This window comes from Bacillus cereus group sp. BfR-BA-01330 (assembly GCF_022663885.1).
GTDB classification, from domain to species: Bacteria; Bacillota; Bacilli; order Bacillales; family Bacillaceae_G; genus Bacillus_A; species Bacillus_A cereus.
The window spans coordinates 346029-403699 of the sequence record NZ_JAKUGK010000007.1 but is presented as its reverse complement, the minus strand read 5'-3'; the positions used below and the strand labels follow the sequence as shown (position 1 = coordinate 403699).

Genomic DNA, 57671 nt, shown 5'->3' with positions numbered 1-57671 from the left:
AGCTTTTGGATGAACTTGCACCGGAACTATATAATGTGGCATTCCTATCAATCTTCTTCACTCCTAATTAAAATTTCAGTATTATATACTTAAAAATGAATATCTTCGTATATTCTTTTTCTTTTAATATCTAAATTAACTTTCCACGTGCCATCTTTACGTTTTACCATTCTAATTTGAATTCGATTGTCTTTAGTATGTCTTCTAACTGAATTTCCTTTTCTATGATTTATCACCTTTTGCCCTTTTGTATAATGTCTAAAAATACTTTTTGCAACAGCTTTTCCACCTGGCAAATCCGTATTAATTCTTGATTTATGCGCTCTTGCATTTTTTCCTAATAACTTTGTAAAATAAACCGGTTTTGTAATTGTTTTTGTTAGTTTTAATTTTCCTCCGCCAATTGCGCCTATAGCTGCAGCTTTTGCTACCCCTTTCCAACCCTTTCCTGATTTATAAGCTTTATAGCCATCATAAGCTGCAAAACCAGCATTTACTGCAAACCACACCCAATGCCCATCTGGATCCACCATCATCACTGGATTATTATCACCATACGTATACCCATTCTGCGTCACAGGATCATCTTCATCACCCGGATCAGGATCCACCGATAAAAACACACCATGCTCCGGATTATAGTATCTCGCAATCAAGTAATACATGCCAATTTCTTTATCATACATGTATCCTGCATATCCAAACGGATTGTCTGCTGCGATTCCTTTTGCTTCGCTCTTTAAGACGTTACCCCATGCGTCATATTCATAGCTTGCGACTATTTGTCCATCTTTGTCGGTCATTGCTAGGCGGACACCGTCTTTGTTGTAAACGTACTGACGAAGGACTTTTCCGTTTCCTTCTGTTTCGTATAACGGGTTACTTGTCCGTTTACGTTCTTTTCACCTTTGCTCATTAAGGCAACAAGTTGATTTATCTCGTCCTATATAAGTAAGTAAGGACATAAAGTTATGTCCCTACTTACTATCATCGTACTTCCAATCATTGATTCCGCTGAGTGCCTTTTTCTCAATTTAAACATTAAGGGTGTTCTCTCGTTTCTTTATATTCATCAATAATATATCCCGAATAGGTAGTAGCTTGCCTTTCATATCCAATTTTAGTTAAATTAATATCATTAATCCATTGGAAATAATGGGTCAGCTCATGAGCAATAGTAACCAGATAATATCCTAATGCATCATCTTTTCCATTTTTTTTAACATTTCATAATAATCACCTGTTGAAATACGAATATATGGCTCATCATTTCGATTAAATGGCTCAAAGAAAGTTCCATAGACTAGCTCTCCATCCATCGCTTTAATTTTACATGCAGATTTCACATATATCGGTACTCTAATAGGGAAATAATACTCTTGTCGTAACCATTTACAAAACTCTTTAATAGCTCTTCTCACTTCAGGATCAACATCTTTATCGAATTTTACTCGTAGTCCCATGCGATGACTCTTCTCTTCTAGATTATAATATTTCCGCCAATTTGTTAGTGTCCAAATATGCATATAATCATCCTAATTATTTTATATTTTTAATACTGTCAGCCTTGTAAAAATTCAAAACACAGTGTAAAAGCTATCACAATTTTATACATAAAATGAAACTTTAATCAGTGATGATCTTACTGCCCGGCAAATAGCAGGATAGGCAGTACAAACACTGCGATAAATCTCTTATATTCTTTTAGCCTTTTTAATGAATCACATAAGAAATACTACAATCAAAATCTCACTTAAAAAACTATATAATAATTAACCATATATTTTTAAAACTTTATAACATACCTCTTCTATAACTTTAGTTTCCATCCTGCCTACTTCTTTCACAATATCTACCTTATAGAGCGAATACATTATTAAAAATAAAAAGAACTATCCCTTCTCTTAAAAATTCAGAGAAAGAATAGTTCTTTTTTCATTTACTTTATTTCTTAAAGTAAGTCCAACCTTCTTCTTGGTAAACCTTTTCTTCTTTCATCAACTTACCAAGTGCGCGCTTAAATGCAGCTTTACTCATGTTAAAGCGTTCTTTAATATCTTCTGGATGGCTCTTATCCCAAAACGGCATTGCTCCGCCTCGTTCTTCCATATATGCATAAATTACTGCAGCATCGTCTTCCATTCCTTCTTCTTTACGAGGAAGAAGTGAAATGTTAATTGTACCGTCATCTTTTACGTCAATAATACGGCCTGTTACACGCTGACCGATGCGGACTTGTTCTTTTCTTTCTGTATGGTGTAAGAAAGCACGGAAATGTTCATCTGTTAAAACGAATGAACCTACTTGAAGCGAACGATATACACGTCCATTTACGTTTTTATTACGCATAGATGGCGTTGCATCTACGATAATTTCTTGCATATCACTGTCTCTTGCCGGAAGAGCAATTAAACGATCACGATTCGTTAATTTTAACGTACAATATAATTCGTCGCCTACTTCTGGCCATACTGGCATATAAATCGGGAACTCATCAGCTGGAATTAGTATATCTTTTGACACACCAATATCAACAAACACACCTAAACTAGGAATAACTTCTACAACCTTTACCCAGTTCCAATCATAAGTTGTAATAATCGGTTCCTTCATTGTTGCTGAAATACGATTTTGGTGATCAAGGTATAAGAATACATCAATCGTATCGCCTTCTTCAATTTCTCCAGCTACTTCGTTTTTATGTAGGAAAATTTCCTCTTCTTCATTCCCAACCATATATCCGATTTCCGTTTCGCGTAAAACAGTTACCTGTTCAATCGATCCTATTTGCAAATACATATTTTTTAATTCCCTTCTATATATATAAAATTATCTTTTTTATCATTCCAAACAAAAGTTAATTATAACATGATTTTTCCTGTATTTGTCCAACTGCCCAAAATTCACTATAATAAAATAAGGTTACATGAATATAAGTACGAAAACACTTAAGTCTAGACTCGTTTTCAGCTATACTTTAGTATGTACAGTACATAACAAGATTAGAAATTTATTTGGAGGTGCTAACTATGGCAAAAGATAGCTCTTTTGACATCGTTTCGAAAGTAGAATTACCTGAAGTAACAAACGCAATTAATATCGCATTAAAAGAAATACAAAACCGATATGACTTTAAAGGAAGTAAAAGTGATATTAAATTAGAAAAAGAAGTACTTGTTTTAACTTCTGATGACGAGTTTAAATTAGAGCAAGTAAAAGACGTTCTTATCTCTAAACTTGTAAAACGTAACGTTCCAATTAAGAACTTAGATTACGGAAAAGTTGAAGCTGCAACTGGCAACACTGTTCGCCAACGCGCAACACTTCAACAAGGTATCGATAAAGATAACGCTAAAAAAATTAACAACATCATTAAAGAAATGAAATTAAAAGTAAAAACACAAGTACAAGATGATCAAGTACGTGTTACAGCGAAAAGCCGTGATGACTTACAAGCAGTAATCGCAGCTGTTCGTAGCGCTGATTTACCAATCGACGTACAGTTCATTAACTACCGCTAAAAAGAAAACTCCTCTTAATTAGAGGAGTTTTTTGTTTTGTAGAGACAATATTCCGAGAACAAACCATAGAAAAATGGTGTATGCGGTGAAAATCACTAAGTGAACAGAGTCTAACCATACGAATACTTTACAAGTGAGCGCATGATTAAACTAGGCCTTATTATAGAATTTGTTTTATACATGTATTTAGCAGACCTTATTGAAAATAAGAAAAATATGCCTTAAGACGTTTCCCCTTCAATTTGAATTACTTTTCTTAATAACCACATCCTGGGCCAAAGTCATCTTAAAAATCGCTGTAACTCATAATTCCTCTCCCCGCCAAAACGTAACAATTTATGAGTATAAGAATATTTCCCAACCTTTAATGTAATGTAAAATTAGTAAGGATCTAAAAAATGTTAATTAAAAAAGAGTTAGAAGTGGTTTTTTGAAGAAATTAATATTATGGTTTTTATTAGCCACATTCTCCCTAAATACTGTAGGATGTTCTAATAATACGAATACACTAACGGATAAATCTAACTGTATCAACAAAGCTTGGTACAAAAAAAATATGTCATGTAATCATTTAAAAAACATTAAATAGTTAATGATAAAGATCTAAAGAAAAGACACCCCAAAGTACCTTCCTCCGACTTGAACCAATAATATTCGGATGGATTTAAAAAGAAGCATACATCTTTAATAAAGATGCAGGCTTCAAAATAAAAAAGTACGCTAAAGCGCTAAGTAAACTCTTATTCAAAAATTTATATTAAGCACTAATATTTTAGAAGCAAGTTTATAAGTATAAAACCTACAGAGATTTCCCCTGTAGGTTTTATTATATTTCAAGTGATTTCCAAATGAATTATGAGTGACTTTTTTCAGTTTGGTTTTCAAAATATTTTTCTTTAACCATTTTTATCAGATTTTCTTTTTCTGTTAGTTCGAATATAAATAATGCTTTTTTCATGTTATTTGCAACATCTTCTTCATTAGGTTGTTTAAGTTTCAATAAATTCCAAGCTTTTCCATAGTATAATTCACCTAGTAAATATAAAGTATTTAGATTAATAGCTAGTTTGATACCCATATCATTGTATTTTACTGCCTCTTCATGTTGATTTGCATGACCTAAAATTTTTGCTAAATTAAAAATAATTTTCAATTTAATTTCTTTATCTCTAGGAAAATCTAACTTATTAAAATTAGTTAAACACCTTCTTAATATATTAATACTTTTTTCATATTCTTTATTTTCCCCATGGAATATAGCAATTGTCTGCATAATATCTATTTCTCTTTCTGATAAAAAATCAGAATTAGTTACAGTTAATTTTAATGCATTATTTAAAAAATCTAAAGCAGTTTTTATTGATTTATCCACCATAAATATAGCAATCGCTTCATGCCATATTAAAAATTGTTTATCTTCTGTTGATTGGAAGTTATTTTCGTTTTTCTCTTTTTTCACTATTTCATAAAGTTCTTTGTATTGTTTTTGCTTTAAGCAATCTTTTATTACGCATTTTACATTTTCTACATATTTTAATTTTTTGTTTTGAGTTAATGCAAATATATTATTTGGGTCAATACCAAGTCTTTCTGATAATTGATATAACAATATACTAGATGGATAAATCACACCTTTTTCTATTTTGCTAATTTGACTTTGCGAACATATTCCATGACATAATTCGGATTGTGATATATTTTTTTTAATTCTAAGCTCTTTAATGGTAATACCCAAATCGTAAAACTCCATTTTCCCACCTACTATTTAGCACTGTATTAGTATAAGAGTATTCTCTAACTTTTAATGTAATGTAAAATTAATATAGTTGCAATTATTGATTGCTTCAAAGATTCTTCCCTATCGGTGCTAACACAAAAAACAGGTTAGGAAGAAAATCCTCTTCCTAACCTAGCCCTCCTCTCACTAGGGACGTTTTCATTCTCACGTCGTTTCTCTTAAGAAATTTCATATCAACAGAATAACACTATTGCCCCACCGAACAAACTTACAAATACAATAAGAAGACATGAACATAGAGCGAGTAATTTCTCATCTCATCTACGCTTCCTTTTAACTGCAATTAGAAACGCAATAAATAATACATTCACACCAACGATTAAGGAGATAAATAACCAATTCACACCTGTTTCTCCGTTAACTTTATACACATTTGATTCTTCACGTTTTAAAACGAGATAAAACTTTCCGTTTTCCTCTCTTATAATTTCATCCTGTAACAATCCTCTTAACTCTTGTTTTTCACCAATTGCACTTGCAGGTAAGGAGACTTTTTGTGTTTCTTTCGTATTATTAATTGCTACTAAAGTTACTTCATCTTTATATTTTCGTTTTAGTATGCTCATCCCGCTCTTATCATACAGAAGCTCAAACGTACCGCGTCGTAAAGACGGTCTCGCCTGCCTAAGTTCACCTAGTTTTGTTATGTGCTGCATAAATTTTTCGTCTGACTTAAAATCCATTAATCGTCTATTATCGGGTACACTTCCTCCATCTAATGCAATTTCCGTTCCGTAATAAAAATTCGGAATCCCAGGTGATGTTAACAAATAAGTAAGCGCCAGTTTTAAACGTGATGGCGGATAATACATATTTTCTTTTGCAATACGCGCATATCTTTTTGTTTCTTGATCATCTAAAAACGTAACAAATTGCCCTTCTTTTTTACTCACATCGTATAACGATTTCACCGATACATCCGCTTCGGAAAACGATTCTACGATTTTTTCGTTGTATTCGCTATCCTCCTTTGTCATAATACGAAAATCTTTCTTTATCACTTGCATATCTTTTTGCGCGTTATCCCAAAAGGAACGCGGCTTTTTTTCACTATGTATAACATAACTTCCGTCTAAATCAACTTCTTTTATCCACCATTTCATTGCGTCAATTACCTGTCGTTCGTTTTCTCCAAGCGGAAATTGAAATACAACTTTCATTCCTTTTGCATGAGCTTCTTTTACAAGTTCTTTCACATCATTGTCTGTCCCGAAATGTTCATTTACCTTTTTAAAATTTCGCACGTCTAATCCATCGTACTTTCCACTTTCAAAAAGCGGCGAAAGCATAACGGTAGTAAAACCCATTTCTTTTATGTAATCCAACCTTTTTATAATTCCTCTTATATCCCCGCCTTGATACCCTTCTAAATTACCAACTTCTAATTGTTTGTCATTTTTCGGTTCTCCATTATTGAAGCGATCAATCATAATGGAGTATATAACTTCATCTTTCCACTCTCTTTTTTCGTCTGCAAAAGTATGTATTGGTACAAACAAAACAAAAGCTAAGCAAAAACAAATGAATAGTTTCCTAGTCCGTATTTTTCCCACACGCATCCCCCAAGTTTTTAATTGTAAGAATATTATACCAATTATCCGAGAGAAACGCATATGTCGATTTCAATCCTCACAAAATAATCTATGTTATATTTTCTAACATCATGTATATATTTTTCTGAATTTTTAGTTGATTTTTAGTTCTTTTTCGAATATGATATGAAACATAACAAAATGATGTTATTTTTTCTAACATTATAGGAGGAGAGCTCATGAATATGGGAGATACAGTTTTTATGTTTGTGACGACAGTAATGGTCATGTTGATGACACCAGGATTGGCACTTTTTTATGGAGGTATGGTTCGCAGCAAAAATGTACTCAGTACAACGATGCATAGTTATAGTGCAATGGCTATCGTTTCGATTCAATGGATTGTTATCGGCTATTCTTTATCATTCGGACCAGATTGGCACGGGCTTATCGGTACACTTGATTGGTTCGGTCTAAACGGAGTTACCTACGCACCAAATCCAGACTACTCATCTACTATTCCTCACAATTTATTCATGATGTTTCAACTCATGTTCGCCATTTTAACTCCAGCTTTAATTTCAGGTGCATTTGCTGAAAGAATGCGATTTTCTGCCTTTCTTATTTTTATCCTTTTATGGACAACGATTGTTTACAATCCTGTCGCTCATTGGGTATGGGGCGTCGGCGGGTGGCTAAGGGAACTTGGTGCACTAGACTTCGCTGGCGGAAACGTCGTTCACATCACTTCCGGAGTTGCTGGTCTTGTATTAGCTATTTTCCTCGGAAAACGAAAAAACATAAATGGTTCTTCTCCTCACCATTTGCCATTTACAATGTTAGGCGCAGGCTTATTATGGTTTGGCTGGTTCGGTTTTAACGTCGGCAGCGCATTATCCTTAAACGACGTAGCTTTAAATGCATTTATTAATACAAATATAGCCGCTGCTGCCTCAGCATTAACTTGGATGCTTTCAGAGTGGTTCTTCCAATCAAAACCGACTGCGATGGGAGCTGCTTGTGGCGCCGTTTCCGGTCTAGTCGCTATTACACCAGCTTGCGGGTTCGTTACACCTTTCTCAGCTCTTCTTATCGGAGCAATTGGCGGCGTATTATGCTTCGGAGCGGTCTTTTTCTTAAAAACAAAATTCGGATACGACGATACACTCGATGCATTCGGATGTCACGGCATCGGTGGAACTTGGGGCGGTATTGCGACAGGATTATTTGCAACTACTGCCGTAAACGGCGATGGCGCTAACGGATTATTTTACGGAAACGCCTCGCTGCTGTTGAAACAACTTGTAGCGATCGGCGCAACATATGCGTTCACAATTATAATGACGTATGCCATTATTAAAGCAATCAACTTCTTCCTCCCTGTCCGGGTAGATGAGCACGAGGAACATATGGGACTTGATATTTCGATGCATGGGGAGAAAGCTTATGAGTATACTGAGCGAGTGAACTAAAAAAGAGATGCAATCTATTAGTAATAGATTGCATCTCTTTTTTGCGCACCGGGCAACATACCCCACCTAGTATAACTGGAAATATATTAACGGTTTTTTGGATATATCAACGATTTTTCAAATATATCGATTGTTCCTTTCAATATATCAACGTTTCGACACAAGATATCGATTTACCAACAAATTCCGACATAACGAAACTGAAGAATACCCGCGTGTAACTTTACACATAAAAAAGACGACCGTTTCATAACAGTCGTCTTTTCCGATTTATTTCGGAGCATTTCCTACATATTGCGTAATATCAACATTTAATGCCTGCGCTAAACGCATACCGTATTCTTGATCTGCACGGAAGAAGTTACAAACAGCTAGTAATTTCGTGCGTTCATTTACGTCTTTCAAGTCATTTGTTAAGTTTGCAATTAAGTTATCTTGCTCTTCTTTAGAGAATGAACGGTAACGCTCACCTGCTTGTTTGAAGTCATTTGGTTTGTCAATTTTTTCACGAGATACATAGCCTTCTACTTTCATAGTTGAATCGCGGTAAGCTGGGTCTTCAACTGGATTCTCTGCATGACGGCTCGGTTCGTAGTTGATTGTAGATGGGTTTTGATTCACTTGCATCGCACCATCACGTTGTTGATTATGAACAGCTGCGTATGGGCAGTTTACAGGGATTTGTAAGTAATTTGCACCAAGACGATAACGTTGTGTATCTGGGTAAGAGAATAAACGACCTTGTAATAATTTATCTTCCGATGGCTCAATACCATTTACAGTTGCACTTGGAGAGAACGCTACTTGTTCTACTTCTGCAAAGAAGTTTTTCGGATTACGATTTAACGTCATTGTCCCTACTTCCATTAATGGGAAGCGATCTTCTGGCCATACTTTCGTTGGATCTAGTGGATCAAAGTCTAAAGAGTCCATTTCATCTAATTGCATAACTTGTACGTGTAAATCCCATTTTGGGTGATTTCCTTTTTCGATTGCATCGAACAAGTCACGAGTTGCATGATTGAAGTCTTTCCCTTGTACTTCTTGCACTTCTTTCGCATTTAGGTTACGTACACCTTGCTGTGGTTTCCAGTGGTATTTTATATAAACAATTTTACCTTCTTCATTAATCCATTTAAATGAATGGACGCCGAAACCCTCCATTTCACGATAGCTTGCTGGTGTACCGTAATCAGAAAATACCCATGTCATCATATGTGTAGATTCTGGACTTAACGTCATGAAATCCCAATAACGATCTGGCGTTTGAATATTCGTATCAGGTGCTGGTTTTAAGGAATGTACCATATCTGGGAATTTAATTGCATCACGAATGAAGAAAACTGGTAAATGATTACCTACGATATCGTAGTTTCCTTCTTCTGTATAAAATTTAACAGCGAACCCACGTGGGTCACGTGCTGTTTCAGGAGAACCTTGACCATGAATAACCGTTGAAAAACGAACAAATACAGGCGTTTCAGTTCCTTCATTTTGCAAAAATGCAGCTTTCGTATATTGCTTCATACTATTTTTCGTTACGAATACACCGTGAGCACCTGCACCACGTGCATGCACAACACGCTCCGGAATACGTTCACGATCAAAGTGCGCAAGTTTTTCTACTAAATGATAGTCTTCTAATAATACTGGTCCACGACGACCGGCTGTACGAGAATTTTGGTTGTCTCCAACTGGAGCACCTTGGTTTGTTGTTAAGCGATTATTTGGATTCATCTAGGGGGATCCTCCTCTTTATTTCGTAGTAATTATTATTTATTTAAAATTATTATAAATTAATTATTATTCAAAACTAAATCTTTGTCAACTATTTCCTTCACTTTTTTGGAAACAATTTCAGCCAAACAGTCGATAAATGCTGATTGTGCATTCGGCATATTTGGTCTAAAATATTTGGCATTTAATTCATCAGTTACAACTTTACATTCATAATCGTTGTCATATAAAACTTCTAAATGCTCCGCTACAAAACCAACTGGGCAATATATGAAAGATTCGTACCCATGCTCTTCATATAAATCTTTCGTTAAATCTTGCACATCTGGACCAATCCACGGATCTGGAGTATTCCCAGCACTTTGCCAACCGATTGTATAGTTTTGAATATTTGCAGCTTCTGCAATTAAATCTGCCGTATGCTTTAGTTGTTCTACATAAGGGTCTCCTGCTGCAATAATTTTTTCCGGCAAACTATGCGCTGAAAAAATTACGACTGCTTTCTCTTTATTATCAATTTCTGTAAACGTCTCTTTTATTTGGTCTGCCCAATACGAAATAAATTTCGGTTCATCATACCATTGTTCAATTGGTTCAATAACAGGACCACCGATTTCTTTTGAAAGACGAATAGCACGGTCATTATACGCTTTAATGCTAAATGTAGAGTAATGCGGCGCTAATACGATACTAATCGCTTGCTCGATCCCATCACGCTTCATTTCTTCTACAGCATCTTCTATAAATGGTGCAATATGTTTTAAACCTAAGTAACAAGTAAATTCATACTCTGTAAATATGTTATTCATTGAATCTGTTAATTTATGCGCCTGTTCTTTCGTAATTTTTGCAAGCGGTGAAATTCCACCAATCGCTTTATAGCGCCCAATTAAATCTTCAAGCGCTTCTTCTGATGGCGTACGCCCGTGACGGATATGTGTATAATATGCCTCTACATCGTCTAATGATTCTGGTGTTCCATACGCCATTACGAGTAAACCTATTCTTTTCTTTGTCATCTATCTAACACCTCAATTTTATAAATGAGAATCTTTTTCAGAACATTTGTTTCCAATTATAACAAGTAATAATAAGTACGTCAAAATAATAATTCTAATTAAGTATTATTTATAAGGTGATTTTGAATTTTATATGACAATTTCTTTAATAAAAAGCGACTTACATAATTGTAAGCCGCTTTTCCCTTATTCCTTAATATTTACCCCATATTCTTTAAACCAAACATGAATTTGTGCTAAATGAGCTAAAAGCTGTGGCCCAGTCATCAATTGACCAAACCATGGTGTTTGAAATGCACTGCCGCCAGACTGAATCAATCCGCTCAACTGCTCTTTATCAAACAGTTCGTGTAAAATTGAACCTTTATCCGTTAATAGATTTTGAAGCCATACTGTTACTGCTTTTGTATAGTGCGGATTGTGCGTTTTCGGATAAGGACTCTTCTTTCTATATAAGATGTCATGTGGAAGTACACCTTCTAACGCTTTACGTAATAGACCTTTTTCGCGGTTTTTATACATTTTCATTTCCCAAGGAATATTCCACGCATATTCGACAAGACGATGATCTGCAAATGGAACACGTACTTCTAAGCTCGCTCCCATACTCATGCGGTCTTTTCTGTCTAATAATGTTGTCATAAACCATACCATATTTAAATAAAATAATTGGCGTCTTTTTGCTTCTAGCGGACTTTCCCCCTCTAAAATAGGAACTTCTTGAATCGACTCTTCATAGCGCCTTTGTACATATTGTTGTAAATTTAATTTATTTCTCCATTCTTTTTTTAGAAGTTGTTCACGTGCCTCTGTAGAACGCATCCACGGAAATGCACTCGATTGTAAATCATCTTCTCTATAAAACCACGGATATCCACCAAATATTTCATCTGCACATTCTCCAGATAAGCCAACGACAAAATCTTGTTTAATTTCTCGGCAAAACCATAATAATGACGAATCGATATCTGCCATACCAGGCAAATCACGAACGAGTACTGCTTCAGTTAAATACTCTGCTAATTTTTCATTCGAAATGACGCAGCGATGATGGGTTGTTTGAAATGTCTCAGTCATTAAATTAATAAACGGAGCATCTGAATTTGGCTGGAATGCATTCGCTTTAAAGTATTTGTCATTATCTTCGTAATCAATAGAATACGTGTGTAATTGCCCTTTTCCTGATCTCTCATATTCTTTCGCTGCAATAGCTGTAATAGCGCTCGAATCTACACCACCCGATAAAAAAGTACATAGTGGTACATCAGAAACAAGCTGTCTTGTAATCGCATCTTGTAATAAAAAGCGCGTTTTCTCTACTGTTTCTTCAAAAGAGTCTTCATGTTTTTTACTTTCTACATTCCAATATCTCCATATACATAAACCGTTCTTTGAAAATGTCATTGCATGACCTGGACGCAATTCTTTTATGCCAGCATAAATACCGTGGCCAGGCGTTCTTGACGGTCCGAGCCCGAATATTTCTGATAATCCTTCTAACGTTACTTCCGCCTTCACATCTGGATGCGACAATATCGCTTTTAACTCCGAACCAAATAGTAAGCGTCCGCTATCATATTTATAAAAAAGTGGCTTTACACCTAATCGATCTCTCGCAATAAATACTTGTTCTTTCTGTTCGTCCCATACTGCAAACGCATATATACCGTTTAAATGATCGACACATTCTTCTTTCCATTCAATATAAGAAGCTAATAATACTTCTGTATCAGAATGACCTTTGAACGTATATCCTCTTCTTAATAATTCCTTTCGAATGTCTTCTGTGTTATAAAGTTCACCGTTATAGCAAATGGCGTAATTCGTTTCACCTTTTAAACAAGTCATCGGCTGTTTACCGCCCTCAGGATCCACAACGATTAACCGCTTATGCCCAAATGCGACATTTCCTTTAATCCAAACTTTATTATCATCCGGCCCCCGTTTCGCTAACGTCTCAGCCATCTTCGTAACGACATCTCTTTCTCCTTCTAATGAGCGTTTATAATCCACCCATCCTGTAATCCCGCACATATAAATCATCCTTCCATCTTATTTCTTTTCTTGAACGTGCAGTAATCCCCACCCTAAGAGTGCGGATCAAAAAAATGAAAAACTTGACGATAACCTACTATCCACATATGGAATAGCATTTTCACTCAGTAAAACGTGTTTTATTGTATGCCCACCTATGTCTATATGTGTCTAGTTATAAAGAATGCACGAACTGTCTATAACAGGAATAACTACTTTTCATAAAGGAGAAATCGTGTATGATACAACGTAAACATATTTTATATAATCAGCCCCGTGCTCATACAGTCGGTAATGTAGAATATATAAACAATGAGTGGGTATTCTTTGATGATGAAAATGATGAAGCGTTTTTATTAGAAGATATTGCCGAAGATGGGTTTGAAATTTTGTATAATAACAATTGGCTACCAGCCCGTTTCTATGAACAAGATGTATTACAAATCGCCAACGAGCAACACCATTTGCAAAATGGTGAAATGATACGTATTCGAAAAAAGTTACTTCTTAGCTATAATGAATGGCTGGAGGAATTACCTGACTCTGTCTTCACATTATTAACCGAATCATTGCAATCACTTCACTACTCTTTATATGATTGCATGTATTGTCATAATTATTTATCTTTCTTACCGCAAGAGGAGTCACGCGAAGGAGTAAATATTCTTTTGTTTGATAACGAAGAAATGATCTGTACACTGCAGCACCATTTCGTCCGTCACACTACGTCAAATAAAAATATGTTCCGTTTTACGAAAGTAAATGGAGAAGAGTTGCATATCGATGCGACATAAAGTGAAACTTTAATCAGTGGGGGAGTCCACTGATTATTAGCCTTCACCAATCTGATGTTTACGGGATAAAGTAAAAAACCACCTTATAATCTCCCAAGTCTTTGAGATCATAAGGTGGCTTTATTTTTTATTAGAATACTTTCCAGCCAATCGGTAATTTCAGCCCAAGGTAAAATACTGCTACTAGCGCAACAATAAATAAGCCCCAAACCGCCCCTGTTGGTTTGTTTTTGCTCATTTTCACAAGAACCATTTCCATTCCACCGATAACTAAAATACCAGCCAACATTTTTAAGCCATACCACATGTGCATGCTACCTGTTGCTGTCTTCACAATACTCATGTACAACATGAAGCCTGTCACAATAATAATGATATACATTAGGCGAAGCCCCATATGTACACCTTTCCCTTTTCTTCCTGCTGAATAAAGTGAATACGCAACGAAGAATAAAATTAAACCTAACGCCCATGCTGTAATATGCATATGTACCATCGTATCCCTTACCTCCTCTTTTCACACTTTTTCACTCTATATGATAACATGTTCATTTATTTTCAGGAAATGTTTCGCTTTTTTACATTTAAATGATATAATATTTAGAGTATTTACAAACTTCTTGTAATAACAAAAGGGGGAACAATCATGATTCAAACTAAGGATATTATCGAACTTACAGACACATACGGAGCAAATAACTATCACCCACTTCCAATCGTTATTTCTAAAGCAGAAGGTGTTTGGGTAGAAGATCCTGAAGGAAACCGCTATATGGACTTATTAAGTGCATATTCTGCAGTAAACCAAGGTCATCGTCACCCGAAAATTATTAACGCTTTAATTGACCAAGCTAATCGTGTTACGTTAACTTCTCGTGCTTTCCATAGCGATCAATTAGGTCCTTGGTACGAAAAAGTTGCGAAACTAACTAATAAAGAAATGGTACTTCCAATGAATACAGGTGCTGAAGCTGTTGAAACTGCAATTAAAACAGTTCGTCGCTGGGCTTATGATGTGAAGAAAGTGGAAGCAAACCGTGCTGAAATCATCGTTTGTGAAGATAACTTCCACGGACGTACAATGGGTTCTGTTTCCATGTCTTCAAATGAAGAGTACAAGCGTGGATTCGGTCCAATGCTTCCTGGCATCGTTGTAATTCCTTACGGTGATTTAGAAGCATTAAAAGCCGCAATTACACCAAACACAGCAGCATTCATTTTAGAGCCAATTCAAGGTGAAGCAGGAATTAATATCCCACCAGCTGGTTACTTAAAAGAAGCTTTTGAAGTATGTAAAAAAGAAAACGTTTTATTTGTAGCAGATGAAATCCAAACTGGCTTAGGCCGTACTGGTAAAGTATTTGCTTGTGACTGGGACAATGTAACTCCTGACATGTACATACTTGGTAAAGCACTTGGCGGCGGTGTGTTCCCAATCTCTTGCGTAGCAGCAAACCGCGACATTTTAGGTGTATTTGAGCCAGGTTCTCACGGTTCTACATTCGGTGGTAATCCACTTGCATGTGCTGTTTCTATCGCGGCTCTTGAAGTGTTAGAAGAAGAAAAATTAACAGAGCGTTCTCTTCAATTAGGTGAAAAATTAGTTGGGCAATTAAAAGAGATTGATAACCCAATGATCACTGAAGTTCGTGGTAAAGGTTTATTCATCGGTATCGAATTAAACGAGCCAGCTCGTCCTTACTGTGAACAACTAAAAGCAGCTGGTCTATTATGTAAAGAAACACACGAAAATGTAATTCGTATCGCACCACCTCTAGTAATCTCTGAAGAAGATTTAGAGTGGGCATTCAAAAAAATTAAAGCTGTATTATCGTAATGATAGAGAGGTTGTCCGACATGTTGGGACAACCTCTTTCTTTTCATATTCATTTATATTAAGATGAAATTGTAATTTTCTGTATTTTAAAATCGTAAAGGAGGTGCGACATGCTATTAAGATATGGTAAACATATTAACTATTTAGCTACAGCTTTTATTTTAGTTACATTCTTTGGTTTCCTACTTTCCACAACATGGCTTCATTACTCAACTCCTACTACACTCACACTACTGAAAGCATCATTTTGGACTGCTGTTATTCTTACTATCATTGGTTTTGGACGAGAAAAAAGCGCACTTACGGTTATACTATTTGGCATTTGTACACTTGCATTCATTGGTCTTTACACTTTTGCCGTTATCGATTACCTCTATAACCCAAGGCCATAAAAAAGAGCTATCTTTTAACAAGATAGCTCTTTTCTTTATTTCACTACATTTCGTAAAGTACCAATTCCTTCTACTGTAATGACCACTTCATCACCAGCATGTAAAAACTTCGGTGGTGTAAAACCTTTTCCGACACCAGCCGGCGTTCCTGTTGCGATAATATCGCCTGGTTCTAAAGTCATTCCTTTACTTATCGTTGAAATAATTTCTTCTATTGAAAAAATCATTTTATTTGTGTTAGAAGTTTGCCTTACTTCTCCATTTACTACCGTTTCAATGTGTAATGCATTCGGCGCATTAACCACCGATTTATGAATTAAATACGGTCCCATCGGACAAAATGTATCGAAGCTTTTCCCAAGGAAAAACTGTTTATGTTTTCTTTGAATGTCTCGAGCTGTTACATCATTTATAATCGTATAACCAAAAACATGCTCAAGCGCTTTTTCTTTTTTTATTTGCTTCCCTCGCTTACCAATAATGATAGCTAATTCTCCTTCGTAATCTAGTTCGTCCGTTGCATGAGGGTGACCATTAATTTGCTCATTTATGCCAATAACTGTTGTTGGTGCTTTCGTAAAGATCATTATATTTTCTGGAATAGACTCTACTCCGCCCATTTCTACCACATGCTCACGATAGTTTTTTCCAACGCACAAAATATTCTTTCTTGGCCTTGGAATCGGCGCTAATATTTTCACCTCTGTTAACGGATAATACGCCGCTTCCCCGTTCTCTTTTGCCCAATTTACAATTTCACATACTTTCTCAAAGCATTCAGTCCCTCTTTCAATACACTCTAACATTGTAATAGGGATTGTAACCTTTTCCCCTTTTTGTCTTTGCGCTTCTCTTAAGTGTAATACCTTTTCTTCTTCTTCATCTACAATACCTACAAATACCTTTTCTTCTTTCTTCGCCGTTACAAAACGCAATATTTCCACTCTCCATCCTAAAACTCATACCCTTTAATTGTATTCGCATCCGCAAGAAAAAAACCTTCTCATGCACGCTAATTTTTACAATATTCTTCTCATCCCCTATTCGTTACCCCTTTATCATTTGGCATAAAATGTAGAAATTTTACTTTTTTTAGCGAATGCATTTCTTTTTTATGAAGTTTTTGTATAATATGTACTACATATATACTAAAAATTTCATTTAGAGATGGAGCCGATTTCAATGTTTGAGCAAGCGATTGAAAAAAAACGTGAAAAAATGATTTATTTTGCTGAACGCTATGGAATGACTTCTCAAAAAACAGTGGATTGTAGCCAAGAACTGGACAGGCTCTTAAATGTAATTTGTCATGTACATACGGATTTACACCCTAATCAAACATTCAAAACACACACGCAATAATGCGTGTGTTTCTTTTATTTCAAAAAAATACACATTTTATTGGAAACGCCCATACAATAGTAGAAAAGAAAATTTTAAAAACGAAGGGTGTTTTGTATGCCAGCTATGGTCGGACATATTCGTATCGTCAATATTGGATCAAGTGGTATTTTTCATATTGGAGATGTATTTGCGATTAGGCCTATTAGTTACTCACGTGCTTTCGCCGGGGCCGGCTCTTTCAACGTTGGAGATAATGTTTCTGTCTACAATTATCAAAGTGCAACGACTGTCAACGATTCAGATGTAATCGATCAAGCGATAATTGGCTCAACTTAAAGGAGGCAATTGCATTGAATTTTTATGTAAACCAAAGTATCATCATCAACAGTATTAAAATTGATAGCATTACAACCTCTTCTGTGTTCCAAATTGGTACTGCCGGAAGTATTAAAGCCCTATCTAAATTTTCAAATACGGGCGGATTTACGGAGCCGCTTCGCCCATTACAGGCGAAAGGACAAATTATTTCTATCAAACCATCAACTAGTTCTTCTTAAGACATCCTTGTCATAAATATATAGCAGGAATATTTTTACCCTCCCTATTGAAAAGGAGGTTTCACAAATGAATCAAGATATATATACTTACTTACACCAACTTCAACAAGCTCTTCAAACACAACAAGCAGCCATCTTGAATTTAGAAGATCAAGTGCGCCAACTCCAAGAAGAGCTTAACGAATTAAAAAATCGCCCCTCCTCTTCTGTAGGAAAAGTGGAATACAAATTCGATCAATTAAAAGTCGAAAATTTAAATGGTACTTTAAATATTGGTTTAAACCCATTTTCAGCAAAAGGACAACAAATTGAAGATTTTCAAGTGGATACAGAAACATTGAAGGTAAACCCTGAAACCGAAACAAACCCAGACTTTTATCAAGGTATCCTCCAAGAAATGCATCGATACTTAGATGAAGAAGCATATAATCGTATTCTCCATTTTGAACAAGAAGAGAGAACACCGCTTGATGAAATGTATCGACAAATGATGGTGGATGACATAAAAAAACAGATGGAGCATCGACTCCCTTATTATTTATCACAAGCGCAATCATATGAAGGTATTTCAACAGATCCAGATTATTTACGAGATATCATTATTCAGGCAATGAAACAAGATATTGACAAAGCCTTTCTCTCCTTTATTCAGCACATACCGGGAAATTTTCGAAAGGAGTAAGTATGTATGAACCTTAACGTTGTAAACCGTGAGTTAAAAGTCGGACAGATTAAAATGAACGGTGTATCGTCGTCCGCACTCTTTTTAATTGGAGATGCAAATCTCCTCATTCTATCTTCTATTCTCGATACACCATTTGAAACAGTTACAGAGGGTCCATTTGTACCATTAGTAACAGATGTCCCTCCTACTCCAGGTTAAGGAGACTGAAAAATTATGTTGCATCATGTGTCCATTGTCCAAAATGTTTCTATTATTTCTTTAGGGATTACTGCCGTATTTCAAGTTGGAGATGCAAACCAAATGGAATTAAAAAGTAGAGCTATTGCCGTCCACCGTGAAATTCCTTTTTATATACGGGGAGAAGGTCGCTTTGATGCTTTTGAAATCTTTACAGATGAACACATTACAATTCCAAAACGAACGACAGATGTAAAATTAAATATTGTAAATGAATGCCCTTTTATTGAAGTGAATAACGTTGAATTGCGGACACTTTTAAATTCTGGTTGCTTTCAAATTGGAAATGTTGATTATGGTTTTAATAACTCTCGTATTATACAAATCCGCCAATATATTACGGATGAACCTTCCGCACAATAATTCATATAGTAATTAAAAAGCTTAGTAAAGTAGGTGGATGGTATGCCTTCAGTTGTAGGAAATCTCGTCGTGCAAAACAGTAACGGCTCTTTCAACTTAGGAGATTTTTATAACGTATCTCCGAAAGAAAACACGAAAGCCTATAACGGATCTGGAGCTTCCAATGTTGGGTTTGTCGTGAATACGTTTAACGGTGTTAGTGCAACGAATACATTTGATTCTGATGTGGCAGATCAAGATCAGATTGGAACAGCGTAAAAAAAGTAGGAGATATTCTCCTACTTTTTTCTTTTATGTAATTCAAAATTATTAAAATGAAATTTTAATAAGCAAGAGCTTCACTGTCCACAAATAGTGGTATAAACACGTAAGTAGTGAAGAGGCACTATTTCATTTTATTTAAATGATAACCCACTCTCCTCCAAAGCCTTCCTAAGCTTCGGCAAAGACGCAGGTCCCATACCATGCAGTTTTAAAATTTCTTTTTCACTATATTTTGAGAGTTCTTCTACAGTTTGAATTCCACGGTGCTCTAATGCCCTTCTTGCTGGCGCTGAAAGAAGAGAGAGAAAACCTTCTTTTGGTTTTCTCTCTTTCTCACAGACTGGGCAAGTTGGACAATCGCTACTTTTATAGTACTCGTGTCCCTGTTCACAAGTTCTTAACGTTTTTTCCGTTACCATTTTCAAGCCCCTCTATTCTTCAATATTTACAACGTGATTCCCATCAAAGAAGTATAAACATTTCTCTTTTACAGGATGTTGTAAGCTTTTCTCCAGCGCTTTTGCATATAACGAAAGCTGCACTTTATATCGATCCTCTAAAATTGGTTTCGCTTGATCGAATCCGCCTGGGAATTTCCCTTCAATCGTATCTGTTTTGAAGTCGATTAACGTAATGCCATCTTCCTCTTCAATCATGCAGTCGATAACCCCTTGGACAAGAATCGTTTCTTCACTCTTCCCTTGCCAATCTTGATATGCTTCTTCTGCTGCAAGCATCATCGTAAATGGTACTTCACGCTCAACACTTTTCGCCGCTAATACCCTTTTACCTAAGTCACTGTCAAAGAATGAAATTACTTTTTCAATCGCTATTTCTTCCGCCTGCTCGAATGTTAATAATTCCTTATTTACCATTCCAGCAATTTGCTCTTGAAGAACTTCAACCGTAATCGGCTTCTTCAAATCAACATGCTGCATAACGGCATGGACTGCTGTTCCGCGCTCTGCGTACGTTAACCCTTTTTTCTCCATAAAGCGCGGGCGTGTTTTAATTGGTGCACGTAGTTTTTTAATAAAGGCGTTATCGCTACCTTCTTCAGATTGATAATTTCTCTTTATTTCTGTAACAGATTGCTTCGCACGATGAGATGTCGCATCCTCATATCCGTACTTCCACATTAATCTGTCGTACACTTCTTCTTTCCGTTCACTTTGCAGGGGAACAGCCTTTTTCTCACGAAGCGCTTCTAACAATTCTTGTTTCTCTTCTTGAACTGGCTCTGGTGCAAGTAGTGTGTTACCGTCCACAACTTCTACTTTCCAGCTAGTGTCATATCCGTAAATTTCATCTGGAATACTTCCTTGTCCTAATTCAAGAAGCATTTCACTATCACGGTGTCTATATAATGAAGGTGCAATCCAGTCTAAATAACAAGACGCCCCGGCACGTATGTGATCTGGTAATAACCATTCACTATGTTCCCTCGCATCAAGCCATTTTTCCATTTCCTTATTTGCATCCTTAACTGTTCCGATTAAAATTAACTTCTCTTTCGCGCGCGTCAACGCTACGTATAGTACGCGCATTTCTTCCGCAATTAATTCCATTTTCATTTTACGCTTAATCGCAAGCTGTGATAATGTTGTATATTTAATTCGTTTACGCGGATCGATAAATTGCGAACCGAAACCGAAATCTTTATGCAGTAAGAAACGCTTCATTAAGTCTTGTGTATTAAAACGACGACCGAGTCCAGCTACAAATACGACCGGGAACTCTAGCCCTTTACTTTTATGAATCGTCATAATGCGAACAACGTCTTCTTGTTCACCTAGGGCTCTCGCCGTACCCATATCATCACCGCGTTCTAAAATACGTTCAATAAAACGTAAGAAGCGGAATAACCCTCTAAATGATGTTGCTTCATATTGTCTTGCACGGTCATATAGTACGCGTAAGTTTGCTTGTCTTTGCTTTCCTGCTGGTAAACCGCCAACGAAGTCGTAATAACCTGTCTCACCGTACACTTTCCAAATTAAATCAGAAAGGGATTGTTGACGGGCAAATTCACGCCATCCTTGCAGTAAGTTATAAAACCACTCTAATTTATCATGAAGTTCTTGCTCCTCTTCAAGCGGTGCCCCTTTTAAGAATGAGCTCATTACTTCATAAAACGAGCCTTTCTTTCCATGAGCACGAAGCGTTGCAAGTTCTTCATCGCTCAATCCAACGATTGGGGAACGAAGTACAGCGGCAAGCGGAATATCTTGCATCGGATTATCAATAACGCGGAATACGTTCATCATAATATTTACTTCCGTCGCTTCAAAATAACCAGTCGCGAGGTCAGCGTATACTGGAATTCCTTGTAATTTTAACTCTTCCATAATTTGCGGGGCCCACGGCATGGAGCGAAGTAAAATAACGAAATCGCGATATTGCACCGGACGCATACTATCATTTTTACGGTCATACACTTCATAACCGGAATCAACCATCGCTTTAATGCGCTGCGCCATAAGGCGAGCTTCAAGCTGTGCTTTTTCGACTTCTGCACCTTCTTCACCGTCTATTACTTCTTCTTCCGTTTGCTGAATACATAATAATTCTGCTGCTACATCTTCACCTTCTGGATAGGTAGCACCTAGCTTTAGTTCAGCGTCAGCATCGTAGTCAATTTCCCCAACTTCTTCGCCCATAATTTGTTTAAAAATAAAGTTCGTACCTGCTAGTACTTCATGACGACTACGGAAGTTTTTCGCTAAGTCAATCTTCATTCCGCCGCCCAATCCTTCTTGTGTGAAACGTTTATACTTTCCTAGGAATAAGCCTGGCTCGGCTAGTCGGAAACGATAAATCGACTGCTTTACGTCACCAACCATGAACAAGTTTCCTTCACTCTCAGAATCTTTCGTTACGAATTTAATAATGGATTCCTGTACAAAGTTCGTGTCTTGATATTCATCGACTAATACTTCAGCAAATTTATTACGATATTGGAGCGCCACTGCTGACGGATTCATTTCACCATTTTCACTTTGTTTACTTAAAATTTGTAAACAGAAATGCTCTAAATCCGTGAAATCGACCATTCCTTTATCTCGCTTCATCGCTTGGAAACGCTCTGTAAATACTTTTACAAGTTGAACAAGCTTTTCTAATACTGGGTGCATATCTTGAAAATCTCGTAAGAAACTTTCAGGTTTGCGGCTAAATAACTCTTCTTGTAATTTCTTCACTTCATCTTTCGCTTTATTACGAAGAGAGTCTACTTGTTTTACAACATCTTCATTGTAATCACTTTTCTTAATACGCTTTAACGTTTGCCACGATACGTTTTGCATCGCTTCATACACACTTGTCCACGACTCACGAGCAGCTGATGATAGCGTTCCAAGTAATGCTACATCTGCTTGCAGGGTTTCAATGCGAGGCGCTGGACCGTCAGGAAGCATTGCGAGTTCAGTTGCCTTACGAATATGCTGTTCCGCTGTTTCAAGCTGGAATTTCACATCTTCTAATAAATAAGAAGCATATACTAAATCTTCAATTGTCTTTCCTTCTACGTCATATGCTTCTACTAATTTATCAAGCCATTTTTCCGGATTTGGATGCGCTCTTGACTCTGTATGAAGCGCTAAAATCATACGTTGCAAGTCATCATCACTACGGTCACTCGTATAACGATCAACAAGTTCAAAGAAGATTGTATTATCTTCGATTCCGTACTCTTCTTCTAATATGTCATCTAGCACTTCTTCTTTTAACAATTCATTTTCTGTTTGATTCGCAATACGGAAACGAGGATCAACATCAAGCATGTAGTAATATCCTCTAATTACTTGTAAACAGAATGAGTGAATTGTTGAAATGGAAGCTTTATTTAATAGGCTCAGCTGCTTTCTTACGTGTTGAGAGCCTGGTTCATCAATTAATACCTTTTCTAACGCTTCCCCGATTCGGTTTTTCATCTCTTGCGCTGCTGCATTCGTAAATGTTACAACGAGCAGGCGGTCGACATCGACTGGATTCTCTTCATTAATAATCTTTTTAATAATACGTTCAACTAATACTGCTGTTTTACCTGATCCAGCTGCAGCAGCAACTAAAATATCACGTCCGTTCGCTACAACAGCTTTCCACTGGTCATCTGTCCATTGACTACCTTCTGGTTTTTTAGGCCAATTTTCTATCATTCTCCGCCAACCTCCTCTCTTATTTTCTCCATCGCTTCGCTATCTTTCATATCTTTTAACGATCGGAACTGATTATCTTCCAGTGACTCATCAAACTGACAAACAGATTTGAAGTTACAGAACGTACATGCTGCTTTATTCCCCATTTTATAAGGAGCAATATCGATAACACCTTCTGTAATATCTTTTCCGATATTTTCAAACGTATGGTGTACATATTTTTGCAGTACGTTAAACTCTTGCTCACTTGCAATACTTGAACGCGCACTAAAGCTACCGTCTTTTTTCAGGCCAGCAGAAATAATATCTGAGCTTCCTGTTGAAAGTTTGTTATCCATTAAACGAACAACGTCAGCATCTCCTAGTACGAGTCCTTTCATTTTAAATTTCTTTAAAATTTCTTTTTCAATTTCAGCTTCCGTTGCGTCACCTTTCATCTCAACGATTGGGTTATGAATATGGAAATACAATACACCAGCTGGTGATGCTGCGTGGCCTTTTTTCATCCACGTCTGTGCATTCGAAGTAACAACATCTAAATACGTTAACATTTGAAGTGCTAATCCGTAATACACTTCCGTTAAATCTAACGCTTTTGAACTTGATTTATAATCAATAATACGTAAGAACGTCCCGTTTTCATCTTCTGCCTTATCAACACGGTCAATACGGCCGACTACTTCCATCTTTACACCATTTGGTAATGAGAATTCCATCGGCGGAAGTGACCCTGTACCTCCCATACCGAACGGCACCTCTAAATCAACTGGTACGAATCCGCTTGACTTCGCATGTTCACGAAGAATGATTGACGTACGGAAAATGATTTGTTGTAGTTTTTGTTTTAAATAGAAATGACGGTTTGAACTTAATAAAATTTGTCGTTGTAATAACGGCGCAATTTCTTCTATTACTAAAACAGAAAGATGCTCACACTCTTTTATGGATAAATCCGCCCAAGTGCGGTTTTCACGCAATAACTTGTCCGCAATTTTCTTTAATGCCGCATGGAATAATTCGCCGATGTCTGGCGCAGCAAGCTTGAAAATATCACGCTCTCTAAGCGATAAACCGTGCTGCGCAAAATGAGCGTATGCACAACGATTAAATAGTTCCATACGAGAGACGCTTCCTTTAATTATATCTCCGTATAAATCTCTACTTACTGCTGTACTTAGTTTCTTCGCACGATTTCGATAGAATAAACTTGATAAGACGCGGCTACTTTTTTGTTTCCATTCATCTGAAGTTACGTAGAAATTATATACGTCCCACCAAAAGTCTAAATTCCCTTCAAATCCGTATCGCTTCCACGTTTGTAGTTGCTGCATAACGTAAGATAACGTTACTTCTGGCGTTGCTACATATGAAATTTGTTCTGAACGTGATAAATCATTTACGTCATTCGTAATAAATGAATCTTTCACATTAGGGAACATTCTTTTTATTTTCTTAATAAAGCTAGAAGCAAGTAACGTCTTTCCTTCTTCATCTGCAAGCGGGCATGAAATGTATAACTTCTCAGATGCTCTCGTTACCATTTGATACATAACGAACTGTTCTTCTAACAAAGTTTGTCTCGTCGTTGGCGCTAATTCAATCCCTGCCGCACCAAGAACTTCTCTTTCCTCATCAGAAAGCATACCTTCATCCATAGGTGCTGCTGGAATGACACCCTCATTTACACCTATAATAAACGTTGCTCTCACATCAGATAATCTGGAGTGATCAATATTAGCAATTAACACTTGGTCTAATGACGGCGGAATGTTAGCAAATTGAAGCGCCTCAAGACCAGTCGACATAACGTCAGTAAACATAGAAAGAGACATTTTCTCTTCACCAAGCATCTCTACAAACGTATCAAGAAGGCTCATTACTTCTTCCCATACTTGTTCATGATCTGTCGCAAATAAGAAATCTCCACGTTCTTCTGCACGTATACGTAATTCTTCTAGTTTTTTCGGAACATCCAGTTCTTCTAAAAATAAGTAAACTGCTTCACACATTTGCATAACTGTTCCTGCACGCTTTAACCTTTTTTGCATGCGAATAACAGGTGTTCTTACAACGTCACGTAACCTATTTATTTTCTCTTCCATTTCACGTTCACTGTCTGTGATCATCCCGTTCTTATCATCAAGAGAACGATAACGGCGATACATCCATGGATCCTCTGAAGTCCATCTCTTTCCTTGTACACCGTACGCTAAACAGTAATTTTCAAATTCATCCATTTCTTCACGCATCGTTTCTTTTCTTACGTCTAATGGATATAAAAGCTCTGTTTTCACGCAGCGGAACACCGCATCATAACGCCAATTCCCACTAATAATCTCGAGTGCAGAACGAATACATTCTACTAATGGGTGATGTGACATCGGGCGCTTTTCATCGATGAAGTGCGGGATATTATAATCTGTAAATAACGTTCGCATCACATCGTAATAACTTTCCCCATTACGAAGAAGCACTGCAATATCCCGGTAACGATATTTTTCACTCGCAACAAGTTTACGAATTTCACGAGCAACACCTTCTACCTCCGCTCGTAAATTCGCAGCTGTACTAATCGTTACACTCGCTTCACCGTTAAATTTTTCATTCGGACGCGCTTCATAATGAGCTTCTAAATGCGCTAATGCCGGAGAATGAAAACGCGGCTGTTCCATAAGTGGAATTGTTTTTTCAATTTCTATTTTCTCTTCACGCGCTACTTGTTTTATTTTTTCATACGTTAACGTCGTTTCATAAAATAAATCGAGTTCATTTACTGGCTGCGCTAACGTTTTTTCATCTATCGTTAACGTGATCGTAACTCTCGCTCCGCAAATCATAAGCTGTCTTACAATCTCTAACTCTTGCGGGGAGAATGAATGAAATCCGTCTATATAAATTTCCGCACCATTTACATATTCAGACTGCGGAAGCTTTTCCACTAGCAATTGCAGGTAGTCTTCTGAATCTAAATATTTTCCAATTAAAGCACGTTCAAAATCATCGTATAACAGCTGTAAATCATACACTTTATTCGCTAGTAACTTTTGTTCGGCACTGCTACTATGCGCATCTAATTGTTGCCACATTTCATATACGTTAGATGGCGTTACATTGTAACGTTTAAACTCTGCAATCATACTACCAAGATGTTCAAAGAAACCGTTTTGCTCCGCTGCTTTTTGGAACACCGATAATCCATCTTTACGAGACTCTACAATTTTACGGAGTAACATATGTACACCAGCTTCATCAATATGAAGACGACTCGCTCCGCCAACTTCTTGCAGTACCTTCCACGCTAATCGTGAAAAACTAAAAACTTGTGCCCGAATAGAACCTCTTACATCCTCACTTCCAATTAACGCCTGCTGCGTCTGGAATGTCATCTGTTCTGGCACAAGATATAATATTGTTTTCCCTCTCGGGCGTTGTTTTAACTCTTCTTGCACTTCGCGTAAACAAAGTGTACTTTTTCCACTTCCCGCTCTACCAATCACAAATCGAAGTGACATGTAACCCCACCTTTCACTTACATAACGAACGTTAGTTTGCTACTATAATTGTATTATAGGACACGAAAAAAGACAAACTGAGTTGTTTGCCTTTTCTATACTTCTATCTATTATATCAACCTTTTGAAAAATTCGTTTGCACCTCTTGAATTGGCCAATATCGCAAATCAACTTTACCGACGACTGTATCAGCTTTTACAAAGCCAAAGTGTCTACTATCCCAGCTCCCGAGCCGGTTATCACCTACTACAAAAATAAACCCAGGTGGCACCAGTTTTTCTTTCGTTAACTCTTCTAATGTAAAGTCGCCTGTTAGTTGCCTTCCGTTTATCTCTTTCTTATACTTCTCTAAATACGGCTCATCAATAAATTGACCGTTTATATATAACTTATCCTGCTTATATTCAATATGATCTCCAGGTAAACCGATAATCCGCTTTACATAGTCCTCTTTTTTATTCGCATGAAATACCACAACGTCAAATCTGTTCAAGTCCCCAACTTGATAACTCACCTTATTTACAACTAGCATATTGCCATCTTGCAATGTCGGCATCATTGACTTCCCCTCTACAACATACGTTGAAAAGAAAAACGTTCGAAAAAATACAGCTAATAATACACCAATTAAAATTGTTCGTATCCACTCCATGCCTTCTTTTTTCAAAGTTTTCTTCATCTGCTTCTCCCCTTATCCTTTAATACTGAAGCTTTCCTTTACAAAGAAGACTATTCTTAATGTAGTTCTAACTTTACTTCGATTTTCTTACCGACATACCATAAAATAAAAATACCAATCGCTACAATAACTGATTTCACCGGATTATGAATAAATGACATTAAATCATGACCGATATACGTTAAAATAAAAATCATCACAAGTTTTCCGAATGCTAACGCTAGACCAAACTGTTTTACACTAATTCGGGATAAACCAGCGACAACATTTATGAGCGCTGACGGTGTAAACGGAAAACAAAATATAACAAAAATCGGTGCGAATCCTTTCCTTTCAATCCACCCCATTGCTTTTCGTACTCTCTCATGCTTATTTACAAACGAAAAGAAACGACTGCGACCAAAATGGCGGATGATGAAAAAGACAAGTAATGCACCCATTACTGATCCAAGCCATGAATAAAGAAAACCGAGCCAAAAGCCAAATGCAACAGCATTCGCCAGTACAAATACGATAAGCGGTAATGCTGGAATCAACGCCTCTATCATCGGTAAACCAATACCAAGAAGTGGTCCGAACGCTTTATAACTCTCAACAATATGATCCATATTTTCTGGTGAAAAATACTCTTTGATTGTCTGAAAATCCATTCTACACTTTACCCCTTTACTCTAAATACTATCCCTACTGTATCATTGCTTATATGAAAGAGGAAATGGTAGATACGACATATGGAGATGTATTTATTAAAGTTTCCATATCTTTCATAAGAATTCCTTCATTATTTAGCTATGATAATCTATCAATATTCGACAGGACGTGTCATTCGTTTTGTTATTTAGATTGTTTTTTTGATTTTTTCGGTAAATGAAATTACAATGGTGATTTTCTAAATATAACAATTACAACTCGGTTTTTCTAATATATCGCCTTACCTACAAAGACTGATAAAGTGAAACTTTAATCAGTGGGGATTTTGTTGATCCCCCGCTTAACTTCTTTGCTTTCGCTGAATTTTGAGGCGGGGGTCTTACTGCCCACAAATAACAGGATAAACAAAAAAGAATGGGGATTCCCCCATCCTTTCACACTTCGCCTTCATTCACAAAATACACACTCTCATAAGCGGGTCTTAATGTTGATTCCTCTTTTTTATCAACCTCTTTAAAACAAGGATTCCCTTGTTTTTTCCTACGATCTTCATATTCAGTACGTAATTTCGCTGTACGATTTTGTTGATTTTCAAAACTAGTTTTTGATATCTCTAATTTCACAGCAAAGCCATTTATAAATCTAATAATAAGATTTCCATCTTTTAATTCTTTATTACTTTCAATATAAAAATGAGACAACCAAGCACACTCTTTTCTAGAGTAAGAATAGGTAGGGAAAAAATAAAGTTGATCTGCTGGACTAATCGCAATCGGTGCTTTATGTGTAATATGAGTTAACTCTTTCGTTCCTTCTTTTCTGCCTAAGAAACTAGAGCCATGCTTGCGGCAACTTCTTTCTATAATATCTAGAGGTTTTTGAAATACGAAAAAAGAATCATTCATTTCAACGACTCGCGTAACAATTTTCTTTTCACTTAGAATAACAGGAAGTAAGGCCATCGTATTTTTCGTTACAACATAATTTTCGACATAGCGTTCCACTTTACTTTCCATACTCCATTATCTCCTTTTTTCCATTTATATTAGCAGCTGCATATATAATTTTAGCATCTATGAAAAGGAAATAGCTTACAAGTTCCGCTTTTTTACAATTTTTTATCATTTATCAAACATTTGTTAAATAAAAAAATCACGATATAGTAATGTTTTAATTTTAAAGTTATAAAAACAGCATTTATACTACCTATAAATATTTATTATCCCTTCCTATTTTCACATCATGAAAACAATTAACTTTGCTATAATTAAAATGTAAATCCAATATATGGAGGGCCACTATGGAGGAAAAAGAGATCCAACCATCGATTCAAATGAAAAATAGTAGCGTCATTATCGTGAAAAACTCAGCTAGTATTATATTTGGTTTATTTTTCATTCTGCTATTCTTTGCTAAACCGTTTCGTAAATCAAGATGTCCAGAATGTAAAAAACGTGAGAAGAAAAAATTAGAGCAAGAACAATAAAAGGCCTTCCTTTATGGATTGCCTTTTTACATTTGTAGTATCATTTTATTTATTCTTCTCCCTAAAAAAACAACTATATTTTCTCCCAAGGTTCTCTACATCTTTTTTGATTTGTAATATGATCCTTATATAAAACATGAGAAAGAGTATTACTTGTTACCCGCTTTTAATTTTTATTAAACACTTCAAATTTGTACATCTTTATCCATCACTAACAATTCGTTAATTAGTTAACTTTGTAATATAAGTTTTGTATATAATGTCATTCAAAAACACAATATATATAAGTAGCTATTTATAATTACATTGCTTTTTATCGAATTCCAAAAAGGAGCTGTATACTATGGACAAAGAAAATCTATTAAGCCAGCAGGTTAATAGCATCCCCTCAGATGCTCTGAATACCCCTAGTAAGGAACAAGAACAACTGTTAGAAACATCATCTCAAAACGTACAAAATTCCAACAACAACACTAACAAAAAAGATGTTACTCAAGGTCTATCTGGAAAAGATTCCCCTATTTCAATAGAGAATACAAATTTATAGTTATTTACTATCATACGCAGCAAATGCTCTTGCTGAACTAATTCTTCTACAGAAACTAATACGCATTCCAGATAATTTTTCACCCGTTGTAACATAGAAAAAGAGATTTAGATATAAAAACAGGCTCTGAAAAAACTTTCCCCACAACAAAAAAGGATGGCATTAGCCATCCTTTTTTCCATCATCAACTATAAAATTATAGTTTGATTACGTTTTTAGCTTGAGGTCCACGGTTACCGTCTTCGATTTCGAAGCTAACTTTTTGACCTTCTTCTAAAGATTTGAAACCGTCAGTTTCGATTGCTGAGAAGTGTACGAATACGTCGTTTTCGCCTGGAACTTCGATGAAACCGAAACCTTTTTCGTTGTTAAACCATTTTACTTGTCCTGTTACTGCCATAATTATTTCCTCCTAAGAAAATACAAATTTTAAATTTTTTAGTCTTCCTGTCTAAAAAAAGAATCCACACATTATCAAATACGAAACATAAACTAGTTCTCACATACTTTTTCTCGTTCGTTTCCAGCACTTGATAACATATGGATTGCTTAATTTAACTATTCAACTGACATCATCATAGCACATTAAAATAAAATGTACAATCTTTTTCGAAAATAGAATTTCTAATTTTTAGTATTTCTTATAAAATATAATTATCTCTATTCTAAATAAGGAGGAGTTTATGGCCAATAAAATTCCTAGAAAAACATTAAAAAGAATTGAAGAGGATATTGAAAATAATAATCTTGGAAAAGCAAGGGATAGATTGCATGGCCTCATCTTTACATACCCAAATGAATTACATCTTCGAAAACAACTCGGAGATATTTATTATACATTACAATATCCAGAAATGGCTGGACGTTACTGGTATCTAGAGGAGCATAAAGTGAAACTTTAATCAGTGGGGGTTTTGTTCATTCCCCACTGATTATTAGTTGAACCAATCGGGCTTTTACGGGCAGTTGATCCCTCACCTAACTTCTTCGCTTTCGCTAAATTTTGAGGTGGGGGTCTTACTGCCCGTTAATGCGGGATAAAACAGACATTATGCATGAATCATGTTTATTATTTGAAAAATCAATGGGAAATAATCCTCATCATATTGCACGTGCTTTAAAGTTTAAAGGCGATTCTAACCATATAAAAGGTTTGTATAAAGATCAACCTTTATCTTCAGTGCAGAAGAAAGTAGCAGAGGAGTTAATTTATGAGTATAAAGAAACATGGCAAGATAAGCTAGTTCCTTTTGGCTGTCTAGCATTGCTTGCTTGCCTTCTCTTTTCTGCCGTTGTTGGTCTATTTACTATTTGGAATTGGATTTTTTAATCACAGGGGGAATTTTCACATGTCAAACTACGCTAAAGAAGAAAGGCTAACAGGGGGAAACGTCTCAAGCGTATATCGTTCTGAAAATACTGTTCGGCGAGAGTTAAAGCCAGGCAATGAAAAGATTCATAAGTTATTTCAACATTTAGAAAACAAAGAATTTCATTATGCTCCAAAGTTTTTAGGTGTAGATGAACAGGATAGAGAGATTTTATCCTTTATTGAAGGAGAAGCTGGCAATTATCCTTTAAAAGAATATATGCGATCTAATAATGTATTAAAAGAAATAGCAAAGATGCTTCGCCTTTACCATGATGCTGTAAGTGATTTTCTGTTATTAGATGATTGGAAACCGATGGATCACACTCCAAATAACATTGAGGTTTTATGTCACAATGATTTTGCCATATATAACATTATTTTTAATAATGAGAAGCCAGTAGGGATTATTGATTTCGATGTTGCTGCTCCTGGTCCAAGACTATGGGATATCGCTTATACACTTTATACTTGTGTGCCTTTAAGTAGAGTGTATTATACAGAATCCGGTGAAGCTGTTCATTATGACTCATCGCAACATGCAGATCGCATTAAAGAGAGAATGAATTTGTTCGTTCAGTCCTATGATAAAAATATGGATGAAGATTACTTAGGAATGGTGTTGCTTCGATTAGAAGGATTATGTACATATATGAAACGAAAAGCGCAAGAAGGCGACTTGAATTTCCAAAGAATGATTGATGAAGGACATCTAGAGCATTATGAGAAAGATATGAAGTTTATTCGTGATCATAGGGCTGAGTGGAGTTGATTTAGTAATAAAGAAAAGGAAGTATCGTTTTTTGCCGACAACTCAATCTCTCTTTTCGAATCGTTTAGAAAATAACAAGGGGCACCTTTCAAAAAAGGTGCCCCTTCCTTTTATTTCGTAAACTGTGCTTCTTCTGTAGATCCTTTTAACGCTGTCGTTGATGAAGTTCCGCCTGTAATCACTTGTGCCACTTCATCAAAGTAACCTGTTCCTACTTCGCGTTGATGACGTGTTGCAGAGTAGCCGTGTTTTTCAGCTGCGAATTCTGCTTGTTGTAGTTCAGAGTATGCTGCCATGCCGCGCTCTTTATAGCCACGTGCTAGTTCAAACATACCGTAATTTAATGAATGGAATCCAGCAAGTGTTACGAATTGGAACTTGTAACCGTAAGATGCGATTTCCTTTTGGAAGCTTGCAATTGTTTTTTCATCTAGTTTTTGTTTCCAGTTGAATGAAGGTGAGCAGTTATATGCAAGTAGCTTCCCTGGATGCTCCTTATGAATTGCGTCCGCAAATCGTTTTGCATCTTCTAAATTTGGTTCTGACGTTTCACACCAAACGAGGTCTGCGTACGGTGCATACGCTAAACCGCGCGCAATTGCTTGATCAAGACCTGCATTCGTACGGTAAAATCCTTCTGGTGTTCTTTCTCCTGTAATAAATGCTTTATCAACAGGATCGATATCGCTCGTAATTAAATCAGCTGCATCCGCATCTGTTCTTGCAACGATAATTGTCGGCACTCCCATTACATCTGCTGCAAGGCGTGCAGAAATTAAATTGCGCACTGCTGTTTGCGTTGGTAGTAGTACTTTTCCACCTAAATGGCCACATTTTTTCTCTGAAGATAATTGATCTTCAAAATGCACACCTGATGCACCTGCTTCAATCATACCTTTCATCAGTTCGAATACATTTAATTGCCCACCAAATCCAGCTTCTGCATCTGCTACAATCGGTACGAAATAGTCTGTATCATCGCTTCCTTCCATATGCTGAATTTGATCCGCACGTTGAAGCGTTTGATTAATTCGTTTTACTACAGCAGGTACGCTGTTCGCTGGATATAAACTTTGGTCTGGATACATATGTCCAGAAAGGTTTGCATCAGCTGCTACTTGCCAACCACTTAAGTAAATCGCTTTTAACCCAGCTTTTACTTGTTGCATCGCTTGGTTTCCTGTTAATGCGCCAAGTGCGTTAATATAGTCTTCTGTATGAAGCGATGTCCAAAGCTTCTCAGCACCGCGACGCGCTAACGTATGTTCAATATCAATTGACCCGCGCAGGCGAATTACATCTTCTGCCGAATATGGACGTGTGATCCCTTTCCAACGCTCATCTAATTCCCAGCTTTCTTGTAACTTCTCGATTCTTTCGTTTTTCATTTGTTCCATCCCCTTTTCATTTTTTATAAAATTTCATAACCCGGTAATGTTAAAAATGGTACGAATTCATCATTTCGAACGAGATCTGTAAACAACGTTGTCGCCTCTTGGAATCTCCCTTTCTTAAAGGCTTCCTTACCAATCTCTCTTTCTATTTTTGCTAATTCTTCTTCTTTTAGCTCTTCCATTAATTCAAGCGTAATATTACGACCATCATTTAGTTTTCCACCTTCATGACGAATCCATTGCCATACTTGTGCTCTTGAAATTTCAGCTGTTGCCGCATCTTCCATTAAGTTATAAATGGGTGCTGCTCCCCGTCCGCTTAACCAAGATGCAATATATTGAATACCTACGCTAATATTCATGCGAAGGCCCTCTTCTGTAATCGTTCCCACCGGTACCTCTAGTAAATCGTTTTCTGTTACACATATTTCTTCACGTTTTCTAAAAATTTGATTTGGTGTTTTCATAATGTGATTAAACACTTCCATTGCAACCGGTACAAGTCCAGGGTGGGCAACCCAAGTCCCGTCATGACCGTCTAAAGCTTCGCGTTCCTTATCAGCACGCACTTTTTCAAAAGCTGCTTCATTTGCTTCTGGATTATTTTTAATCGGAATTTGTGCCGCCATTCCTCCAATTGCTGGTGCATTACGGCGGTGACATGTTTGAATTACTTTCAAAGAATACGAACGCATAAATGGCGCCGTCATCGTGACTTGTGCTCTATCTGGTAGTAAGAATTTATTATGATTACGGAAACTCTTTAAAAAGCTAAAAATATAATCCCATCTTCCGCAGTTTAAGCCAGCAGAATGATCTTTTAGCTCATACAAAATTTCATCCATTTCAAACGAAGCGTGAATCGTTTCCAGTAACACAGTTGCTTTAATCGTTCCATTTGGAATGCCGATATATTTTTGAGCAAATACGAATACATCATTCCATAATCTCGCTTCTAAATAACTTTCCATTTTCGGTAAGTAAAAGTATGGACCGCTCCCTTTTGCTAAAAGAGCTTTCGCATTATGGAAAAAATACAAGCCGAAATCTACTAAACTACCCGACATATTTTTCCCATCAACTTGCATATGCTTTTCCTCTAAATGCCATCCTCTTGGACGTACAATGAGTACAGCTGTTTTCTCATTTAATCTATATTCTTTCCCTTTATCATTTTCATGTGAAATCGTTCCCTTTACTGCATCTCGTAAATTGATTTGCCCTTCAACTGCGTTTTCCCAAGTTGGTGCATTCGAATCTTCAAAATCCGCCATAAAAAGATGCGCGCCTGAATTTAAAGCGTTAATGACCATCTTTCTATCTACCGGTCCAGTAATCTCTACGCGGCGATCCTCTAAGTCTTTTGGCAGCTTGGCAATTGTCCAATCCGCTTCACGTATGTGTTTTGTTTCTTCTAGAAACTTCGGAAACTCCCCTGCATCAATTCTCTTTTGTTTTTCTACACGTTTTTGTAAAAGTTCTATGCGGCGCTCATTAAAATTCTCATGTAGTTCCTTCAAAAAACTAAGCACCTCAAGTGTCAATATTTCGTTGTACGCTGGTAACATTTCTCCAACGAGTGTAACCCGTGAAGTTTGCGTCGACATATTAGCATCCCCTTCTTAAACTGTTTTATAACAGATTTGATTTCATGTTTTATATTATATAACAAATCTTCAGAAAAGGAAGTTTTTTTTGAAAATTCATTTCATTTTTTTTTCAAAACGGCATTCTTTCGCGCTTTATTTCATACAAAAAAGGCCGCTGTTATACAACAACGACCTTTTGGTATTATTTTTAAATTTCACTTTGACTAGTTAAACTTTATTACTGCCCTTGTTCCATATCATGCAATATTGCTCTATGTAAAAACTGTGCGTATTGTTCTCTCGTTACCTTCATAGACGGACCGAATTTACCTTCTCCGATTCCCATTGTAATACCATTTGTTTGTACTGCACTAATTGCATTCGTTGCCCATGAATTTGTTGAAACATCATTAAAGTTATGAGATCCCTTTGCCTGTAAGTCAAAAGCATTCGTAAGAACTTGTGCCATTTCCGCACGCGTTAACGTCGCCTTCGGTCTAAAGTTTCCATTCTCGTCTCCCTGGAAAATTCCCATTTCCGTTAAAGCCAATATCTCCTCGATAAAGCTTGTTGAATTTTCATCAATATCTCCATATGGGTTTTCATATTCATCTTGTTCTTCCATATCAAACACACGGTAAATTAAAGCTGCAACTTGCTCACGTGTTACATTATCCCCAAAACCGAATATTCCATCGCCATATCCTAAAATAATTTCTTGTTCCGCTAATTCATGAATTGCCTCATATGCCCAATGTCCTTTTGGTACATCTTTAAATACAATTGTATTTGTTTTTTGCAACGGTGCACTTTCCGCTTTTACACTGTTACTCTCTGCTGAGAATAACACCCCACCCATAATTGTTAATGCTGTAGCTGTTTTTAATAATTTTTTGCTCATCAAATTATCTCCCCAATATGTATATGTTTTTTTAAAAATATACAGAATAAATGGTATAGTGACAATATATTTTTCGACACATTTCGTGACGGTTTTGTGAATCATATTAAACATCATGTCTTTTTCATCGGGTTGATTATAAAGCTTGTGTATAACCATAAAAATACATAAATACGAATAATAATTCTTTTTTAAACAAACAAAAAAGCACAAATATTTCTATTTGTGCTTTCATATTTCACTCTACTTCCAATCCTCTTTCAAATGATAATTAATAATCGCATTATTAATAAACTGAGCATATTGTTCTCTAGGTACAGGGCGATTTAATTCATACATGTCATTCCCAGTTCCTCTCACAACATTATTAGATTGTAACGCACTAATTGCATCTTCTGCCCAGTGGCCTTTTGGAATATCTTTAAATGTATGTTTTTGTTTCGTTTCAAAATGAAATGCTCGTTTTAAAATGACAGCCATTTCCGCTCTAGAGATTGGTGCTTTCGGCCTAAAATTCCCTTGGCCATCCCCTGAAAAAACACCACGTTTTGTTAACGCCAAAATTTCCTTTTTAAAAGTTGTTGTACTATCAGAAACATCTTTATATGGATTCGCTACTGGCCCTTCTTCTTTTATCTCAAGTGTTCTGTAAATAGTCCCTGCTACTTGTTCACGTGTTATAAGATCGCCAACACCATACTTCCCGTTTCCATACCCTAATATAATTTTATGATATGCTAAGTCCATAATAGCATCATATGCCCAAAATCCGTATGGAACATCTTCAAACACAATCATTTGTGGATACTCTTCCGCTTTTACAGGCGTCACATTCGTCCCTGCAAATATACCTCCTGCCATTGTCGCAATCATCATTACACCCAATATTTTTTTCTTCATTGTCCTCTCTCCCTATTTCATTCAAATAAAATGAACTTCATTGTTTCAGGAGTATTATTTTTTGGTGAATGTAAGATAAAATGTAAATCTTCTAGAAGAAATATTTCCACTACCTTTCTGCTTTATACTCCCTTCTTTCTTTTTCAAAAAGGAAGTTGTCACATCTAAGGTGTTATATACTAAAACATTCTACAATCTCTTTATAAACTCCTTTTCACTTTACAACTTCCCTTTATTGGCACCTAAAGGAGATACCTAGTGGAGGCTACTATATTCATGGTTTATATTTCAGAGGTAGCATTCCCCTTCACTGATAACTCGTTTTCGCTGAATTTTGAGGTGGGGGGTCTTACTGTCCAGCAAATAGCGGGATAAAAAAATCATCCTTTTTTCTTAAAAGAGGATGATTTTTTTATATTTATTAACACTCAAATATGCTACTACTTTTGAAGAGTAAATTGGGCAACTATTTGTTTTAGTTTTCCTGCTGCGTTATGCATATGTTCAATTGAAACCGAAATCTCTTGAACAGATTTTTCCTGCTGTTGAATAGACTCTTTTACCCTATCAGTTCGGTCAGATGATCTTTGGGAAATTTGAGCCATGTCTTCTGCAGAAGCCGAGATTTCCTCACTACTCGCTGCAATTTCATCTGTAGACATAGATACCGTTTGAATTTGCTCAGATACTTGCTGTACTTTTTCTGTAATTGTTCCAAATACTTTTTCTGTATGCATTACTACTTGTGTACCTGCCTGTACCTCATTATCTACTTTCCCCATCATATGTACTGTATGGTTCGTTGTTCCCATAACTTGAGTAATAAGATTCTCAATTTGTTTTGCAGAATCACTAGATTGTTCTGCTAATTTCCGCACTTCATCTGCCACAATTGCAAATCCTCTACCACTTTCACCAGCACGTGCAGCCTCAATTGCGGCGTTTAATGCTAATAAGTTAATCTGGGAGGTAATACCTTGCATTACATCAATGATTTTAACAATTTCTTCTGATTGTTCTTTCATAGTCTCTACTTGTTTCACACCGCTATGTACCGAATTTTGGATTGTATCCATCTGTTGAATCATTTGTTTCATTAATTTGTTACCACTCTCTGCATCTAATGCTGATTGAGCAGATAATTCATTTACAGAGGATGATGTATTGACTATACTCTGCATTCCTTGTGTCAACTCTTCCATCGCACCCGCAGTTTGTTCCATTGCTTGCATTTGACTCTCTGCGCCATTTGCGACTTCTTCAATATCCATAGTGATTTTTTTGGCTGCACTACTAGATACTTCTGACGCAGATGCTACTCCGTCTGCATATTGGAATAGAAGCTGAATATTATTCTCTACTTCTTGCATATTTGTTCTTAGCCCTGCAATCATCTCATTAAAATTACTTACTAATACACCTAATTCATCCTTAGCAGTATAATCACCATGTACAGTTAAATCTCCTTCTTTCGCTCTTTCCATCATACGACTAACCGTTTGTAAAGGAGCAACTATAAGCTTGCTAATAATATAACTTACTATACATATAACGATTGTAGTAACTACTACAAGAATGATAAAGGTAATAACGGAACGATCAATCATTTTTTGCGAATCTTTAAATACTTGGTCAGCTAAATTTGAAACATACGATTCTAGATCCACTGCATAACCAGCTAACTCTATTCCCTTCGGTTTTAATTCCTTCTGAAATTCATTTACCATTTGCGGCTCGTTTGTTGCCTTTGCCTTTTCAAATAATTTCTTATATGTATCTTTATAACTTGGTAAAGATTTCTTCATCTTCTGAAACAGTTCATCCTCTTGCTTACTTAAATTAAAACCATCATCATATTCTTTTAATAAAGAATCATATTTTTTAAGATCCTTTTCAATATTATTAATTATTCCCTCTTTATTTGCCACTTCATTTTGTGATGCCGTAATTAACTCTAATAAGTTATATTCTAGTGAATTTTGTGTGCGAAGCATTCCTTCTAATAAAATTGCAGAATATTGATAATCATCTACTACAACCTCTGTATCGTGCTTAATCTTATTAATAGAATGAATTGCTACACTGCTTATAATTACCATACCTAAAACTGCTAATGAAATAAGCGCTAATAATTTATATTTCACTTTTAAATTTTGTAAAAAATACATTTTTTCACCTTTATTCCTTTATATATAGATTTTTAGAATTTTATAGCTTATTATTTACAAAATCGCAATAAAAAGCAATGATAAATATTCCCAATATGAAACTTATATCTCTATAAAAAAAAGTAGCATAATAGCTACTCCTTTTTTCTTTGTTTCTCATATTGTTCAAACGTATGAATTCTTTCAAAAATTGGTGGGTGCGTGTATAAGAAAAATTTCACTAACGCAGGCGGATTCACTTGGCTTAAACTTGTTTTTGATAAATATTGAAAAGTTTTCACACCAGATTTTCCGTCCTTCGTCATATTTAAAGCATATTGATCTGCCGCTCTTTCTTCTATACGTGAAACATAGTTTGTTGCTGGTTGTACTGCAAATGAGAGTATAGAAGAAATTAAGAAAAATAAAGGTAAAATGGAGAAACATGCCACTTTTGAAATTTGCAATGTATCTCCCCATTTGCGAATACACATATTTATAATACGACTAATTAAAAACATACCTATAAACGATAGCAATACATAACTTGCAACGCCAAAATATATATGCTTCATAACATAATGCCCCATTTCATGGGCCATGATAAATAAAATCTCTTTATCTTTTAACTGCTTAAGCGTTGTATCCCACATTACAATACGGGCGTTAGGGCCAATTCCTGTTACGTAAGCATTTAATGCATTCGTTTTTTCTGACATATTTACTTCATATACGTGTTTAGCAGGAATATCCGCTTTGTCTGCTATCGCTAAAATTTTCGTTTCTAATTCTTTATTTTTCAGCGTCGAAAAGTCGTTATACAGTGGGTCAATAACGACAGGCTGTATGAATGTTAAAAAGATTGTAAATGGAACAGAGAGCGCCCACCCTGCTAGCCACCATCTCTTCGGAAATTTACGGATAAGCCATAATAGAACGGTCACTACAATTAACATAGTCGCATAACTTTCCCAAAAACCGATAACATGATCTTTTATCCAGCTTTGTGTACTTTGCGTTGAAATGCCGTAATCAATGGACACTTTCCGGCCAATCCATTGCATCGGTAAGGCAAGCACTGTTGTCAGTAATGATAAATAAAAGAAATAAATCGCAACTTGCAAAACACTTATTTTAGTCGTTTCCTTCGACCATTTCTCAAACTTTCTTGAAATACCTAGCACAAGTACAAATAATAAAATAATCCATTCAAGAGGCGTCGCTAAAAAGTATAGTAAATTTTTCACGCGCGAATAATCTTGGCTTAGCGTAAGCTCTCTCGCACTCATAAACGTTTCTGGATCTGCACTCGTTCCCTTATACATGTCCGGAATAAGTTCATGATTCCATCCAAATAAATACCAATATATAAGTAACGCAAATCCAACGTACAAAAAAAGCGACCAACCGATAACCTTCCTCACGCTATTCCCTCCTCTATGCTGCCTGTCTATTATTATTGTAAGTTCGTACACGCTAAATTAGAACAAGCTTATTATGTGAATTGCTCGAAATCCTTTTATTTACATAAAAAACTCTTCTACATAAGAAGAGTTTTGCCTATCTTTAAACACTTTCTTCGGTTCACAATACGGAATAAGGATCGCACTTGCAAACCAACACGTACCCTACTTGCTTTTTAGATAACATAAAGAGCCTCTTTAAGGAAGTACATCTATTAATAAACTAAAATCTTGTAAAGAGAAAGAACTATATTTCATAATCCCCTGTACAGCTAAAAGTAAAACCAGACCGATCACACACATATAGTTAACGCTTTCTTCATTCTTTTTTTCAGTAACGACTCCGCCACTTATACATAAAATCCCCAACAAATGGAGCGCTAAATACATGAAAAAATAAGCTTCCTCCCAGCGCAAAATAACATTCACTGTCGTTATTAACACTAGACTAAGTAAAATCAAATAAAAAAACTTATTTGATGATATCGTTTCATTCATATAATTTTATACATCCCTTTCAAATTTCGAATTAATGATGTTTCAAAGCTATAAAGTAAATGATTGTTTTTATACCATAAAACAAAAGGAAAGCCACCATTACTTTCTCGAATACTTTATGAATCCACATATACTTCTCTTCATTCTTTTTGAAGATGCGCTTCATCATTTCTTCTACAATTAGACCAAATATTAGTAAAACCCCGAACACAATAAGAAGAGAAATAATATTTTCTTTTAAATGAGTACTAGAAAATACGTAATACTCTGGAAACACAATCGTATCTACTACAGGTTGAAGCCAATGACAAACGCTTTTATCACACATATCTGTAATAGACGTAGAATCTATAATGTCTTTTAATATTTTTTCAACCGTCTTCTTCATCTTATTTACTCCCGACTACATCTGAAAAGCTCTTTTTCTGCTCTGCATATATAACTGGCACTTCTTTACTCCAATATTTGCGATTAACAAATAAAAAGATAAGTACTAAGTTTAATCCTGTTATAAAAATAATAAGTCCAGGAAAGAATGTCGTATAACTTGAGAAATCGGCAAAACTCATAATTTTTTCTCTACTTATTAGAAAAGACGCACCTATTACAAATGCATTGTTTAACATATGTATTGCAATTGGCATGAGTAAACTTTTCGTACGAATATATACGATTGACAATACGATGCTGAATATGGCTGCACCGAGGAAATCAACATGTAACAACGCAAACAATATTGCTACAACGATGGTCGCTATGCTCGTTCCCCATTTTGTTGCAAAACGTTGAAGTAAAAATCCGCGAAAAACAAATTCCCCGATAATTGGTGCGATGAATACGACCCTAATGACTTGAGATACATATCCCCCAGTACTATCTACAATTGGTTCATGCAGGGCGTTCATAATAAAGTCCGGTGTAATCCATGCAAAACTATACATATACAAAATAAGATACCCGTAACTAAACATGCATAACATAACCGTAATGTATAAAACTTGTACCAAGTTAAATGTTTCATTTTTATTAACAAATAATGAAAATGAAATGTGGTGCTTTCTATACTCATAAGAAATCCATACCATCGGAAGGATATAGAATATAAGGATATTTATAAAAGAAGAATTTTGTATATGAAATATACTTGTTAGCAAATCGCCACTACTTCTCGCTATTAAAATTAATAGTGCAAATACAATTAAAAAATATCTAGCTCGCATCACTTGAAACGGGTTCACACTCATCTCCTCCCCTATGTTACTTTTATCATATCATTTGATTCTTAATTTTTTGCGAAAGAAAACCTTAAAATTTCCTTAAAAATTCCATAAGTTACAAAATGATGATATGATATTCGAGAAAATTAGGAGGGATGTTTATGTACCAAGCGAATATTTTACTCGTTGATGATGAAACAGCAATTTTACAATTACTAACTACCATTCTTGAAAAAGAAGGCTTTTCTCATATTACAACTGCAACATCAGCTGAAATGGCTTTATCTCTAACTAAGCAAAACAATTACGATTTAATTATTTTAGATGTAATGCTTCCTGGACAATCTGGTTTTGATATTTGTCCAATCATTCGCCAACAAACAGATTGTCCAATTTTCTTCCTATCAGCAAAAGCATCTGATTTAGATAAAATATCCGGATTTTCATACGGTGCAGATGATTATATTACAAAACCATTTAATCCATTAGAAGTAGTAGCACGCATGAAAGCACAGCTTCGGAGACATATGAAACAAACCGTACCACACGAACAAAAATCACACTCGATTTCATTTGGAAGATTTGAAATTGATCAGCACTCTGCAGAACTAACAGTAGATGGGCACATTGTCGAATGCTCCGCTCAACTCTTTCAACTACTACTCTTCTTTTGCGAGAATCCGAACTACGTATTTTCGAAAGAGGAAATATACGAAAAAGTTTGGGGAGCACCTGCCTATAATGGCGATGACAACACTGTTATGGTCCACATTCGAAAACTACGTGAAAAAATTGAACATGATCCAAGTAAACCAGAATATATAAAAACCGTTCGCGGGCTTGGTTATAAGTTCGTTACAAAGTAGGGTGACGATATGAATTTTAATAAACGACTTATTATTCAATTTATCATGCAACACGTTTTTGTTTTAGTTACATTACTTATCGCTGTAGTTGCTGCTTTTACTTATTTAATTTTTCTTCTTACTAGTACTTTATACGAACCTAACATTCCAGATTCTGATAGTTTTACAATTTCAAGATACATCTCTTCAGAAGATGGGCATATTTCGTTACAATCTGAAGTGCAAGATTTAATAAAGGAGAAAAATGATTGGCTCCAAGTTGTAGATGAAAACGGAAAAATCCTCTACCACTTTAATACACCAAATGATGTTCCGAATGCTTATACGAAGACATCTTTAGTCGCATATATACAACATCATATCGAAAGTAATTATAAATTTACATATTGGGAAATTGAATTAGAAGAAAAGAAAGTACTTGTTATTTATGGTGGTATGTTAAAAAGCAATGCGTTACTGACAGCAATTCAAAAGGATCACTCCTCTTTAACGATGGATTCGTTCACATTAACAGATCAAGAAAAACAGTTACTGTCTAAAGAAAAAGCAGCACTTCAAATATTTAATCAAAATGGCGAAGAGGTTTTTGCCTATCCAGCTGGAAAGAAAAAAACATTTTCAGCGATACAAATTGCCCTTAATGAAAAAGAACCGTGGAATCATAAAGAAAACACGTCTAGCTTTTACGATGCAAATAGTGGCAACCTTCTCGTTGTGACTGCGAAAAATGATCACTACTATCCAGATGACGAAATTGAAGATGTATTTACTAAGAAGTTTCTCATCGGATGCGGATTAATCCTTCTTATCGTATTTGTTTATTTAGTCATTCTTTCTATTTGGTACGGTAATAAATTCGGGAAACCGTTATTACATGCGATGCGCTGGCTTAAAAATATCGCTGGTGGAAAGTATGAAGAACCTATTAGTAAAAAAGGAAAACCTATCAGGTTCCGGCGATCTGGTAAAGAAAAATGGTCATTTCGTTTGTTTAGAGATGTAACAAGTTCACTAGAACACCTTTCTATTACACTCAAAAAAAATGATGCGATGAGGCAAGTACTCCAGCAAACACGAGAAGAATGGATTACCGGTCTAACGCATGATTTAAAAACACCACTTAGCTCTATATATGGCTACGCATTATTACTCGAATCGAATCAATATAACTGGACTGATCGTGATATTCAGCAATTTGGTAGTGTTATGAAAGAGAAATCTCAATATATGACGACATTAATTGATGATTTAAGCTTAACGTATCAATTAAAAAATAACAGCCTTCCTGCCCAACACGTAAACGTTGAAATCAATCAGTTCGTTCAAAAAGTGTTATTGCAATTTATTAACAATCCAACACTCCAAAATCAAAATATTGAATTCGTACCGAGCTCAAATAAAATTCAATATTTCATTGAAGAAAAATGGTTCCAGCGTATTATCGAAAACTTACTCGTAAATGCTGTAAAACATAATAACGAAACAACTACTGTCATCGTAAAATTATCACAAAACGCTAATTCCTTTACACTCTCCATTTCAGATGACGGAAAAGGAATGGATGAAAAAACGAAAGAACTTCTATTTGAACGATATTACCGCGGAACAAACACAGAAGAAAGCAACATCGGAACTGGACTTGGCCTAGCCATTACAAAACAGCTCGTTCATGCTCATAACGGAACAATTTCCGTTGATAGTGCACTCGGAAAAGGAACGACGATTATTCTTGTATTTCCGTTTCGTTCGTAGGAAAGACGCTATGTGGCGTCTTTTTTCTTTTCTGGGATGATTTTACAGTAATTGTAATTATGTGGATCGTTTTTTTGAGGTGTTTTAGAGGTATATGAAATTATATCGGCGCAACTCGAATTATATCAGCGATTTTCTAGATATATCGACTTACCGACAAAAACCGACAATACTAACCTACTTCCCTACTATACAAAGTAAAAGTAAAAATAAAACTATTAACAAATACATTTCTAAACTGTTATACTATAAATAGAAGTATAAACTAACTAAGTTTTGCATAAAATGAAGTAGACAAGGTGCTTCCAACACCCCGTCACTGCAACTAATTACCGCAAGGTGGAAGGTTGCAACTAAAGCTTATTTGCGCTTAGAAGACTTCCCACGCTTCGCAGGCAGACGGGTGGTCTTCTTTTTGCGCTTTTTTGCCGTTAATTTCTTAAATCCAAAAACTATACCTTCTCTAGCTATAGTTTTTGTAATTTCCAACAAAATTTGCAAAAGAAATTCCATACGATTACACCTCCTTTCTTCACAAAATGAAGAAAGGGCATAACCTTCCACCCGCAATATTTAATTGCTACTTTATTTTACCATTTTCATATGTATTACAGATAAAACAATACAAATTTAACAATCCACTTATAAAAAAAGCGAACCATCTCCCAACGATTCGCTCTTACCCTATTATTTTTTCTTCACCGGTATCCAAAGCTCTACTTGTGCAAACTCACTCTTATCTTCGTGGCAACGCTCATCGTACAGTTCAAACTCCGTAACACCGCAATGTTCATATCCTGAATGCGGGAACCATTCTGAGAATACTGCATTCCAAGTTTGGTGAATAGACGATACCATTTCTTCATGAGGAACTTTCGGCGTTGTAAATACTGCATATGTTGCTGCCGGGAAAGTACGCTTCGCAATTTCATTTGGTACATTTTCAAAGTCTGTAACTTCCATTCCGATAATGTAAGTGAAGTCTCCTGTTTCTAAATTAAAATCAGTACATAATCCAAGCTCTACCCATTGACTCGTATCTTTACGATTCGGAATCGTCGTTCCAAGATCTTTTTGTAAATATTCTTGCCAAAATACTGGAATGTCTTGATGGTTTTTCCCTTCTTTACTTGTCGTCTTCAATTCATAACCCGCCACTAAAAATTCTGGTTTATTTACAATACGATATTCCATTTGTATGCCCCCTAAATACGGATTTAATTTTCTTTGCTTTACATTCACTCTGTAATACATCGGTGTTTCGATTTCTTGTTTTCGATATTCACTCGGTGTCATTTGAAATAATTTTTTAAAGGCTCTCGTGAACGTTTCGTGAGATTGAAAGCCATGTTCAAACGCGATATCAATAACTTTTTCATCCGTATGAGAAAGTTGATAAGCTGCCCGGGCTAACCTCCGCTTTCGAACATACTCCATTACTGTATCACCTACTAATGCCTGAAATACACGATGAAAATGCGACTCAGAAAAACCTGCAATACGTGCTAAATTACGCAGCGTCTGTTTTTCCATTACATCTTCCTCAATATAATCAATTGACCTTTGAATTTGTGTTTCATAGCTTTCCATCTCTGTTCACCCGCCTTATATGTATTATGATAAAAGAGAACGCAATCCAATTCTTGACGTTTTTTACTATAATTCCATAAAAAATTGTAACTTTTTTATATGTATTTCGTTGTTATATATGAAGGGAGGGAAATGTAGTGAAACGCAAACAATCATTAGAAGAAATTTACTCAGAGCATATGCAAGATTTATTTCGCTATCTTCTCTCCCTAACCGGAGATTCCCACTATGCGGAAGATCTCATGCAAGAAACATTTTACCGAATGCTCGTCCATATTGACTATTATAAAGGAGAAGAAATTAGGCCGTGGTTATTTACAATTGCCTACAATGCCTTTATGGATTGGCATCGTAAAGAAAAGAAATATAAAACAACAGAAGTTGCAGAATTCTATTTACCAAATGTGCCAAGTACAGAACATGAATATTTCGTAAAACATGAGATTGCTAGTTGGTTAGACAGTTTATCTTCTCTTCCGCTCGAAAGACGAAATGCCCTGCTACTACGAGATTACTATGGATTCTCCTATAAGGAAATAGCAGAAATGACTGGTCTCTCATTAGCGAAAGTGAAAATTGAATTACACAGGGGACGAAAAGAAATGAAAAGCATAAAGGAGTGATACGGATGGGTTGTACAGAATTTAAAAAACTATGGAAGAAGTATGAAAATGGAACGCTCACGCATGATGAACAAGAACTGTTAGAAAGTCATATTGAGTCATGTGAAGAGTGTGAAGCTTACTTAGATGAGCTGTTAACAAAAACAGAACCAATTAAGAAAAAGTTACCTCCAAAAAATCTTAAAATTCCTTTTTGGAGAATTAAGTGGAAACATCGTTTACAAACGTTTGGTTTTATATTATCAATTTGCATCGTTATCTATATAATCGGCGGGGTATTATCAGCCTTTTATTTTCAAGCTAATAATGATAAAAGGCTAGAAGAAATTAGAGAGGTTCCTTCGCTTACACTTGAAGCAACGATCCCAAATAGCCGTGTTATGGGAGGCGGAACAAGTGTAGAAGCTTTTTTCCGTACGAATAGCCAATTTGATTTAGTACGAACCGTCGGTAAAAAAGAAATGCCCCTCGGTACAATAGAAACAAAAAGCTTCTTATCATCTGTAGATGTTACGAAGCGAACTTGGATGAATCCGTTCTATCAACCAAAACTCTTCTTTGTTCATCCAAAAACAGAGCAGGGTGATTATTTAAAGGATTCATCAAAAAAAGTATGGGATACACTTGCAAAAGTACATGATGGAACCGTTGCAGAAGTAGCAATTTCTTTTGATAAAGCTTACACTTTAAAAGAATTAGAACCGCTTTTATATAGCACATTCGAGGCACAAGAACTCCCTCCAACTCCTTTATAGTACGCTTTAGATACAGGACAAGAAAGAAAAAATGTAGATGACTATATCCTACATGGCGGAGAAGCTATAGGGTTTCCAGAACATGTAAGATTCCTCGATAATGAAACTGACGGGCAGAAAACGCAAGAAGACAAAGTAACCGAAATGATGCGCGTCCTTTCTATCCATAAAAAAACGGTAAGCAAAATAGCAGCGCTTTCTGAGAAAGAACTAAACTTAGATAAACGTTATGAATATGTAAAAGAGAATGGCGTAAAAGTATACGGCATTGTCATTACTGGCCCGTCGAAAGAGTTATTAAAATTACAAAACTCCCCGCACGTACGTTATGCGACTCTTGGAGATATTGAGATTTGGAATTGGTTTGATCATTAATAAAAAAGAAGTAGCGCTCTAAAAACGATGCGCTACTTCTTTTTTAATTCGAAATCACTTTCACATACATCCCTCTCACCGCTTTTTCATAAGCAATATCACTCATCTGTCTTATGTTTTCTGACACAACAGATGCTGGAATAACTTCACCTTCACGAAGTAACGGAGGATCAATAAGACGGACTTTATTTTTCTGATACAAATCGTAATCGTCTCTATCTTCTTTTACTTTTACATTGGGATGAACTTTTCTTAATAAAGCATGGACTTCTGAATCATTACATTGCTGCAATTTCGAAATAAGCTCAGCATCTTCAAGAAGGAAATCATCTGCATGAATAACCTTTTTATGAAGAGCTAACTTTAACGTTTTCACTAACATATCATTTCCGTAAATATTCATTGGTTTCATAAAGAAATCGATTACTTCTTTGTAATACGTTTCTGTAAACCACTCTGCCATTTCGATACTTTGAAGGACCATTTTCCCCTCTACTGCGATAATATCCTCTAAAAATCTATGAACCTCTTCTAAAGAAATATATCCGTATGTATACATATCTCGTAACGTATAATCCACTCGATCTGCACATAATTCGGGCGCTGACCTTTCCAGTAATGTCCACTTCGAATCATCTAATAAAATATCTTCATAGTTATAACCATGCTTCGCAAGGATCGCTGGAATTTCTGAGTTTTTCACAACAGAACTAAATATCTCTTCATGATAACTTTCATCTTCATTATCAAAAACGTAATCAATCACGTGGGAAAAGGCAGTATGCGATACGTCATGCAGTAAACTAGCGATCTGTTCTTCTACTGAACCACCTAGTTTTTTAACTAATAACATAACACCAACTGAATGATCAAAGCGCGTTACATTCCATTTCTCGTTCACTAAGTAACTTGCGCCATTTTGATGAATTCCCTTTAGTCTTTGCATAGACTTACTTGAAATTAATTCTTCTACTACTTGATCCACTTCAAATTCTCCGTATAGTACATCTGATATGATCACTTACAATCCCCCTTTATTTTAATCGAGTCTTATAATCGTATCTCTTTTATGAAATTAGCACCAACATAAATATTTATTTTTATTTGTTTTTATTAAAAAAAATAGAGAGCCATCAACTCTCTATTTCATAACCCCTATTCAAACGTAACTTCTACCTGCACAATCTCCGACCTACTACCAAGTCTAAGCGGGGGTCCCCAAAATCCAAATCCAGAAGAAACAATTGCGTGGAACGCACCTTTTTGTGCGTATCCCCAGTCTAGCTCGTACATTCTTCTCGTTACAATATGATTGGGCGCCATTTGTCCGCGGTGCGTATGACCGGATAATAATAAATCTACACCTGCCGCTGCTGCTTGTTTCAACTCAAATGGCTGGTGATCCATTGCGATAACAGGCATCGATTTATCTACCGTACTCATTAATTGTTCAAAGCTTTGACGATCTCGCTCTGTTTTATCTCTTCTTCCAACGAGATAAAAGTCATCTTCAATTGTAATTACTTCATCTAAAAGAATACGAATATCAATCTTATCCATCTCTTGTAAAAACTCTGGAACCGCTCTGCCGTAGTATTCATGGTTTCCTAATACGCCATATACGCCTAATGGTGCTTTCATTTGTTTCATGATTGGTCCCATATTCTTTTGAATGAACACACCTGGATGATCATCGATAATATCACCTGGCAGTAAAATAATATCAGGTTCCATCTCATTTACATGACGAACAAGTCTTTTTAAATGCGAAACGCCAGACAGTTTACCGAAATGCATATCAGAAGCCATCGCAATGCGTAAACTTTTACGCCCCTCTACCTTTTTCGGTATGTGCACCTCGTACTTTCTTACTACCGGACTATACGCATTAAATACTCCATACGCAAAGATAAAGATAAATGCAGCTATCACAGCCGCCCCTGTCCAAATAATTGCCGCTTCTTTCTCTACTGAAAACTGTAAAAGAAAGACCATAATATTAGCTAATGGCAACAACATAAGCGCGTATTGTATGACCGCGAACCAAATTGAACCGATCGTTCGTAGAAATGGCAAAAACTTAAACACTTGCACGAGAATGTACGCATATGAAATAAATGCGACTATAAAAGCATAATATCCCCAAGATTCCCAGCCAAATACCGCATGAAGCCAAACCCATCCGTTCCAGCCGATGTAAAACATAAGTAGTGTGTATATAATTAATATGGTAAATATATTGAGATAACGAAGATTCTTCACAGCCAGCCTCCTTATTGATTTCTTTTATTATAACTTGTTATGCACTTATAACGTAAATATTAAGCGCTTCAATCTTCAGAATAAGAACATTGATAAACATATTGTCTTAAAATTTTTAAGAACGGCTGTAATGGACATTTTCGAGTCTTAAGTGTTGGATGAAATTCTATTATCTTTATCCTTCAAAACTCATCTATGCAATTATGCATAACCATCCATTCCGTTTTATTTTCATGTTACGATATAAATGTAATACGACATATATCGACAAAGATAAAAGGAAGTGATTGTATGAAACGTTCTAAAACATACTTAAAATGTTTAGCATTATCCGCTGTTTTTGCTAGTAGCGCTGTAACTCTTTCAACACCTGCTGCTTACGCTCAAACGACGTCACAAGTTGTAACAGATATCGGGCAAAATGCAAAAACACATACGAGCTATAATACATTTAATAATGATCAAGCTGATAATATGACAATGTCTTTAAAGGTAACTTTTATCGATGACCCGAGCGCTGATAAACAGATTGCCGTTATTAATACAACTGGTAGTTTTCTAAAAGCAAATCCTACTATAAGTGATGCACCTATTGATAACTACCCAATCCCTGGCGCTAGTGCAACATTACGTTATCCTTCACAATATGATGTTGCATTTAACCTTCAAGATAACAGCGCTCGTTTCTTTAACGTAGCGCCTACAAATGCTGTAGAAGAAACGACTGTAACATCTAGCGTATCTTATCAACTTGGTGGCTCTGTTAAAGCTTCTGTAACGCCTAATGGCCCTAGCGGTGAAGCTGGTGCAACTGGTCAAGTCACTTGGTCTGACTCTGTAAGCTATAAACAAACTAGTTATAAAACAAATTTAATTGACCAAACAAACAAAAACGTAAAGTGGAACGTATTCTTTAACGGATATAACAATCAAAACTGGGGTATTTACACACGGGACTCCTATCATTCTTTATATGGAAACCAACTTTTCATGTACTCTCGCACATACCTATATGAATCTGATGCAAAAGGTAATTTAATACCGATGGATCAACTTCCAGCATTAACAAATAGCGGTTTCTCTCCTGGTATGATTGCTGTTGTTATCTCTGAAAAAAATACAGATCAATCTAACTTACAAGTCGCTTATACAAAACACGCCGACGATTACCAACTTCGTCCAGGCTACACATTCGGAACTGCAAACTGGGTTGGAAACAACGTAAAAGACGTTGATCAAAAAACATTTAATAAATTGTTCACACTAGATTGGAAGAATAAGAAATTAGTAGAGAAAAAATAAAGTTAAAAAAAACGAAGGGACTATTTAGACTCTTCGTTTTTTACTTATTCATAATAAGATCCCGCGAGTAATATCGTCGCTATGAAATTCTATGATATATTTTTAGGCATCTCTTCACCTTTATTTTGAAAAGCATCCATTAAAATATCAATGCTTTCATCACTTATAATCAATTTATCCCCTTTTATTTCCTCTTTATAAAAAGACATATTTTCTCTCCTTTACTCTCTTATACATATCCCTTGAAGACTCTCTTTTTCTTTCTATCACACTAAACCACGCACCACTTCTTCTAATAATAAATTCAACCATTCATCCAATTTGTTTCAAAACACTCTAATACATTCAGCCTTCTTTCCATAGTACTATCTCGACATTATACTCATTCTTTAGAAAAGAAAAAGCACTTCTCATTGCTTCATCTACTACAATAAGGCTAGAATAAATTAATCCTCTTTGAGCATCGTCATATCCAATGAAATGTAATACTTCTTTTGTATATAACATGAAATCTTCTAATTCTAATTGCACACCAAAGTCCCAATTTTCATGTGCATACCATACAATAATCTTCTTAGACAATAAACTAGTTAATTCACGTTCAAATTCTTTTATTTCATTGATAACTTGTTCAGCATTTAATTCACTCATAACTTTGATAGGATTCGGTGTTTCATCAATTAAAAAGTTTACTAATGAAGCAATTTTCTTCCCGCTAATAATCTCAAATTCTTTTATAGACGGACATAACATTAAAAACTTTTCTCTAGTAGCCTTTTCCTCTACCTTTTCTCTTAACATTGCAATTTTCTTTAGACGTTCATTCACATTTATCACCTCATACATTCAGTAAATTAACATAATAAAGCGTATCATCCGTTTGAAAATACATAACCGATCCGCGGCTATAATAATTAACAAATTGAATCGGCTCTCCAAAATGTTCATAGTATTTTTTCTGAATGTCACTTAATTTATTTTTTCGAAAAAAATTCATTTATGCTCTACAACCCTCTTTCTACTATACAACCTTGTTATTAAAGATAGATTTCTTCTTTCCAACTACTGGATTTAGATTGAACTACTATTAGATTTTCACTTTCCCATTTTAATGTACCCAAAAATCTTGCATACACCATTTCATTCCCTACCTCTTCTACCAATAGTTGATCTCGAATCTTTAATCCCTTTTCATCATACACTTCACATCGTAGCTGGAAACCTTTAACACGATGAATTCCTTTTAATATCGCTATCTTCTTACGGCTTGGGCTTTTCTTAGGTGTCTTCCCAACTAAAAATATTCCTTCATAGTTTTGCTTCACAATTTCATCTAAAGATTCCTCTATATACCCTTTAACAACAGATGATGAAAGAGTAGAGTTTTCTTCAAGTCCAAGGACAACATATTGGCGTACTAATTTGCAAAACTCTTTATATTTCTCTTCAACTGAATTTAATGCTAAAAAGTCTATAAAATCATATGGAACATATATACGAATTTCACCCAAAGCTCTATTCACTTCATATGAAATATCAGTGTTTTCGTTAGCTAAACAAAAGACAGTTACTTTTTCAATCTCTCTTAATCCCATCTCAAACTCGCTAACTTTCTTTGAGAAAATTAGCTCAAAAATTCTAATTTCATGTACAAGCAAGTAATGTTTTTTAGGACGTTTTTTTTTCCAATCGTAAAACTTTACTTCAAGCAATATAATTCACTCCTTTAAATTTATCACCATGCATCGGGGACCTATGATACCTTTTATTAATTTATTAAACTGTACTCCTTTTTCATTCTACCTTATCTACATTTTTAATATCCTCTACTCACAATGCACGCGGTGACATAACAGCCATAAATATATCACTTCTCTCACCTGGTGCCATATACATTCCTTCTGCATCTAAATATTCAATGGAAAAGGCTGCTAGCTCATACGCCATTTCTTGATCGCATTCAAAAAGTGGATTTATAAAAACCTCACTTCCTGTAATCTTTTGTAAACCTTTCAAACAGTTAGACTTACTTCTTGCATAATCAGCCGCATTCTCATTAGACCAGGACCACATCCAACTGTTACTCTTTTCAGACCAAGAACCTATAAAAACAACACTAAATTCAAGTAATACTTGATCATTTTTTTTAAACTGTAATATACATCGATCTTGATCATACCAATACTCATCAAAGTTATAGATATTATAATCCGAAATGAATTTTTGCTGTTTACTTTCTAATTTGTCATAACACATAACAAGATAATTCTCGAATTGTTCATCCGTCATTGCCAATTATCACACGCTCCCTTCATTCAAGATTTCCGCTACAAACAATATATCTTATATCTTACTCTCTCAAAACCTATATAAAGTGAAACTTTAATTAGTCCTTACCAATCGGGCTTTTACCGGTAGCCCCCCGCCCACATATCATATACCTTTCTACCACTAAGATATCTTAATATATACAAAGAAAGAAGAACTTATATAAGCCCTTCTTTCCATAAATAGTTTCTTTACTACATCTAATTTATTTTATCACGATAATTAAATTCACTATTACACAAATGCACCCCAACCATCTGTATATCCACTAAACTCTTCACCGAGTTTATTCAATTCCTTTTGCATCTCTACGATATCCTCATAAATTAAGAACATTTCTTTAGAACAAGTACATGTCCAATCTTCAAATTCTTCATTATAATCTAATTCACAATTTAAGCCCAATGCTTGTAATCTAACAAGTACTTTTTCCCCATTGTCTTGATCAGGAATTGCAATAAAGAAATCTACTATATGTTTTTTATTAAAATCTATCCCTTGCTTGTATAACATATTTAATACTTGTCCATCTTCATCTTTTGGGAATTTCATTATAATCCCCTCCTATATACCATTAAAACTCTTATTTTTATGCGAATAATGCCTCTTATCCATAAAGCTACCAAATTCTATCCCTTTACAGACACTAAAATCATCATCTACAACATTACTTTCTGCAAAAGAGAACTACTTTAATCTACACAATGTTTCTATAAAACTTATTGTAATTACATCCCCACAACTAAAAATATTTAGGACCTCTAAATATTAAATAGCAGAAAAATCTTCAATACTATATTAGCACTCAAATCTACTATAATCCTCAAAATGAGTAACTAAATTTGTCTATCCTAGTTCCATATTAAAAAGAAAGTTTTCAAATAACTCCAATTGAAATTTATCCCGCTTCTTTAAATACTTTTTCTTTTTCTCAATGATTCGCTCTAACATCTCTTCTTTATTTAATAACAAGGCTAATCCAATAGCATTTTGTGCTCGCGTCCCATCAAATATTGTCCCTATTAATCCAGCCTCATCATCATCTCTTACACATAAATCAAATACATTTTCCGTATATACATACTTATAAATATATGGAATGAAATACTGTTTAACCTCTTTTAATATATCTATGGTAACAGGCAAAATATCGGTTTCCTTTTTCTCTTTACTTGTTAAACCTTCATCCCATTGATTTTTCATATTTTCTAATTCGTCAAACCGAATTCCCACATCCACCGTCACATCAAAATCTTCTGGGTGATTGATAAAGGCTAAATGTATACCGATTTTTCCTTTATCAAATTTTTTCACCAGGTCTTGTTGTGTAATCCTAATCTTATAACCGTCTTCTTTTAACTCTTCACCTAGACCTTGCAGTAGCTTTAATTTTAATTCTTTTTTGTTCATATAATTCCTTCCGTTCTCTATTTTGATTTATCCCACGAGGATTAGATACATGTCCTATCCTATATATAAAGAAAAAAGAGCCTATATTCGCTCTTCCTTCATACAAACATTTAATAAATGCATCTTTCTAACCACTAACTTTTCTGATGATATATTAATAGCCTCTAAAAGCAAACTGAATATACATGTATGTACCAACACCATAAATAACAAAAGCAACTATAGTGATTAGCCAATTTTCACGAGTTTTTTGTACATACTTCGAGCATGCCCAAAAAAGAAGTAAAATAATTAATTGAATTGCAGTCACTTTTGAGACAGCAATTATAGTAGTTTCTGTAACAAATACTACCCATGTCCCGAACAACATCCGAATACAAAAAATAATCGCCCCAATACGTGTTTCAGTATATTGTTTATTTATATTTATAAAAAATATATCTTGCAACATAACAGTTAATGTTAATACAACTACTAAAGCCAAGATAGAAATGAATTCTAAAAATTCTATAAGCACTTTTAGTCTCCCTTTTGACATCATTTTATTATAATTTTCATTAAAGATTCTTACTATCATGTAACTAGGTCTACAAATACCCTCTCATTATCTATACAGTTTTCGCATACATAATATGAAAATAACAGCTAAGACCATAAATAATAAGTGCAATCATTGTAATATACCACTTTCCTCTGTACTTCTTTACACACTGCATAAGCCCCCAAAGGAAAAGTAATATAATTGATTGAATCACTAAAATATTTAGCGTCCCTAACAGAGTAGCTGTCATAGGGTAAATGATCCATATACTCACCAATGAACGTATAGCCATGACCGTAGCAAAGATTCTCCTATAATGAGACAGTCTTATACTACCTATGCAGTACTCTTGTAAAAATACGATAGATGCTACTAGCATATTTAAAACCAAAATTAATAAATATTCAAAAAACTCTACCAACTCTAAATTCTCCTTCATAAATTTATTTGCGATTTCCTATCGCATCAAAAGTTAACAATTCACTCCGAAATTTTACAAGCTACTTTTTCAAAAATACTAGCTAATATTCCAATAATCATCAAAGAGATTATTATTCATACATTCATTTTATTACTCAAGGACGACCTATTTAAAAATCCAATTTTTTAACAGACTTGAAATAGTCTTGAAATTTATCATCGATGTCCTCATCTTTACTTAAAAAAAGCGTTACATACGAATCCCAACAAACAATTTCAAGTTTTGCTTGAGGGTGCTGAATATTTGGACTTGGTACCCAGAGCCCTTCGTTTCCATTTGCATAGGGCTCTACAAGCAAATTATTAATATCAATGTTTATAGACTTATCAAACGCAGATAGTACGCCCCAAATAAATTGAGGATTATATTTCTTTACGAGATTTGAAAGATCTTCACCTGCTATCCAAACTATTGGATACGACATTTTAGGATAATCTCGGATAAGTTTCTCTTCCTGATGTGCGACAATCTCCATGTCTGTTATAAGCCAATTAAACTCTTTTTCCCTACCTTCAAAT

The 57671-nt window shown here is 35.5% G+C and carries 59 protein-coding genes and 5 pseudogenes (2 of these 64 cut by a window edge); 23 read left to right on the top strand and 41 right to left on the bottom strand.

The genetic code is table 11. The annotated features are described in order from the left end of the window. The 4 genes from MR112_RS21690 to MR112_RS21675 form a co-directional block, all read right to left on the bottom strand. A protein-coding gene (locus MR112_RS21690) for a hypothetical protein (RefSeq protein ID WP_002197523.1) crosses the window boundary here: on the bottom strand, positions 1–42 show its start. The gene continues 492 nt to the left of window position 1, outside the view; only the first 42 of its 534 coding nucleotides appear in the window; the start codon lies at positions 40–42; the stop codon falls past the left edge of the window. Between the two features lie 47 nt (positions 43–89). Then, positions 90–803: an RHS repeat-associated core domain-containing protein gene (locus MR112_RS21685; RefSeq protein WP_226369035.1), complete on the bottom strand. Its 714-nt coding sequence runs from the start codon at positions 801–803 to the stop codon at positions 90–92. A 390-nt stretch (positions 804–1193) separates the two neighbouring features. Continuing rightward, entirely contained in the window at positions 1194–1526 is a 333-nt protein-coding gene (locus MR112_RS21680; RefSeq protein ID WP_080465869.1) for a hypothetical protein, read from the bottom strand. 418 nt (positions 1527–1944) lie between these two features. Continuing rightward, on the bottom strand, positions 1945–2799 hold the full coding sequence (locus MR112_RS21675) for a CvfB family protein (RefSeq protein ID WP_000281262.1): 855 nt from the start codon (positions 2797–2799) through the stop codon (positions 1945–1947). A gap of 230 nt (positions 2800–3029) precedes the next feature. Between MR112_RS21675 and MR112_RS21670 the strand changes: the two genes are divergently transcribed. Next, positions 3030–3521: a YajQ family cyclic di-GMP-binding protein gene (locus MR112_RS21670; protein ID WP_001040149.1), complete on the top strand. Its 492-nt coding sequence runs from the start codon at positions 3030–3032 to the stop codon at positions 3519–3521. A gap of 853 nt (positions 3522–4374) precedes the next feature. Here MR112_RS21670 and MR112_RS21665 read toward each other — a convergent pair. After that, a complete protein-coding gene (locus MR112_RS21665; protein WP_000397889.1) occupies positions 4375–5271 on the bottom strand; it encodes a helix-turn-helix domain-containing protein in 897 nt (298 codons plus the stop codon). Positions 5272–5576: 305 nt separating this feature from the next. Continuing rightward, a complete protein-coding gene (locus MR112_RS21660; protein WP_226369034.1) occupies positions 5577–6932 on the bottom strand; it encodes an alpha-amylase family glycosyl hydrolase in 1356 nt (451 codons plus the stop codon). A 158-nt stretch (positions 6933–7090) separates the two neighbouring features. Between MR112_RS21660 and MR112_RS21655 the strand changes: the two genes are divergently transcribed. Next, positions 7091–8323 carry an ammonium transporter gene (locus MR112_RS21655; RefSeq protein WP_086404542.1) on the top strand — a complete coding sequence of 411 codons (1233 nt, stop codon included), beginning with the start codon at positions 7091–7093 and terminating at the stop codon, positions 8321–8323. Between the two features lie 270 nt (positions 8324–8593). On the opposite strand, the gene katB is transcribed toward MR112_RS21655, so the two are convergent. The 3 genes from katB to asnB form a co-directional block, all read right to left on the bottom strand. Continuing rightward, complete coding sequence (katB, locus tag MR112_RS21650; RefSeq protein WP_025687695.1) at positions 8594–10060, bottom strand: catalase KatB; 1467 nt, start codon at positions 10058–10060, stop codon at positions 8594–8596. 59 nt (positions 10061–10119) lie between these two features. Continuing rightward, a complete protein-coding gene (gene hemH / locus MR112_RS21645) occupies positions 10120–11079 on the bottom strand; it encodes a ferrochelatase (protein ID WP_078385730.1) in 960 nt (319 codons plus the stop codon). 186 nt (positions 11080–11265) lie between these two features. Beyond that, the gene (asnB, locus tag MR112_RS21640; RefSeq protein ID WP_025687429.1) at positions 11266–13113 is read right to left on the bottom strand and encodes an asparagine synthase (glutamine-hydrolyzing); all 1848 of its coding nucleotides are present in this window, start codon (positions 13111–13113) and stop codon (positions 11266–11268) included. Between the two features lie 239 nt (positions 13114–13352). Here asnB and MR112_RS21635 point away from each other — a divergent pair, with 239 nt between their 5' ends. Further along, positions 13353–13907 carry a DUF2777 domain-containing protein gene (locus tag MR112_RS21635; protein ID WP_000616046.1) on the top strand — a complete coding sequence of 185 codons (555 nt, stop codon included), beginning with the start codon at positions 13353–13355 and terminating at the stop codon, positions 13905–13907. A 130-nt stretch (positions 13908–14037) separates the two neighbouring features. On the opposite strand, the gene MR112_RS21630 is transcribed toward MR112_RS21635, so the two are convergent. Next, positions 14038–14403, bottom strand: coding sequence for a YisL family protein (locus MR112_RS21630; RefSeq protein ID WP_000233494.1), 366 nt, complete (start codon positions 14401–14403; stop codon positions 14038–14040). Positions 14404–14553: 150 nt separating this feature from the next. On the opposite strand from MR112_RS21630, the gene rocD reads away from it, so the two are divergent. Together rocD and MR112_RS21620 are read left to right on the top strand one after the other, a co-directional pair. Then, the gene (rocD, locus tag MR112_RS21625) at positions 14554–15744 is read left to right on the top strand and encodes an ornithine aminotransferase (protein ID WP_226369032.1); all 1191 of its coding nucleotides are present in this window, start codon (positions 14554–14556) and stop codon (positions 15742–15744) included. A 110-nt stretch (positions 15745–15854) separates the two neighbouring features. Then, positions 15855–16136 carry a hypothetical protein gene (locus tag MR112_RS21620; RefSeq protein WP_000926857.1) on the top strand — a complete coding sequence of 94 codons (282 nt, stop codon included), beginning with the start codon at positions 15855–15857 and terminating at the stop codon, positions 16134–16136. Between the two features lie 35 nt (positions 16137–16171). On the opposite strand, the gene MR112_RS21615 is transcribed toward MR112_RS21620, so the two are convergent. Further along, positions 16172–17071: a fumarylacetoacetate hydrolase family protein gene (locus MR112_RS21615; RefSeq protein ID WP_242245287.1), complete on the bottom strand. Its 900-nt coding sequence runs from the start codon at positions 17069–17071 to the stop codon at positions 16172–16174. A gap of 247 nt (positions 17072–17318) precedes the next feature. Here MR112_RS21615 and MR112_RS21610 point away from each other — a divergent pair, with 247 nt between their 5' ends. The 7 genes from MR112_RS21610 (at position 17319) to gerPF (ending at position 19580) form a co-directional block, all read left to right on the top strand. Then, on the top strand, positions 17319–17498 hold the full coding sequence (locus MR112_RS21610; RefSeq protein ID WP_000462841.1) for an aspartyl-phosphate phosphatase Spo0E family protein: 180 nt from the start codon (positions 17319–17321) through the stop codon (positions 17496–17498). Positions 17499–17594: 96 nt separating this feature from the next. Next, positions 17595–17816, top strand: coding sequence for a spore germination protein GerPA (gerPA, locus tag MR112_RS21605; RefSeq protein WP_001111187.1), 222 nt, complete (start codon positions 17595–17597; stop codon positions 17814–17816). Positions 17817–17830: 14 nt separating this feature from the next. Next, a complete protein-coding gene (gene gerPB, locus MR112_RS21600; RefSeq protein WP_001012508.1) occupies positions 17831–18037 on the top strand; it encodes a spore germination protein GerPB in 207 nt (68 codons plus the stop codon). A gap of 67 nt (positions 18038–18104) precedes the next feature. Then, positions 18105–18719, top strand: a complete 615-nt coding sequence (gerPC, locus tag MR112_RS21595; protein WP_001070760.1) for a spore germination protein GerPC — start codon at positions 18105–18107, stop codon at positions 18717–18719. Positions 18720–18725: 6 nt separating this feature from the next. Continuing rightward, positions 18726–18920, top strand: a complete 195-nt coding sequence (gene gerPD / locus MR112_RS21590) for a spore germination protein GerPD (protein ID WP_001052807.1) — start codon at positions 18726–18728, stop codon at positions 18918–18920. A gap of 15 nt (positions 18921–18935) precedes the next feature. Further along, a complete protein-coding gene (locus MR112_RS21585) occupies positions 18936–19322 on the top strand; it encodes a spore germination protein GerPE (RefSeq protein ID WP_000902324.1) in 387 nt (128 codons plus the stop codon). A 42-nt stretch (positions 19323–19364) separates the two neighbouring features. After that, positions 19365–19580 carry a spore germination protein GerPF gene (gene gerPF, locus MR112_RS21580; RefSeq protein WP_001141566.1) on the top strand — a complete coding sequence of 72 codons (216 nt, stop codon included), beginning with the start codon at positions 19365–19367 and terminating at the stop codon, positions 19578–19580. A 137-nt stretch (positions 19581–19717) separates the two neighbouring features. Here gerPF and MR112_RS21575 read toward each other — a convergent pair whose 3' ends face one another. The 6 genes from MR112_RS21575 to MR112_RS21550 all read right to left on the bottom strand — a co-directional run bounded on the left by MR112_RS21575 (position 19718) and on the right by MR112_RS21550 (position 29601). After that, on the bottom strand, positions 19718–20005 hold the full coding sequence (locus tag MR112_RS21575) for an RNA polymerase alpha subunit C-terminal domain-containing protein (protein ID WP_000255728.1): 288 nt from the start codon (positions 20003–20005) through the stop codon (positions 19718–19720). A gap of 12 nt (positions 20006–20017) precedes the next feature. Beyond that, a complete protein-coding gene (gene addA, locus MR112_RS21570; RefSeq protein WP_242245286.1) occupies positions 20018–23743 on the bottom strand; it encodes a helicase-exonuclease AddAB subunit AddA in 3726 nt (1241 codons plus the stop codon). Then, on the bottom strand, positions 23740–27255 hold the full coding sequence (gene addB / locus MR112_RS21565; RefSeq protein WP_242245285.1) for a helicase-exonuclease AddAB subunit AddB: 3516 nt from the start codon (positions 27253–27255) through the stop codon (positions 23740–23742). Before addB ends, addA begins: the two co-directional genes overlap by 4 nt. A gap of 115 nt (positions 27256–27370) precedes the next feature. After that, complete coding sequence (gene lepB / locus MR112_RS21560) at positions 27371–27934, bottom strand: signal peptidase I (protein ID WP_000751919.1); 564 nt, start codon at positions 27932–27934, stop codon at positions 27371–27373. A gap of 56 nt (positions 27935–27990) precedes the next feature. Next, complete coding sequence (locus MR112_RS21555) at positions 27991–28584, bottom strand: TVP38/TMEM64 family protein (protein ID WP_000347517.1); 594 nt, start codon at positions 28582–28584, stop codon at positions 27991–27993. A gap of 435 nt (positions 28585–29019) precedes the next feature. Next, positions 29020–29601 (bottom strand): competence protein ComK, encoded by a 582-nt coding sequence (locus MR112_RS21550; RefSeq protein ID WP_242245284.1) that lies wholly within the window; start codon positions 29599–29601, stop codon positions 29020–29022. 284 nt (positions 29602–29885) lie between these two features. Here MR112_RS21550 and MR112_RS21545 point away from each other — a divergent pair, with 284 nt between their 5' ends. Beyond that, positions 29886–30071 carry a hypothetical protein gene (locus tag MR112_RS21545; protein ID WP_075677594.1) on the top strand — a complete coding sequence of 62 codons (186 nt, stop codon included), beginning with the start codon at positions 29886–29888 and terminating at the stop codon, positions 30069–30071. Positions 30072–30414: 343 nt separating this feature from the next. After that, the gene (locus MR112_RS21540) at positions 30415–30618 is read left to right on the top strand and encodes a hypothetical protein (protein ID WP_000356917.1); all 204 of its coding nucleotides are present in this window, start codon (positions 30415–30417) and stop codon (positions 30616–30618) included. A 196-nt stretch (positions 30619–30814) separates the two neighbouring features. Here the strand turns inward: MR112_RS21540 and cspA are convergent, their stop codons facing one another. After that, positions 30815–31018, bottom strand: a complete 204-nt coding sequence (gene cspA / locus MR112_RS21535) for an RNA chaperone/antiterminator CspA (protein ID WP_000301518.1) — start codon at positions 31016–31018, stop codon at positions 30815–30817. A 283-nt stretch (positions 31019–31301) separates the two neighbouring features. Between cspA and MR112_RS21530 the strand changes: the two are divergent. The 3 genes and pseudogenes from MR112_RS21530 to MR112_RS21520 all read left to right on the top strand — a co-directional run. Next, positions 31302–31505, top strand: a pseudogene (locus MR112_RS21530) (DUF6584 family protein); the annotation flags it as partial. 152 nt (positions 31506–31657) lie between these two features. Next, positions 31658–31948: pseudogene (locus tag MR112_RS21525) on the top strand (DUF6584 family protein); the annotation flags it as partial. A 19-nt stretch (positions 31949–31967) separates the two neighbouring features. Next, on the top strand, positions 31968–32759 hold the full coding sequence (locus MR112_RS21520; protein WP_226369030.1) for a phosphotransferase: 792 nt from the start codon (positions 31968–31970) through the stop codon (positions 32757–32759). A gap of 110 nt (positions 32760–32869) precedes the next feature. On the opposite strand, the gene aceA is transcribed toward MR112_RS21520, so the two are convergent. The 10 genes and pseudogenes from aceA to MR112_RS21475 all read right to left on the bottom strand — a co-directional run bounded on the left by aceA (position 32870) and on the right by MR112_RS21475 (position 42889). Then, a complete protein-coding gene (gene aceA, locus MR112_RS21515) occupies positions 32870–34147 on the bottom strand; it encodes an isocitrate lyase (protein ID WP_000787346.1) in 1278 nt (425 codons plus the stop codon). 23 nt (positions 34148–34170) lie between these two features. Beyond that, a complete protein-coding gene (gene aceB, locus MR112_RS21510) occupies positions 34171–35760 on the bottom strand; it encodes a malate synthase A (RefSeq protein ID WP_226369029.1) in 1590 nt (529 codons plus the stop codon). A 220-nt stretch (positions 35761–35980) separates the two neighbouring features. Next, positions 35981–36748, bottom strand: a complete 768-nt coding sequence (locus tag MR112_RS21505; protein ID WP_130055524.1) for an S-layer homology domain-containing protein — start codon at positions 36746–36748, stop codon at positions 35981–35983. A gap of 138 nt (positions 36749–36886) precedes the next feature. Then, on the bottom strand, positions 36887–37543 hold the full coding sequence (locus tag MR112_RS21500) for an S-layer homology domain-containing protein (RefSeq protein WP_000727102.1): 657 nt from the start codon (positions 37541–37543) through the stop codon (positions 36887–36889). Between the two features lie 440 nt (positions 37544–37983). Then, positions 37984–38775, bottom strand: coding sequence for a methyl-accepting chemotaxis protein (locus tag MR112_RS29080; RefSeq protein ID WP_404978265.1), 792 nt, complete (start codon positions 38773–38775; stop codon positions 37984–37986). Positions 38776–38931: 156 nt separating this feature from the next. Continuing rightward, positions 38932–39711: pseudogene (locus MR112_RS29075) on the bottom strand (MCP four helix bundle domain-containing protein); the annotation flags it as partial. A 134-nt stretch (positions 39712–39845) separates the two neighbouring features. Next, positions 39846–41114 carry a M48 family metallopeptidase gene (locus tag MR112_RS21490; protein ID WP_242245283.1) on the bottom strand — a complete coding sequence of 423 codons (1269 nt, stop codon included), beginning with the start codon at positions 41112–41114 and terminating at the stop codon, positions 39846–39848. A gap of 237 nt (positions 41115–41351) precedes the next feature. Next, on the bottom strand, positions 41352–41651 hold the full coding sequence (locus tag MR112_RS21485) for a DUF2101 family protein (RefSeq protein WP_001006050.1): 300 nt from the start codon (positions 41649–41651) through the stop codon (positions 41352–41354). Between the two features lie 31 nt (positions 41652–41682). Further along, positions 41683–42039 carry a hypothetical protein gene (locus tag MR112_RS21480; RefSeq protein WP_000754337.1) on the bottom strand — a complete coding sequence of 119 codons (357 nt, stop codon included), beginning with the start codon at positions 42037–42039 and terminating at the stop codon, positions 41683–41685. A gap of 1 nt (position 42040) precedes the next feature. Next, positions 42041–42889, bottom strand: a complete 849-nt coding sequence (locus tag MR112_RS21475) for a CPBP family intramembrane glutamic endopeptidase (protein WP_001067988.1) — start codon at positions 42887–42889, stop codon at positions 42041–42043. A gap of 140 nt (positions 42890–43029) precedes the next feature. Between MR112_RS21475 and MR112_RS21470 the strand changes: the two genes are divergently transcribed. Next, the gene (locus MR112_RS21470) at positions 43030–43734 is read left to right on the top strand and encodes a response regulator transcription factor (RefSeq protein WP_000283871.1); all 705 of its coding nucleotides are present in this window, start codon (positions 43030–43032) and stop codon (positions 43732–43734) included. 9 nt (positions 43735–43743) lie between these two features. Continuing rightward, entirely contained in the window at positions 43744–45486 is a 1743-nt protein-coding gene (locus tag MR112_RS21465) for a sensor histidine kinase (protein WP_226369028.1), read from the top strand. 360 nt (positions 45487–45846) lie between these two features. On the opposite strand, the gene MR112_RS21460 is transcribed toward MR112_RS21465, so the two are convergent. Together MR112_RS21460 and MR112_RS21455 are read right to left on the bottom strand one after the other, a co-directional pair. Beyond that, positions 45847–45999: a hypothetical protein gene (locus tag MR112_RS21460; protein ID WP_000394943.1), complete on the bottom strand. Its 153-nt coding sequence runs from the start codon at positions 45997–45999 to the stop codon at positions 45847–45849. A gap of 174 nt (positions 46000–46173) precedes the next feature. Continuing rightward, the gene (locus tag MR112_RS21455) at positions 46174–47076 is read right to left on the bottom strand and encodes an AraC family transcriptional regulator (protein WP_000446842.1); all 903 of its coding nucleotides are present in this window, start codon (positions 47074–47076) and stop codon (positions 46174–46176) included. A gap of 137 nt (positions 47077–47213) precedes the next feature. Between MR112_RS21455 and MR112_RS21450 the strand changes: the two genes are divergently transcribed. Both MR112_RS21450 and MR112_RS21445 read left to right on the top strand, forming a co-directional pair. Next, entirely contained in the window at positions 47214–47699 is a 486-nt protein-coding gene (locus tag MR112_RS21450) for an RNA polymerase sigma factor (protein ID WP_226369027.1), read from the top strand. A 5-nt stretch (positions 47700–47704) separates the two neighbouring features. Continuing rightward, positions 47705–48829: pseudogene (locus MR112_RS21445) on the top strand (anti-sigma factor). A gap of 43 nt (positions 48830–48872) precedes the next feature. On the opposite strand, the gene MR112_RS21440 reads toward MR112_RS21445, so the two are convergent. Then, on the bottom strand, positions 48873–49850 hold the full coding sequence (locus MR112_RS21440; RefSeq protein WP_000587075.1) for an HD domain-containing protein: 978 nt from the start codon (positions 49848–49850) through the stop codon (positions 48873–48875). Between the two features lie 134 nt (positions 49851–49984). Then, entirely contained in the window at positions 49985–51091 is a 1107-nt protein-coding gene (locus MR112_RS21435; protein ID WP_000793735.1) for a metallophosphoesterase, read from the bottom strand. 34 nt (positions 51092–51125) lie between these two features. Between MR112_RS21435 and MR112_RS28945 the strand changes: the two are divergent. Together MR112_RS28945 and cytK2 are read left to right on the top strand one after the other, a co-directional pair. Continuing rightward, a pseudogene (locus tag MR112_RS28945) lies at positions 51126–51239 on the top strand (TetR family transcriptional regulator); the annotation flags it as partial. 143 nt (positions 51240–51382) lie between these two features. Beyond that, the gene (gene cytK2 / locus MR112_RS21425; RefSeq protein ID WP_000830629.1) at positions 51383–52393 is read left to right on the top strand and encodes a beta-channel forming cytolysin CytK2; all 1011 of its coding nucleotides are present in this window, start codon (positions 51383–51385) and stop codon (positions 52391–52393) included. Positions 52394–52738: 345 nt separating this feature from the next. On the opposite strand, the gene MR112_RS21420 is transcribed toward cytK2, so the two are convergent. The 9 genes from MR112_RS21420 to MR112_RS21380 all read right to left on the bottom strand — a co-directional run. Next, the gene (locus tag MR112_RS21420) at positions 52739–53221 is read right to left on the bottom strand and encodes a hypothetical protein (protein WP_001005735.1); all 483 of its coding nucleotides are present in this window, start codon (positions 53219–53221) and stop codon (positions 52739–52741) included. A 10-nt stretch (positions 53222–53231) separates the two neighbouring features. Next, positions 53232–53390, bottom strand: a complete 159-nt coding sequence (locus tag MR112_RS21415) for a hypothetical protein (RefSeq protein ID WP_162871155.1) — start codon at positions 53388–53390, stop codon at positions 53232–53234. A gap of 40 nt (positions 53391–53430) precedes the next feature. After that, positions 53431–54105, bottom strand: a complete 675-nt coding sequence (locus MR112_RS21410; RefSeq protein ID WP_226369023.1) for a hypothetical protein — start codon at positions 54103–54105, stop codon at positions 53431–53433. A 118-nt stretch (positions 54106–54223) separates the two neighbouring features. Next, the gene (locus MR112_RS21405) at positions 54224–54688 is read right to left on the bottom strand and encodes a DUF6882 domain-containing protein (RefSeq protein WP_017674274.1); all 465 of its coding nucleotides are present in this window, start codon (positions 54686–54688) and stop codon (positions 54224–54226) included. A gap of 267 nt (positions 54689–54955) precedes the next feature. After that, positions 54956–55273 (bottom strand): ribonuclease E inhibitor RraB, encoded by a 318-nt coding sequence (locus tag MR112_RS21400; RefSeq protein ID WP_061456909.1) that lies wholly within the window; start codon positions 55271–55273, stop codon positions 54956–54958. A 294-nt stretch (positions 55274–55567) separates the two neighbouring features. Further along, on the bottom strand, positions 55568–56131 hold the full coding sequence (locus tag MR112_RS21395; RefSeq protein WP_242245282.1) for a hypothetical protein: 564 nt from the start codon (positions 56129–56131) through the stop codon (positions 55568–55570). Between the two features lie 154 nt (positions 56132–56285). Then, positions 56286–56648: a hypothetical protein gene (locus MR112_RS21390; RefSeq protein ID WP_000904359.1), complete on the bottom strand. Its 363-nt coding sequence runs from the start codon at positions 56646–56648 to the stop codon at positions 56286–56288. A 91-nt stretch (positions 56649–56739) separates the two neighbouring features. After that, positions 56740–57093: a hypothetical protein gene (locus MR112_RS21385; RefSeq protein WP_000229075.1), complete on the bottom strand. Its 354-nt coding sequence runs from the start codon at positions 57091–57093 to the stop codon at positions 56740–56742. A gap of 169 nt (positions 57094–57262) precedes the next feature. After that, positions 57263–57671, bottom strand: partial view of a hypothetical protein gene (locus MR112_RS21380; protein ID WP_242245281.1) — the 3' portion only. The gene runs 56 nt beyond the window's last position; 409 of the gene's 465 nt are visible here — the last part of the coding sequence; the start codon falls outside the window, past its right edge — the gene reads right to left on this strand; it ends in the stop codon at positions 57263–57265.

Bases quoted from the DNA above. Each gene is read 5' to 3' on its own strand.
- MR112_RS21520 (WP_226369030.1), top strand. From the start codon at position 31,968: ATGTCAAACTACGCTAAAGAAGAAAGGCTAACAGGGGGAAACGTCTCA.
- MR112_RS21500 (WP_000727102.1), bottom strand. From the start codon at position 37,543: ATGAAGAAAAAAATATTGGGTGTAATGATGATTGCGACAATGGCAGGA.
- addA (WP_242245286.1), bottom strand. From the start codon at position 23,743: ATGATAGAAAATTGGCCTAAAAAACCAGAAGGTAGTCAATGGACAGAT.
- MR112_RS21400 (WP_061456909.1), bottom strand. From the start codon at position 55,273: ATGAAATTCCCAAAAGATGAAGATGGACAAGTATTAAATATGTTATAC.
- MR112_RS21665 (WP_000397889.1), bottom strand. From the start codon at position 5,271: ATGGAGTTTTACGATTTGGGTATTACCATTAAAGAGCTTAGAATTAAA.
- MR112_RS21635 (WP_000616046.1), top strand. From the start codon at position 13,353: ATGATACAACGTAAACATATTTTATATAATCAGCCCCGTGCTCATACA.
- MR112_RS21480 (WP_000754337.1), bottom strand. From the start codon at position 42,039: ATGAAGAAGACGGTTGAAAAAATATTAAAAGACATTATAGATTCTACG.
- MR112_RS21545 (WP_075677594.1), top strand. From the start codon at position 29,886: ATGGAGGAAAAAGAGATCCAACCATCGATTCAAATGAAAAATAGTAGC.
- MR112_RS21610 (WP_000462841.1), top strand. From the start codon at position 17,319: ATGTTTGAGCAAGCGATTGAAAAAAAACGTGAAAAAATGATTTATTTT.
- MR112_RS21575 (WP_000255728.1), bottom strand. From the start codon at position 20,005: ATGGTAACGGAAAAAACGTTAAGAACTTGTGAACAGGGACACGAGTAC.
- MR112_RS21630 (WP_000233494.1), bottom strand. From the start codon at position 14,403: ATGGTACATATGCATATTACAGCATGGGCGTTAGGTTTAATTTTATTC.
- katB (WP_025687695.1), bottom strand. From the start codon at position 10,060: ATGAATCCAAATAATCGCTTAACAACAAACCAAGGTGCTCCAGTTGGA.
- gerPA (WP_001111187.1), top strand. From the start codon at position 17,595: ATGCCAGCTATGGTCGGACATATTCGTATCGTCAATATTGGATCAAGT.
- lepB (WP_000751919.1), bottom strand. From the start codon at position 27,934: ATGAAGAAAACTTTGAAAAAAGAAGGCATGGAGTGGATACGAACAATT.
- gerPF (WP_001141566.1), top strand. From the start codon at position 19,365: ATGCCTTCAGTTGTAGGAAATCTCGTCGTGCAAAACAGTAACGGCTCT.
- MR112_RS21660 (WP_226369034.1), bottom strand. From the start codon at position 6,932: ATGCGTTTCTCTCGGATAATTGGTATAATATTCTTACAATTAAAAACT.
- MR112_RS21585 (WP_000902324.1), top strand. From the start codon at position 18,936: ATGTTGCATCATGTGTCCATTGTCCAAAATGTTTCTATTATTTCTTTA.
- rocD (WP_226369032.1), top strand. From the start codon at position 14,554: ATGATTCAAACTAAGGATATTATCGAACTTACAGACACATACGGAGCA.
- MR112_RS21555 (WP_000347517.1), bottom strand. From the start codon at position 28,584: ATGGATTTTCAGACAATCAAAGAGTATTTTTCACCAGAAAATATGGAT.
- aceA (WP_000787346.1), bottom strand. From the start codon at position 34,147: ATGAAAAACGAAAGAATCGAGAAGTTACAAGAAAGCTGGGAATTAGAT.
- MR112_RS21540 (WP_000356917.1), top strand. From the start codon at position 30,415: ATGGACAAAGAAAATCTATTAAGCCAGCAGGTTAATAGCATCCCCTCA.
- cytK2 (WP_000830629.1), top strand. From the start codon at position 51,383: ATGAAACGTTCTAAAACATACTTAAAATGTTTAGCATTATCCGCTGTT.
- MR112_RS21620 (WP_000926857.1), top strand. From the start codon at position 15,855: ATGCTATTAAGATATGGTAAACATATTAACTATTTAGCTACAGCTTTT.
- MR112_RS21685 (WP_226369035.1), bottom strand. From the start codon at position 803: ATGACCGACAAAGATGGACAAATAGTCGCAAGCTATGAATATGACGCA.
- MR112_RS21655 (WP_086404542.1), top strand. From the start codon at position 7,091: ATGAATATGGGAGATACAGTTTTTATGTTTGTGACGACAGTAATGGTC.
- addB (WP_242245285.1), bottom strand. From the start codon at position 27,255: ATGTCACTTCGATTTGTGATTGGTAGAGCGGGAAGTGGAAAAAGTACA.
- MR112_RS21465 (WP_226369028.1), top strand. From the start codon at position 43,744: ATGAATTTTAATAAACGACTTATTATTCAATTTATCATGCAACACGTT.
- MR112_RS21455 (WP_000446842.1), bottom strand. From the start codon at position 47,076: ATGGAAAGCTATGAAACACAAATTCAAAGGTCAATTGATTATATTGAG.
- MR112_RS21470 (WP_000283871.1), top strand. From the start codon at position 43,030: ATGTACCAAGCGAATATTTTACTCGTTGATGATGAAACAGCAATTTTA.
- aceB (WP_226369029.1), bottom strand. From the start codon at position 35,760: ATGTCGACGCAAACTTCACGGGTTACACTCGTTGGAGAAATGTTACCA.
- asnB (WP_025687429.1), bottom strand. From the start codon at position 13,113: ATGTGCGGGATTACAGGATGGGTGGATTATAAACGCTCATTAGAAGGA.
- MR112_RS21675 (WP_000281262.1), bottom strand. From the start codon at position 2,799: ATGTATTTGCAAATAGGATCGATTGAACAGGTAACTGTTTTACGCGAA.
- cspA (WP_000301518.1), bottom strand. From the start codon at position 31,018: ATGGCAGTAACAGGACAAGTAAAATGGTTTAACAACGAAAAAGGTTTC.
- MR112_RS21485 (WP_001006050.1), bottom strand. From the start codon at position 41,651: ATGAATGAAACGATATCATCAAATAAGTTTTTTTATTTGATTTTACTT.
- MR112_RS21460 (WP_000394943.1), bottom strand. From the start codon at position 45,999: ATGGAATTTCTTTTGCAAATTTTGTTGGAAATTACAAAAACTATAGCT.
- MR112_RS21670 (WP_001040149.1), top strand. From the start codon at position 3,030: ATGGCAAAAGATAGCTCTTTTGACATCGTTTCGAAAGTAGAATTACCT.
- MR112_RS21415 (WP_162871155.1), bottom strand. From the start codon at position 53,390: ATGAATTTTTTTCGAAAAAATAAATTAAGTGACATTCAGAAAAAATAC.
- MR112_RS21505 (WP_130055524.1), bottom strand. From the start codon at position 36,748: ATGATTCACAAAACCGTCACGAAATGTGTCGAAAAATATATTGTCACT.
- MR112_RS29080 (WP_404978265.1), bottom strand. From the start codon at position 38,775: ATGCAAGCAATGGAACAAACTGCGGGTGCGATGGAAGAGTTGACACAA.
- MR112_RS21680 (WP_080465869.1), bottom strand. From the start codon at position 1,526: ATGCATATTTGGACACTAACAAATTGGCGGAAATATTATAATCTAGAA.
- gerPC (WP_001070760.1), top strand. From the start codon at position 18,105: ATGAATCAAGATATATATACTTACTTACACCAACTTCAACAAGCTCTT.
- hemH (WP_078385730.1), bottom strand. From the start codon at position 11,079: ATGACAAAGAAAAGAATAGGTTTACTCGTAATGGCGTATGGAACACCA.
- MR112_RS21395 (WP_242245282.1), bottom strand. From the start codon at position 56,131: ATGAACAAAAAAGAATTAAAATTAAAGCTACTGCAAGGTCTAGGTGAA.
- gerPD (WP_001052807.1), top strand. From the start codon at position 18,726: ATGAACCTTAACGTTGTAAACCGTGAGTTAAAAGTCGGACAGATTAAA.
- MR112_RS21550 (WP_242245284.1), bottom strand. From the start codon at position 29,601: ATGGAAAGTAAAGTGGAACGCTATGTCGAAAATTATGTTGTAACGAAA.